49 protein-coding genes and 8 pseudogenes (1 of these 57 cut by a window edge) are annotated in these 56,542 nt (G+C 64.3%); 30 read left to right on the top strand and 27 right to left on the bottom strand.

The genetic code is table 11. The annotated features are described in order from the left end of the window. Both BAY1663_RS05140 and BAY1663_RS24995 read left to right on the top strand, forming a co-directional pair. Positions 1–208: pseudogene (locus BAY1663_RS05140) on the top strand (nitrogen regulation protein NR(II)); its annotated part reaches 905 nt to the left of the window's first position; the annotation flags it as partial. Between the two features lie 60 nt (positions 209–268). Continuing rightward, positions 269–598: a response regulator gene (locus BAY1663_RS24995; protein WP_256206549.1), complete on the top strand. Its 330-nt coding sequence runs from the start codon at positions 269–271 to the stop codon at positions 596–598. A gap of 118 nt (positions 599–716) precedes the next feature. On the opposite strand, the gene speA is transcribed toward BAY1663_RS24995, so the two are convergent. The 3 genes from speA to thiO form a co-directional block, all read right to left on the bottom strand. After that, positions 717–2,630 carry an arginine decarboxylase gene (gene speA / locus BAY1663_RS05135; RefSeq protein WP_037038365.1) on the bottom strand — a complete coding sequence of 638 codons (1,914 nt, stop codon included), beginning with the start codon at positions 2,628–2,630 and terminating at the stop codon, positions 717–719. A 125-nt stretch (positions 2,631–2,755) separates the two neighbouring features. After that, positions 2,756–3,127, bottom strand: a complete 372-nt coding sequence (locus BAY1663_RS05130; RefSeq protein ID WP_037038364.1) for a translation initiation factor Sui1 — start codon at positions 3,125–3,127, stop codon at positions 2,756–2,758. A gap of 254 nt (positions 3,128–3,381) precedes the next feature. Then, entirely contained in the window at positions 3,382–4,479 is a 1,098-nt protein-coding gene (thiO, locus tag BAY1663_RS05125; protein WP_037038387.1) for a glycine oxidase ThiO, read from the bottom strand. A gap of 165 nt (positions 4,480–4,644) precedes the next feature. Between thiO and BAY1663_RS05120 the strand changes: the two genes are divergently transcribed. The 10 genes from BAY1663_RS05120 (at position 4,645) to BAY1663_RS05085 (ending at position 12,119) form a co-directional block, all read left to right on the top strand. Further along, positions 4,645–5,163 (top strand): GspH/FimT family pseudopilin, encoded by a 519-nt coding sequence (locus BAY1663_RS05120; protein WP_037038363.1) that lies wholly within the window; start codon positions 4,645–4,647, stop codon positions 5,161–5,163. A 155-nt stretch (positions 5,164–5,318) separates the two neighbouring features. Continuing rightward, positions 5,319–5,795 carry a GspH/FimT family pseudopilin gene (locus tag BAY1663_RS05115; RefSeq protein ID WP_037038362.1) on the top strand — a complete coding sequence of 159 codons (477 nt, stop codon included), beginning with the start codon at positions 5,319–5,321 and terminating at the stop codon, positions 5,793–5,795. Between the two features lie 8 nt (positions 5,796–5,803). Further along, positions 5,804–6,352, top strand: coding sequence for a type IV pilus modification protein PilV (gene pilV / locus BAY1663_RS05110; protein WP_037038361.1), 549 nt, complete (start codon positions 5,804–5,806; stop codon positions 6,350–6,352). Further along, on the top strand, positions 6,322–7,200 hold the full coding sequence (locus BAY1663_RS05105; RefSeq protein ID WP_371257585.1) for a PilW family protein: 879 nt from the start codon (positions 6,322–6,324) through the stop codon (positions 7,198–7,200). The genes pilV and BAY1663_RS05105 overlap by 31 nt, the downstream gene beginning before the upstream one ends. Then, a complete protein-coding gene (locus BAY1663_RS05100; protein ID WP_037038359.1) occupies positions 7,197–7,862 on the top strand; it encodes a PilX N-terminal domain-containing pilus assembly protein in 666 nt (221 codons plus the stop codon). Before BAY1663_RS05105 ends, BAY1663_RS05100 begins: the two co-directional genes overlap by 4 nt. 5 nt (positions 7,863–7,867) lie before the next feature. After that, the gene (locus tag BAY1663_RS24990) at positions 7,868–9,709 is read left to right on the top strand and encodes a hypothetical protein (RefSeq protein WP_256206545.1); all 1,842 of its coding nucleotides are present in this window, start codon (positions 7,868–7,870) and stop codon (positions 9,707–9,709) included. A gap of 15 nt (positions 9,710–9,724) precedes the next feature. After that, positions 9,725–11,035, top strand: a complete 1,311-nt coding sequence (locus BAY1663_RS24985; protein WP_256206544.1) for a pilus assembly protein — start codon at positions 9,725–9,727, stop codon at positions 11,033–11,035. 8 nt (positions 11,036–11,043) lie between these two features. Beyond that, positions 11,044–11,379 carry a hypothetical protein gene (locus BAY1663_RS24980; RefSeq protein ID WP_256206543.1) on the top strand — a complete coding sequence of 112 codons (336 nt, stop codon included), beginning with the start codon at positions 11,044–11,046 and terminating at the stop codon, positions 11,377–11,379. Positions 11,380–11,382: 3 nt separating this feature from the next. Beyond that, a complete protein-coding gene (locus BAY1663_RS05090) occupies positions 11,383–11,697 on the top strand; it encodes a PilY2 family type 4a fimbrial biogenesis protein (RefSeq protein ID WP_051497074.1) in 315 nt (104 codons plus the stop codon). Then, positions 11,697–12,119, top strand: coding sequence for a type IV pilin protein (locus BAY1663_RS05085; RefSeq protein ID WP_037038385.1), 423 nt, complete (start codon positions 11,697–11,699; stop codon positions 12,117–12,119). Before BAY1663_RS05090 ends, BAY1663_RS05085 begins: the two co-directional genes overlap by 1 nt. Positions 12,120–12,216: 97 nt before the next feature. On the opposite strand, the gene ispH is transcribed toward BAY1663_RS05085, so the two are convergent. From ispH to murJ, 6 genes and pseudogenes are all read right to left on the bottom strand, one after another. Next, entirely contained in the window at positions 12,217–13,161 is a 945-nt protein-coding gene (ispH, locus tag BAY1663_RS05080) for a 4-hydroxy-3-methylbut-2-enyl diphosphate reductase (protein ID WP_037038358.1), read from the bottom strand. Positions 13,162–13,307: 146 nt separating this feature from the next. After that, the gene (locus tag BAY1663_RS05075; RefSeq protein WP_037038357.1) at positions 13,308–13,745 is read right to left on the bottom strand and encodes a peptidylprolyl isomerase; all 438 of its coding nucleotides are present in this window, start codon (positions 13,743–13,745) and stop codon (positions 13,308–13,310) included. After that, a complete protein-coding gene (lspA, locus tag BAY1663_RS05070) occupies positions 13,738–14,241 on the bottom strand; it encodes a signal peptidase II (RefSeq protein WP_037038356.1) in 504 nt (167 codons plus the stop codon). The genes BAY1663_RS05075 and lspA overlap by 8 nt, the downstream gene beginning before the upstream one ends. 39 nt (positions 14,242–14,280) lie before the next feature. Beyond that, positions 14,281–17,111 (bottom strand): annotated as a pseudogene (gene ileS / locus BAY1663_RS05065) (isoleucine--tRNA ligase). Position 17,112: 1 nt separating this feature from the next. Further along, a complete protein-coding gene (gene ribF, locus BAY1663_RS05060) occupies positions 17,113–18,063 on the bottom strand; it encodes a bifunctional riboflavin kinase/FAD synthetase (RefSeq protein ID WP_037038355.1) in 951 nt (316 codons plus the stop codon). Between the two features lie 84 nt (positions 18,064–18,147). Beyond that, positions 18,148–19,695: a murein biosynthesis integral membrane protein MurJ gene (gene murJ, locus BAY1663_RS05055; protein ID WP_037038354.1), complete on the bottom strand. Its 1,548-nt coding sequence runs from the start codon at positions 19,693–19,695 to the stop codon at positions 18,148–18,150. A 226-nt stretch (positions 19,696–19,921) separates the two neighbouring features. Here murJ and rpsT point away from each other — a divergent pair, with 226 nt between their 5' ends. After that, complete coding sequence (rpsT, locus tag BAY1663_RS05050; RefSeq protein ID WP_003288018.1) at positions 19,922–20,200, top strand: 30S ribosomal protein S20; 279 nt, start codon at positions 19,922–19,924, stop codon at positions 20,198–20,200. 156 nt (positions 20,201–20,356) lie between these two features. On the opposite strand, the gene BAY1663_RS05045 is transcribed toward rpsT, so the two are convergent. The 5 genes and pseudogenes from BAY1663_RS05045 to rplU form a co-directional block, all read right to left on the bottom strand. Continuing rightward, positions 20,357–20,812 (bottom strand): CreA family protein, encoded by a 456-nt coding sequence (locus BAY1663_RS05045; RefSeq protein WP_037038384.1) that lies wholly within the window; start codon positions 20,810–20,812, stop codon positions 20,357–20,359. A gap of 7 nt (positions 20,813–20,819) precedes the next feature. Continuing rightward, a pseudogene (gene proB / locus BAY1663_RS05040) lies at positions 20,820–21,937 on the bottom strand (glutamate 5-kinase). A 106-nt stretch (positions 21,938–22,043) separates the two neighbouring features. After that, positions 22,044–23,261, bottom strand: a complete 1,218-nt coding sequence (cgtA, locus tag BAY1663_RS05035; protein WP_037038353.1) for an Obg family GTPase CgtA — start codon at positions 23,259–23,261, stop codon at positions 22,044–22,046. Between the two features lie 158 nt (positions 23,262–23,419). Next, on the bottom strand, positions 23,420–23,677 hold the full coding sequence (rpmA, locus tag BAY1663_RS05030; RefSeq protein WP_011912146.1) for a 50S ribosomal protein L27: 258 nt from the start codon (positions 23,675–23,677) through the stop codon (positions 23,420–23,422). Between the two features lie 35 nt (positions 23,678–23,712). Continuing rightward, positions 23,713–24,024 (bottom strand): 50S ribosomal protein L21, encoded by a 312-nt coding sequence (gene rplU, locus BAY1663_RS05025; RefSeq protein WP_037038352.1) that lies wholly within the window; start codon positions 24,022–24,024, stop codon positions 23,713–23,715. 241 nt (positions 24,025–24,265) lie between these two features. Between rplU and BAY1663_RS05020 the strand changes: the two genes are divergently transcribed. After that, a complete protein-coding gene (locus BAY1663_RS05020; RefSeq protein ID WP_037038351.1) occupies positions 24,266–25,234 on the top strand; it encodes a polyprenyl synthetase family protein in 969 nt (322 codons plus the stop codon). Between the two features lie 155 nt (positions 25,235–25,389). Further along, positions 25,390–25,617, top strand: coding sequence for a hypothetical protein (locus BAY1663_RS05015; RefSeq protein WP_037038350.1), 228 nt, complete (start codon positions 25,390–25,392; stop codon positions 25,615–25,617). 157 nt (positions 25,618–25,774) lie between these two features. Here the strand turns inward: BAY1663_RS05015 and BAY1663_RS05010 are convergent, their stop codons facing one another. From BAY1663_RS05010 to BAY1663_RS04995, 4 genes and pseudogenes are all read right to left on the bottom strand, one after another. Beyond that, entirely contained in the window at positions 25,775–26,392 is a 618-nt protein-coding gene (locus tag BAY1663_RS05010) for an FKBP-type peptidyl-prolyl cis-trans isomerase (RefSeq protein ID WP_037038349.1), read from the bottom strand. 72 nt (positions 26,393–26,464) lie between these two features. After that, positions 26,465–26,952, bottom strand: a pseudogene (locus BAY1663_RS05005) (TIGR00645 family protein). Positions 26,953–27,113: 161 nt separating this feature from the next. Beyond that, positions 27,114–27,449: a hypothetical protein gene (locus BAY1663_RS05000; protein WP_037038348.1), complete on the bottom strand. Its 336-nt coding sequence runs from the start codon at positions 27,447–27,449 to the stop codon at positions 27,114–27,116. A gap of 160 nt (positions 27,450–27,609) precedes the next feature. After that, positions 27,610–30,042 (bottom strand): Lon protease family protein, encoded by a 2,433-nt coding sequence (locus BAY1663_RS04995; RefSeq protein WP_037038347.1) that lies wholly within the window; start codon positions 30,040–30,042, stop codon positions 27,610–27,612. 323 nt (positions 30,043–30,365) lie between these two features. On the opposite strand from BAY1663_RS04995, the gene BAY1663_RS04990 reads away from it, so the two are divergent. The 6 genes and pseudogenes from BAY1663_RS04990 to BAY1663_RS04965 all read left to right on the top strand — a co-directional run bounded on the left by BAY1663_RS04990 (position 30,366) and on the right by BAY1663_RS04965 (position 37,190). Next, on the top strand, positions 30,366–31,394 hold the full coding sequence (locus tag BAY1663_RS04990) for a cytochrome-c peroxidase (protein ID WP_037038346.1): 1,029 nt from the start codon (positions 30,366–30,368) through the stop codon (positions 31,392–31,394). Positions 31,395–31,533: 139 nt separating this feature from the next. After that, the gene (locus BAY1663_RS04985; RefSeq protein ID WP_037038345.1) at positions 31,534–31,854 is read left to right on the top strand and encodes a hypothetical protein; all 321 of its coding nucleotides are present in this window, start codon (positions 31,534–31,536) and stop codon (positions 31,852–31,854) included. Positions 31,855–32,024: 170 nt separating this feature from the next. Further along, the gene (locus BAY1663_RS04980; protein WP_037038344.1) at positions 32,025–32,894 is read left to right on the top strand and encodes a cytochrome c; all 870 of its coding nucleotides are present in this window, start codon (positions 32,025–32,027) and stop codon (positions 32,892–32,894) included. Positions 32,895–32,949: 55 nt separating this feature from the next. Continuing rightward, positions 32,950–34,322 (top strand): annotated as a pseudogene (locus BAY1663_RS04975) (cbb3-type cytochrome c oxidase subunit I). 7 nt (positions 34,323–34,329) lie between these two features. Beyond that, positions 34,330–35,145 (top strand): CbbQ/NirQ/NorQ/GpvN family protein, encoded by an 816-nt coding sequence (locus tag BAY1663_RS04970; protein WP_037038343.1) that lies wholly within the window; start codon positions 34,330–34,332, stop codon positions 35,143–35,145. 14 nt (positions 35,146–35,159) lie between these two features. Beyond that, the gene (locus tag BAY1663_RS04965) at positions 35,160–37,190 is read left to right on the top strand and encodes a nitric oxide reductase activation protein NorD (RefSeq protein ID WP_037038342.1); all 2,031 of its coding nucleotides are present in this window, start codon (positions 35,160–35,162) and stop codon (positions 37,188–37,190) included. 9 nt (positions 37,191–37,199) lie between these two features. Here BAY1663_RS04965 and mscL read toward each other — a convergent pair whose 3' ends face one another. Then, complete coding sequence (gene mscL, locus BAY1663_RS04960; RefSeq protein WP_037038341.1) at positions 37,200–37,613, bottom strand: large-conductance mechanosensitive channel protein MscL; 414 nt, start codon at positions 37,611–37,613, stop codon at positions 37,200–37,202. A gap of 219 nt (positions 37,614–37,832) precedes the next feature. On the opposite strand from mscL, the gene BAY1663_RS04955 reads away from it, so the two are divergent. Beyond that, entirely contained in the window at positions 37,833–38,102 is a 270-nt protein-coding gene (locus tag BAY1663_RS04955) for a YdcH family protein (protein WP_037038340.1), read from the top strand. 227 nt (positions 38,103–38,329) lie between these two features. Here the strand turns inward: BAY1663_RS04955 and BAY1663_RS04950 are convergent, their stop codons facing one another. Then, positions 38,330–38,764, bottom strand: coding sequence for a CopD family protein (locus BAY1663_RS04950; protein WP_037038339.1), 435 nt, complete (start codon positions 38,762–38,764; stop codon positions 38,330–38,332). A 116-nt stretch (positions 38,765–38,880) separates the two neighbouring features. On the opposite strand from BAY1663_RS04950, the gene radA reads away from it, so the two are divergent. After that, the gene (gene radA / locus BAY1663_RS04945) at positions 38,881–40,242 is read left to right on the top strand and encodes a DNA repair protein RadA (protein WP_037038338.1); all 1,362 of its coding nucleotides are present in this window, start codon (positions 38,881–38,883) and stop codon (positions 40,240–40,242) included. A 212-nt stretch (positions 40,243–40,454) separates the two neighbouring features. Here the strand turns inward: radA and BAY1663_RS04940 are convergent, their stop codons facing one another. From BAY1663_RS04940 to glyA, 3 genes are all read right to left on the bottom strand, one after another. Beyond that, positions 40,455–40,823, bottom strand: a complete 369-nt coding sequence (locus tag BAY1663_RS04940) for a PilZ domain-containing protein (protein ID WP_037038337.1) — start codon at positions 40,821–40,823, stop codon at positions 40,455–40,457. Positions 40,824–40,882: 59 nt separating this feature from the next. Continuing rightward, positions 40,883–41,344 carry an isoprenylcysteine carboxylmethyltransferase family protein gene (locus tag BAY1663_RS04935; protein WP_037038336.1) on the bottom strand — a complete coding sequence of 154 codons (462 nt, stop codon included), beginning with the start codon at positions 41,342–41,344 and terminating at the stop codon, positions 40,883–40,885. A gap of 134 nt (positions 41,345–41,478) precedes the next feature. Further along, the gene (glyA, locus tag BAY1663_RS04930) at positions 41,479–42,732 is read right to left on the bottom strand and encodes a serine hydroxymethyltransferase (protein WP_037038335.1); all 1,254 of its coding nucleotides are present in this window, start codon (positions 42,730–42,732) and stop codon (positions 41,479–41,481) included. A 256-nt stretch (positions 42,733–42,988) separates the two neighbouring features. Here glyA and ettA point away from each other — a divergent pair, with 256 nt between their 5' ends. The 6 genes and pseudogenes from ettA (at position 42,989) to gdhA (ending at position 50,336) form a co-directional block, all read left to right on the top strand. Further along, positions 42,989–44,656: an energy-dependent translational throttle protein EttA gene (gene ettA / locus BAY1663_RS04925; RefSeq protein WP_037038334.1), complete on the top strand. Its 1,668-nt coding sequence runs from the start codon at positions 42,989–42,991 to the stop codon at positions 44,654–44,656. 157 nt (positions 44,657–44,813) lie between these two features. After that, positions 44,814–46,800 (top strand): annotated as a pseudogene (gene siaA, locus BAY1663_RS04920) (biofilm regulation protein phosphatase SiaA). Positions 46,801–46,824: 24 nt separating this feature from the next. Next, positions 46,825–47,367 (top strand): biofilm regulation protein kinase SiaB, encoded by a 543-nt coding sequence (gene siaB / locus BAY1663_RS04915; protein ID WP_037038333.1) that lies wholly within the window; start codon positions 46,825–46,827, stop codon positions 47,365–47,367. Between the two features lie 18 nt (positions 47,368–47,385). Next, a complete protein-coding gene (gene siaC / locus BAY1663_RS04910; RefSeq protein WP_037038332.1) occupies positions 47,386–47,763 on the top strand; it encodes a biofilm regulation phosphoprotein SiaC in 378 nt (125 codons plus the stop codon). Between the two features lie 9 nt (positions 47,764–47,772). Next, entirely contained in the window at positions 47,773–48,558 is a 786-nt protein-coding gene (gene siaD, locus BAY1663_RS04905; RefSeq protein ID WP_037038331.1) for a biofilm regulation diguanylate cyclase SiaD, read from the top strand. 441 nt (positions 48,559–48,999) lie between these two features. Further along, positions 49,000–50,336: pseudogene (gdhA, locus tag BAY1663_RS04900) on the top strand (NADP-specific glutamate dehydrogenase). A gap of 281 nt (positions 50,337–50,617) precedes the next feature. On the opposite strand, the gene BAY1663_RS04895 reads toward gdhA, so the two are convergent. After that, entirely contained in the window at positions 50,618–51,394 is a 777-nt protein-coding gene (locus BAY1663_RS04895; RefSeq protein ID WP_037038330.1) for a ferredoxin--NADP reductase, read from the bottom strand. A gap of 112 nt (positions 51,395–51,506) precedes the next feature. Here BAY1663_RS04895 and BAY1663_RS04890 point away from each other — a divergent pair, with 112 nt between their 5' ends. Further along, a complete protein-coding gene (locus BAY1663_RS04890; protein ID WP_037038329.1) occupies positions 51,507–52,634 on the top strand; it encodes a class I SAM-dependent methyltransferase in 1,128 nt (375 codons plus the stop codon). Positions 52,635–52,657: 23 nt separating this feature from the next. On the opposite strand, the gene BAY1663_RS04885 is transcribed toward BAY1663_RS04890, so the two are convergent. The 3 genes and pseudogenes from BAY1663_RS04885 to BAY1663_RS04875 all read right to left on the bottom strand — a co-directional run bounded on the left by BAY1663_RS04885 (position 52,658) and on the right by BAY1663_RS04875 (position 56,362). Beyond that, the gene (locus tag BAY1663_RS04885; RefSeq protein WP_037038328.1) at positions 52,658–54,859 is read right to left on the bottom strand and encodes a xanthine dehydrogenase family protein molybdopterin-binding subunit; all 2,202 of its coding nucleotides are present in this window, start codon (positions 54,857–54,859) and stop codon (positions 52,658–52,660) included. Next, positions 54,856–55,841: pseudogene (locus BAY1663_RS04880) on the bottom strand (xanthine dehydrogenase family protein subunit M). The gene BAY1663_RS04885 and the pseudogene BAY1663_RS04880 overlap by 4 nt, the downstream one beginning before the upstream one ends. Continuing rightward, entirely contained in the window at positions 55,838–56,362 is a 525-nt protein-coding gene (locus BAY1663_RS04875; protein WP_037038327.1) for a (2Fe-2S)-binding protein, read from the bottom strand. The pseudogene BAY1663_RS04880 and the gene BAY1663_RS04875 overlap by 4 nt, the downstream one beginning before the upstream one ends. Positions 56,363–56,542 lie beyond the last annotated feature (180 nt).

Here is a 56,542-nt window from a genome sequence, read left to right as displayed (position 1 = left end):
CGTCGCCATCGGCCTGAGCGACAACGGTTGCGGCATATCGCCGGAGATCGCCCAACGGGTATTCGAACCCTTCTTCACCACCAAGCGATTCGGCCAGGGCACCGGCCTGGGCCTGAGCCAGGTTTATGGCTTCGCCAAGCAGTCCGGCGGCAGTGTGCGCTTGCAGTCCACGCTCGGCAAAGGCACGACCATCACGCTGTATCTTCCGGCCCGTAGCCAGCTTGGCGCCGCAGACCCGACCCGCCCGGCCGCCAAGCACATATTGCTGGTGGAGGACGACGTCAATCTGGCCCAGGTCTGCAAGGACATGCTGGAGATGATGGGCTTCCAGGTGACCCTCGCCCATGATGCCACGAGCGCCATGCAGTCGCTCAATCAACTGCTGCACGTGGACCTGCTGTTCAGCGACATCCGCATGCCGGGCGGCACCAGCGGCCTGGAGCTGGCCAACCGGGCACGCCAGCGGCTGCCGGAACTGCCGGTACTGCTCACCACCGGCTTCAGCGAAGCGCAGCGCCGCGAGGCGCTGATCTATCCATTGCTGAACAAGCCATATACCTACGAGAGCCTTTCCCGCGCACTGCAGGAGTTGTTGTAAGGCGAGACTGTTCGGGTCATATAACGCGATTCCGCCTGGCGTAGGGCGGGTTACAACCCGCCGAACGGAGCACAGGCCAACGCCCATCGGCGGGTTGCACCCGCCCTATGATGCTTCTTCAAGGCGTCAGGTACGAGGAGCGGGTCAGCCCCAGGCGCAGCGCATCGATGTACTGGGTCCGCTCCTTGGCGCTCAATCGGGCGCTGGCGACCTTGTCGCGGTAATAGGTCATCAGCTCCTCGGGCGACAGGTGCACGTAGCGCAGCATGTCCTCGATGGTGTCGTGGGTCTCGATGCCGGCGTGGTAGTAGCTGCCATCCTCGCGCTGGTAGACGTTCACCGAATCGGTGTCGCCGAACAGGTTGTGCATGTCACCGAGGATTTCCTGGTAGGCGCCGACCAGGAACACGCCGAGGAAATACTCCTCGCCGGATGCGATCTCATGCACCGGCATGCTGCTCTCGATGCTCTGCTCGTCGACGTACTGCTTGATCTTGCCATCCGAGTCGCAGGTCAGGTCCTGCAGCACGGCGCGGCGCACCGGCTCCTCGCTCAGCCGCTGCAGCGGCACGATCGGCAGGATCTGGTCGATCGCCCAGGTATCCGGCAGGCTCTGGAACACCGAGAAGTTGCAGATGTACTTGTCCGCCAGCTTGTCGTTGAGCTCGTCGAGCACCGCCCGGTGCGAGCGCTGGCGCGCCTTGAGCTGGTTGTACAGGCGGCGGCAGATGGCGAAGTAGCTCTGCTCGGCCAGCGCCTTCTGCGCCAGGCTCAGCTTGCCGGAGGCGTACTGCGCGCCGGACTCGCTCATGTAGTGGGTGGCGCGCCAGTAGGTCTCGGTGACCATTTCCGGATCGGTCGGCCCGAGCAGGTCGGCCAGCGACTGGACGATGTCCGGCAGCTCGTCGTAGTTGTCGATCTGCGGCACCTCGTCGTTGTGCCGCTCGATGTCGGTGACCTGCATGACCAGCACCGCATGGTGCGCGGTCATCGCCCGGCCGCTCTCGGAGAAGATGTGCGGGTGCGGCAGCTCCTGGCGGTCGCAGAACTCCTTGAGCATGCCGACCACGGTGCCGGCGTACTCGTCCATGTCGTAGTTGATCGAGCTGGCGTTGCGCGAATGGGTACCGTCATAGTCGACCCCCAGCCCGCCGCCGACATCGATGTACTCCACCGGCAGGCCCAGCGCACGTAGCTCGGCGTAGTAGCGGATCGCTTCCCGGAAGCCCTGACGGTAGTCGGCCAGATTGGCGATCTGCGAGCCCATGTGGAAGTGCAGCAGACGGATGCCCTGATCGATGCCCGCCGCGCGGAAGCGCTCGATCACCGACAGCAGTTGCGCCGCCGACAGGCCGAACTTGGAGCGCTCGCCGCCGGTATCCGCCCATTTCGACGAGGCCAGCGAGGACAACCGCACGCGCAGGCCCACCTGCGGCGTCAGCTTGAGCTCGTTGGCCTCCTCGATCACCAGCCCGACTTCGGACTCCTTCTCGATGACGATGAACACGTTGTGGCCGAGCTTCTGCCCCATCAGCGCCAGGCGGATGAATTCGCGGTCCTTGTAGCCATTGCAGACGATGGTGCCGCCCTTCGGCGCCAGCGCCAGCACGGCCATCAGCTCCGGCTTGGAACCGGCCTCCAGGCCGATGGAGACGTTCTGCGTAGCGATGATGTTCTCCACCACCGCTTCCTGCTGGTTGACCTTGATCGGATACAGTGCGGTGTACTTGCCGGCGTACTCCATGCGCTCGATGTTGGCGTCGAAGGCACCGGTCAGACGCCGCACGCGGTCCTGCAGGATGCCGGGGAAGCGCACCAGCAACGGCAGCGACAGGCCGGCCTCGCGCAGTTGCTCGATCAGAGCGCTGAACTCGATCGGCGCGCCGTCCGGCCCTTGCGGACGGACCTCGACCTTGCCCTGGTCGTTGATCGCGAAATAACCCGCCCCCCAATGGCGAATGCCATAGATGCTGCGGCTGTCGGCTGCAGTCCACTGGCTGCCGTCGTCTTTACGTGTACGTCGTACGGGCATCGAGGCCTCCGGAAGAAAATGACTGTTTCGCATCGGACATGAATCGCCATGCGAAGGCTATCCGGCTTCGACAGCCGATAGGCAAAGAAATAGCGGAAAACACCGGAACAGCGAGAAGAAGGCTATCAGCCGCCGGACCGCTTCGCCTTGAAGCCACGTTTGATCAGCTCGTCCATGAGCAGTTGGACATGCTCACCCTGGATTTCGATCACCCCGTCCTTGAGCGCACCGCCGGTACCGCAACGGCGCTTCAACGCGCTGGCCAACTCCTTGAGCTCGGCTTCGGCCAGCGGCACGCCGGTGATGGTAGTGACGGTCTTGCCGCCTCGGCCCTTGCTTTCGCGACGCACCCGGGCGATGCCATCGCCTTCGGGAATGATCGTCTGTTTGCAGATACAGGCATCGACCGGCTTGCTGCAATCGGGGCAATGGCGCCCTGAGTCGGTGGAATAGACCAGCCCGCCCAGGCCAGCGAGTGAGGTGGTTTTCTTCGCCACCGGACACCTCTCGATCAAACGAATGAAAGCCGCGCCAGCAGGCGGCGGAAAAGCGCGCAATTTAACAGACCGAGGCGGATGAATCCGCCATCACCCGATAAAACTTTCCGCCGTATTCCGGCACGTCGGTTGCCGAGAATCGACCATCGACTATTCGAGAAGGCCCTTCGCGCGCATGGCGCGCCCCTACACTTTTCTCCGCCACCTGAGAACGGCAGGGCGCTGGCGCCTGCTCCGTTCGGCGGACTGCCCTCCTACACGATCCGCCCCGCTGGCGCATAGGGCGCCGGGTCGACGACCGGCTCGCGCCCGAGCATCAGGTCGGCCAGCAGCTGGCAGGAAGCAGGTGCCAGCACCAGACCGTTGCGGAAATGCCCGCAGTTCAGCCAGAGCCCTTCGAAGCCGCTCACCGCTCCTATATAGGGAACGCCGTCCGGCGAACCGGGACGCAGCCCCGCCCAGTGCTTGACCACCTGCGCGTCGGCCAACGCCGGCAGCAGCTCGACCGCGGTCGCCTTGAGACTTTCCAGCGCATCTTCGGTGGGCACCTTGTCGAAGCCGACATCCTCCAGCGTACTGCCGACCAGGATATGGCCATCGCGACGAGGGATCGCATAGCGCCGCCTGGCCAATACCATGCTCGGCAGGAAATTCTCATCGCACTTGAAGAGAATCATCTGCCCCTTCATCGGCTTCACCGGTAGCTCGATCCCCAGCGTGGCCAGCAGCTCACCGCTCCAGGCACCTGCCGCAACGACCACCTGATCGGCGCGCATCTCGCCCTGCGCCGTCTGCACGCCGACGACCCGCTCACCGTCACGCACGAAGCCCGTCACCGGACACTGTTCGAGCAGGCGCACGTTCGGCAACCGCTGCAGCGCCTCGCGCAGCGCCTGCAACAACCGCGGGTTACGCACATTCGCCACGCCGGACATGTACACAGCGCGGGAATATCCCGCCCCCAGGGACGGCACCGCCGCCCGGACCTCGTCCAGCGGCACCGAGCGCAAAGGCCGCCCGTGGCGCTCGGCCCAGGCCAGGGCCTCGGCCTCGTCATCCAGATCCAGCCAGTACAGGCCGGTCACATGCACCTGCGGGTCGACCCCGGTCTCGGCCAACAACCGCTCGCCCAGTTGCGGATAGAAATCCTGCGACCAATGTGCCAGTGCCGTGACCGCCGGACTGTAACGCCATGGATACAACGGTGAAACGATCCCGCCACCGGCCCAGGACGCTTCGCGGCCCGTTACGCCCGCCTCGACGAGCACCACCTGCCCGCCTGCTTCGGCTAGCCGCAGCGCGCTCAACAGGCCGATCACGCCCCCACCAACGATGATCACTTCTTGATTCACATTCATCTCCAATCATCTGGTTCACATTTCGGCTCGACCTGACTTGACTGACGGGCAGACTGCTTTAAAAGAGTTTGCGAGCACCATGCATATACCCGTTTTCAGATTGGGCATGCACAACAGCAGCCAGGACGGCTGACATCATAAGTGCAAAGGAACCGCACTATGGCGAATCGAAATCAAGGCTTCACGCTTATAGAGCTGATCGTCACGCTATCGATACTGACCATCGTCGTCTCGATAGCATTTCCAGTCTTCACCGAAATGGTCGCCAGGAGTCGTCAACAGGCTCTACTCAATGACGTCTGGTCAACGGTGCAAAATGCAAGAGTCACCGCAGTGCTGCATAGGGAAACGATCGAGATATGCGGCTCGAAGGATACGGTCAACTGCACATCCGATTGGTCTGATGGTTGGTTGGTGCACAGTCCCGGCAGACAGCAAGCTCGCAACCTGACACAACTTCCCTCCTCCGACCAACTTCGCTGGAGGGGTCTAGGTAAGAACATCCGTTTTCGCAGCAACGGCACCACCCTCAATAACGGCACCTTCTATCAGTGCCACAAGCAAAAACTTGCCTGGCAACTCAAGCTCAGTCGTCAAGGTCGGCTACGAATCGCGACACCAGCCGAAAATAACAAAGAGCAGGCCATCTGCGACACTGAACAAGCACACGGCAATTGATCGAAGCATGGTCGAGATCACGCCTGCGACATCATTCACACTCGATAATGCACCCCATACCGGCCATCCCGGCAAACGGGCCGGCCATCTCCGTAGCCAAGACAATACAAAGCACCGCCCCCATTATCCGCTCAAGAATTCCAACGGAGCGCACCATGTCACGCCGCAGCGACATGCATGGATTCACCCTGATCGAACTGATGATTACTCTGGCCCTGCTGACCATCGTAGTGTCCATCGCAGTTCCCAATTTCACCTTTTTCATTCAGAAAACACGCCTGCAAAACAAGGCCGATGAGCTCATCAGTTTGCTGCAATATGCGCGCGGCGAAGCGGTAGTCCGTCGTACCGCGTCAGTCGTCACGGTAAACGACGATGGTCCCTGGCTCCTCAATGTCGGAAACGATGAACGTCAGTTGGAGCACATTCCTGCGCAGGCGCAAATGCTCGCGAACGTCACACAAGTGACCTACCGCGCCAACGGAACGGCCAATGCCTCGACCATCATCTTGTGCCTGGACGATAACCCGGATACCGGTTTCGTTGTTGATATCCAACCCAGTGGCGCGGCGCGCCTGCATCCCCGCGGCAAGGCTGCCGACGGGAACGACCTGACCAGTTGTACGCCATGAGGAAAGACATGAGACACAGCAAAGGCTTCAGCCTGATCGAAGTGATGGTCACCCTGGTGCTCACCACAATCGGCATCCTCGGCATGGTGGCAATGCAGGGACGCAGCATTCAGTACACGCAGGATTCGGTACAGAGAAACGCAGCTGTGATGCTGGCCGGGGATTTTGTCGAGATTATCCGCACCAACCCCGAAGAGCTTTTCGAAAAGGCACCGCCTGCGGAACCCTTCTATAACGCGTTCAAAGACAACTCTCTCTTCTACAAGGATGCAGGAAACGATTTCGCCACCGCCCCCGCCGATTGCGTTGCTAACCCGAAGAGCGCGTTGGAAATGCGCGACTGCTGGATCAAAGCAGCCCAAGCGGCACTGCCTGGGGCAAGTGATCTGTTCGAAGACGCCTTTTACATCTGCCGCAGCTCGGCCCCGGGCAACTGCAACGACAAGGGCTCCATGCTAGAAATCCAGCTGGCCTGGAGAGTGAAAGCCGGTACATGCCCTGACGACAGGGCCTCCAACGACACCACATGCATCTACAGAACCCGAGTAGAACTATGAGAAACCTCAGCATGCATTCACAGCGCGGGTTGTCCATGATTGAGCTTCTGGTAGCCCTTGCCATCAGTAGTTTCCTGCTTCTCGGCATCAGCCAAATCTATCTGGATAACAAGCGCACTTACCTCTTTCAGCAAAGCCAAGCTGGAAATCAAGAGAACAGCCGCTTCGCCACACTTATGCTCAATGAGTACCTGAGTAAGGCTGGTTATCGTCGCGCGCCGGATCAACTGGTCGAGGATGCCTTTCCTCAAGTTACGGCAAATACCGATTGCCAAGCCTTCACCAAAGGTAGTCCGGTAACTGCAGCCAAAGATCAACTGGGCATCTGCCTGCGCTACCAACCTACTATCAGTGGCGAACTGGATTGCCAGGGAGATGGCACTACGGTCTTCGATGATAGCAAGGCATTCAAGGCGCCCTCCGCCAGCAGCCTTATAACGCTGGTTCTGAGATATGAGCCGGGAGCGGAACTGAACACTGGCGCACTGCAATGCAAGAGTCTCAGTGCGAGTAGCCCTGCCTATGTCGAATTGCTCACTGGTATAGCCGACTTCCGTCTCGAGTTCGGGGTAGGCGGCAAGGACCTGCTGGAAAAGAAGTTGACCGAAGGCAGTGGGCGCTTCGTCAAAGCTGCAGCTTGGACAGATAACAGCGGGCCTATCCGCGCAGTTCGCTATTCCATTCTGCTCGCCAGCCGGGAAAGTCAGCGCGATGGAGACTCACAGATATATAGCGACTGGTATGAAACTTCGGATGCAACTACCAAGGCGCGTCTCGCAGCAGGCGATAAGAGCCGCATCTACCAAGTGGCACATGGAACCCAGACGATCAGGAATTTGATGCCATGAAAACCTTCCACCCCCTCCGCGAGCATGGCGCTACTCTGCTTGTTGCCTTGGTTATGCTGCTGATTCTGACGGTATTGGCAGTGTCCAGCATGCGCGGCGTAGTACTCGAATCGCGGATAACCGGCAATCGTGCGGAAAATTTGCGTCTGCAGGGGGCTGCCGATGCGGCATTGCGTGAGGGCGAATTTCGCTTCTATGGTCCTGCCAACCTACGCGACAAACTCGAACCCAGCGAGAGCAATTGCCAGAAGAGCAATAAATTGCAAACCAATGGCATCAACCGGCCTTGCCTGCTGGATATTTCCGATGAAGCAGATCGTCTTGCTTTCATGCTCAACCCATTGAGTTTTCTCAAGAGCAGCTCGGCAGACAACAAGACAGGTGCGGATACCGCGGCCGCAGGTGAGACCGATTTCGTCACGTGGATGCCGTATCGCGGCAGGGAAGCAGGGAACGACAACGTCACCGCAACTGACCTGGACGCTTACTGGAATACGCGCCTGATAACTGTCGGCGAAGACGATGCAACAGCTCTGAATGCAGAGTATGGAGCCATCCTAGAAGGCCGTGGGACTTACTTTTACCAGATCAATGGGCAGGCCGACGACCGACTCACCCTGCAGTCGACGACTGCCAATGTCTATGTTGGCCTGAACAATTAAGGGAAATGGATATGACCCCTAAGTATTTCGCAGCCATAAAATTTCTGGCCGCAACAGGGCTGGGAATCGCGCTGTTCAGCGCACCGTTGAGCCTTCAGGCAGCAATTTCTCAGCAACCGCTCTCACTTACCGAAGGTGTCTCCCCTAATTTGCTTGTAACTTTAGACGACTCAGGGAGTATGGCCTGGGCATATGCGCCGGACGGAATTAATACATCAGCTAACCTTGGCAGCCGCGCCTGGCGCTCCAATGCATTTAACTCCATGTATTACGATCCGAACACGACATACCGTTTACCTAAGCAGGTTAGAATGGTGAACGGTGAGGTAGTAGTCTCTGACTACCCAACGCCAAGCTTCACCAGCGCGCCACAAAATGGCTACAGCAGCAACAGCACAAAAACCAATCTTTCCAGCAAGTTTCGAGCACAGGGTAGCGGGACATCATTTATCACCACCTGCGGAACAGGAGTATTCCCTGCAGGAGTCTGTAGTAATGGAGAAGCTCCTGCTCATTACTTCCAGTACAACGTGAGCGCGACCTGCCCCCAAAGAAACCCGAGCAACAACAACAACTGTTACACATATAACCAAGTAGGCACAGCTCAACAAACCAACTTCGCTATCTGGTATGCTTTCTATCGCACCCGTAACCTCGCCACCCGCTCCGCGGCCAATCTAGCTTTTTATACACTGCCCGAAAATGTACGCCTTACCTGGGGCGCTCTTAATACCTGCAGTATTGGAGCTGGCAGTACGAGTAGCAGCGGAACCTGCAGCAACAACACCATAAAGCGCTTCTCCGAACAACACCGTGTAAACTTCTTCAATTGGCTGAGTGCCCTTCCACAATCGGGTGGCACCCCCCTTCACGATGCAATTAAACGTGCTGGAGACTTCCTTCAGAACAATACTAAAGCCTACAAAGATGATGACGGCAGCGAATATTCCTGCCGTGCCAGCTACCATATTCTCATGACCGACGGCATGTGGAATGGTCGGCCTAGCGGCAACATTAACCATGATGGAAGCCTCGATTATCCGTATAAGGATGATCAAACCAATACCCTCGCAGATTGGGCTTACCACTATTGGGCGACCGACCTGCGATCCAATTTGGCAAATAAGGTGGCCCCTTATTTACCGGATGGCGCGGACAGCAAGGACCCTCGCTACGATCCTGCCAACTGGCAGCACATGGTAAATTTCACGGTCGGCCTTGGACTCACCAATTCGCTACAACTAAGCACCGCACCAACCTGGGGCGGCTCTACATTCACCAACCATAGCGAGTTGATGAACATGGCGACCAATGGCAAGCGCTGGCCAGCCGTTGGCAACGACGACCCGGACAACGTCTATGATCTTTGGCATACCGCCATCAACTCACGTGGCGAATTTTTCAGTGCCGATTCTCCTGACAGCCTGGTTGCAGCCTTCGCCGATATCCTCAGCCGTATCTCTGGACGTACTAGCTCCGCTGCCAGCCCAGCTATTAACTCAGGTATGCAGGACGATGGTACAGGTGGGCTGGTGAGTTATGCCTACCAAACGTCCTACTCCAGTAATGATAGCTGGGCAGGGGATATAAAAGGCTATCTAAAAGCGAAGACATACAACGCAGTCACCGGCCTTTTCGATGTGACCACCACGGAAGAGTGGAGTGCACGCGACAATCTCGACAGTCGCGTGGGCAACCGTAACATCATGATCGCGTCGCACACTGGCGGTACACTGGGTGATGCAGACGGTCTCACGGAGTTCAGCTGGAGTCATGCAGCGATGCCAGCACCCCAGGTACGCTTGCTTATTACCTGCGGCAGAATCCTGACGATGGCGACACGCTAGAAACGGACAGCACTAATGCACAGCTGCGCCTGGATTTTTTACGTGGCAACCGGAGCTAGAAGGCTCTCTGTTTCGCGTGCGCTACACGGTGCTCGGCGACATGATCGCGTCCAAACCGGTAACGGTGCGTGGCGCTCGCTACCTGACCAGCTACGCAGAAAGATTACACCCGGGGGAGGGTATTCCGAGTTCGTCGAAGCGCAGCAGGAAAGGGCACCACGCGTTTATGTAGGTGCTAACGATGGGATGCTGCATGGTTTCGATGCAGTAACAGGGCAGGAAACATTCGCTTTCGTCCCAACAGTAGTTTTCCCGAAACTGCACAAACTCACAGGCAAGAACTACCAAGGAGCCCACCATCAGTTTTATGTAGATGGCTCACCAGTGGTCGCCGATGTTTACATAGGCGGTGAATGGCGTACAGTTTTAGTAGGAACAATGCGGGCAGGTGGTAAAGGATTGTTCGCTCTGGACGTGACCAATCCCAATGCCATCAAGCTGCTGTGGGAATTCCATGACAGTTCAATACCCAATACCAATGATGTACGTCTGGGTTATAGCTTCCCGCATCCGACCATCGCGCGCCTGCACAATGGAAAATGGGCAGTAGTTACCAGCAATGGTTACGACAGTGCGAACAAGGATAATGGCAAAGCCGCCCTGCTGATCATCGACATGGAAACCGGAGATCTGACCAAAAGCTTGGAAGTTGCTGGCGCCGACGGTTTGGCCAACGGCTTGTCGACACCAAAACTGGCCGATTTCAACGCAGACGGCATAGCCGATTTCGCCTATGCTGGCGATTTGCAAGGCAATCTATGGCGCTTCAACCTTACTCCGGAAGATACGGTCGCACCATACACCCAACAAGTTAGTGAGACTACCGCAGCCGAAAGTGGCTTCAAGGTTTCCTATTCGGGCACACCGTTGTTCAAAGCAGCAACTTCTTCAAATGCACGCCAGCCTATTACCGCTGCACCCTCAATCATTCGCCATCCCACGCTGCACGGCTATCTGATTGTATTCGGCACAGGCAAATATTTCGAAGAAGGCGATAAGGATGGCTCATCCACCACTCAAAGCGTCTACGGAGTTTGGGATACCAATACACTCGATCCAGATGGCACGTTGCAGCCTGCCAACCTATCTCGAAACGGTCTCCAGGCACAAACAATGAATTCAGTGCTCGAAAGCGAGGTTTCGGGGCGCGATGCCCGACTACTGAGCCAGAATTCCGTCAAGTGGGCGATACCACCAACTCCGACCACCCCCAATGGACGGACAATGATGGCCATAAATATGGGTGGTACTTCGATTTACCGCTAGACAGCGAAATGGTAATCGAGGACATGGTCACCCTTGGCCGAACGCTGTTCTTCCAGACTCTGGTTCCCAACGCCGATCCTTGCGCTTCAGGCGTCGAGACTTGGACCTATGCGGTAGATCCTCAGAGTGGTGGACGTACACTGCACCATGCCTTCGTCGATCATCGCAGTTCCAACAATGCCGATACTGTTATCTCCGCCATTCGTCAGGACGGCGAAGGCGGTCTAACCCTGGGTCAGACGCCGGACAGCAAGTACGAACTGTGCACCGGGCTCGAGTGCAAGAAGGTTTTCCCGGATCCATCCAGCCTGGGCCGTCAAAGCTGGCGCCCAATAGTGGAGTGACTCATGAACCACAGATTTCCACGCTTACTGGCGATAGTAACTATGACGCTGCTCACAGGCATTGCCCACTCGGCAACTTTCGAGGCAAGTGGCACTATCAGCGACGTGCAGCTTGGCAACAATCTCATTGTCGTCGAGAAAACGACCTATTCGCTACCGAACAAAACGGCGCTCAACGGCACACCGGCGATTCTGCAATTACAGCCAGGCTATCTGATCGGATTCAGCGGCACCGAAGCATCACCCCACTCGATCATCGACTCAATCTATCTCTATCCCGAGTCGGTACGTAGCGCCAAACAGGGAGAACATCCATGATGTCACGTGCCAGGGGCTTCACCCTGATCGAACTAATGATAGTAGTAGGTATCCTTGGGATTCTGGCGGCGATCGCCTACCCTAACTACACCGAGTACGTCCAACGCAGCAACCGCAGTGAAGGGCATGCCCTGCTTAATGATGCGGCTGCGAGCCAGGAGCGATTTTTTGCACAGAACAACAGTTATGTAACTGCGGCCGCGGATATTGCAAAGCTGGGTCTGCGCGGCACCAGTGGTACAACCGTCACTTCGGATAACAGAAAATACACCCTGACAGTAAGTACGGTCGCCAACGACGGTGGCTACACGCTGACCGCGACACAGCGCTTCGGTGACACAGCCTGTGGCAACCTCACCCTCAATGCTCGCGGCGTAAAAGGCAGTAACGGGAGCAAGAGCGTCGAGGCGTGCTGGAAATAATCCAAACCAACCCACCATGAAGAAGCCCGGCATTTGCCGGGCTTCTTCATTCTGAGCCGTGAAGCCCATGCTGCTCATGAGCTGTTCGCAAGAAGCCTTACAACGCCTTCACCCGCAACTCCTTCGGCATCGAAAACGTCACGTTCTCCGGTCGCCCGTCCAGCTCATCGGTGCCGCTGGCGCCCCACTCCTTCAGTCTCTCGATCACGCCACGCACCAGCACTTCCGGTGCCGAGGCGCCGGCGGTGATGCCGATGCGCTGAACGTTCTCGAACCACGCGCGCTCAAGGTCCTCGGCGCCGTCGATCAGGTAGGCCGGGGTGCTCATACGCTCGGCCAGTTCTCGCAGGCGGTTGGAATTGGAGCTGTTGGGGCTGCCGACCACCAGTACCACGTCGCACTCGTCGGCCAGTTGCTTGACCGCGTCCTGGCGGTTCTGGGTGGCGTAGCAGATGTCGTCCTTGCGCGGCCCGCCGATGCCGGGAAAGCGGCTGCGCAGCGCATCGATGACCCGGCTGGTGTCGTCCATCGAAAGCGTCGTCTGGGTAACGAAGGCCAGCGCCTCGGGGTTGCGCACCTGCAGCCGCGCCACGTCCTCCTCGTCCTCCACCAGATAGATCGAGCCACCATTGCACGTGTCGTATTGCCCCATGGTGCCTTCCACTTCCGGATGGCCCTGGTGGCCGATGAGGATGCATTCGCGCCCTTCGCGGCTGTACTTGGCGACTTCCAGGTGCACCTTGGTCACCAGCGGGCAGGTGGCGTCGAACACTTTCAGGCCGCGTTTTTCCGCCTCCTGGCGCACCGCCTGGGAGACGCCGTGGGCACTGAAGATGACGATGACATCGTCCGGTACCTGGTCCAGTTCCTCGACGAAGATCGCGCCGCGTGCGCGCAGGTCTTCCACCACGAACTTGTTATGCACGACTTCATGCCGCACGTAGATCGGCGGGCCGAAGACCTCCAGGGCGCGATTGACGATCTCGATGGCGCGGTCGACACCCGCGCAGAAGCCGCGGGGATTGGCGAGTTTGATTTGCATGGTGGAGTCTCGGCACGCGGAGCTTGAAAACGGGGTAGAGTGTAGCGCGATACGCTGCAGGGCGTTCTTCGACGCCCGTGCGTGTGCTGCCAGGCTGATCGCCAGCACGCTGGCGCCTACATCTATCGGCCCTGACCCGACGGGGCCTAGACCGGCTTGACCTCGATGATCTCGACTTCGAAGGACAGCGTCTTGCCGGCCAGCGGATGGTTGAAATCGACGGTGACCTGGTTGCCGTCGAAGGCCTTGACCACCCCCGGCAATTCAGTGCGGGCGGCATCCTGGAAGCTCACCATCAGGCCCTCGGACAGCTCCATGCCCTCGAACTGGCTACGCGGCATCACCTGCACGTTCTGCGGGTTGACCTGGCCGAAGCCTTGCTCCGGCGCGATCTGCAGGGTGCGCTTGTCGCCGGCCTTGAGGCCGTACAGTTGCTGCTCGAAGCCCGGCAGCAGGTTGCCGTCACCCACCTTGAAGGTGGCGGGTTTCTTGTCGAACGTGCTGTCGACCAGCTCGCCCGTTTCCAGGCCAAGCGCGAAATGCAGGGTGACTTCCTTGTCCGGCCCAATGCGCTGTTCAGTCATGTGCGGATTCTCCGGTCTTGTTGCCCTTGAACATATCCAGCGCCAGCATCACGGCGCCCACGGTAATGGCGCTGTCGGCAATGTTGAACGCCGGGAAATACCAGCGGTTCTGCCAATGCACCAGGATGAAGTCGACCACATGGCCCAGCACGATGCGGTCGTAGAGATTGCCCAGCGCGCCGCCCAGCACCAGCGCCAGCGCCACGGCCAGCCAGGTCTCGTCGGCCTTCAGCCGCTTGAGCCAGACCACCAGCACGGCGCTCACGCCAATGGCGATCAGCGCGAACAGCCAGCGCTGCCAGCCGCTGTGATCGGCGAGGAAGCTGAAGGCCGCGCCGGTGTTGTAGGCCAGCGTCCAGGCGAAGTAGCCGGGAATGACCTCGACCTTCTGGTACAGGCTGAAATTGGCCTCGAACCAGTGCTTGCTCACCTGATCGAAGGCGATCACCAGCACGCTGAGCCATAGCCAGGTGAGCTTGCCGAAGCGTGCGCTCATCGCCTGGCTCCAGTGCCGCTTGCGCCGATGGCGAGGCCGTCACGCATAGTGACGCACCTCGCCGGCACCTTCGATGTTTTCCACGCAGCGCCCGCAGATTTCCGGGTGCTCGGCGTGGCTACCGACATCCGGCAGGTGGTGCCAGCAGCGACCGCACTTGGCGTGCTCGGTCTTCTTCACCAACAGCTTGAGGCCGGCCAACTCGCTCTCCACCGCCGCGGCAGGCGCCTGCGCCAGCGGCGCGACCGCGACGGCCGAAGTGATCAGCACGAAGCGCAGCTCGTTGCCCAGCTTGGCCAGTTCGGTAACCAGGGCGTCCTCGGCATACAGGGTGACTTCGGCCTGCAGGTTGCCGCCGATGGCCTTGGCGTTGCGCTGGTTCTCCAGCTCCTTGTTCACCGCGGCCTTGACCGCCATCACCTTGTCCCAGAAGACGCGATCCAGCGCGGCATCCTGCGGCAGCTCGGCGAGGCCCTCGTACCAGGTATTGAGCATCACCGACTCGTTGCGCTCGCCCGGCAGGTATTGCCAGATCTCCTCGGCGGTGAACGCCAGGATCGGCGCGATCCAGCGCACCAGCGCCTCGGCGATGTGGTACAGCGCGGTCTGGCAGGAGCGCCGCGGCAGGCTGTCGGCACCGGTGGTGTACTGGCGGTCCTTGATGATGTCGAGGTAGAAGCCGCCCAGCTCCTGCACGCAGAAATTGTGCACCTTCTGGTAGACGTTCCAGAAGCGGTAGGTGGTGTAGGCCTCCTCGATCTCGCGCTGCAGTAGCAGGGCTCGGTCGATGGCCCAGCGATCCAGCGCAATCAGCTGATCATTCGGCACCATGTGCTGCGCCGGGTCGAAACCGTCGAGATTCGAGAGCAGGAAGCGCGCGGTGTTGCGGATGCGTCGATAGGCATCGGCGCTGCGCTGCAGGATCTGCTTGGACACCGCCATCTCGCCGGAATAGTCGGTGGCCGAGACCCACAGACGCAGGATATCGGCGCCCATGCTGTCGGTGATTTCCTGCGGCGCGATGACGTTGCCGAGGGACTTGGACATCTTGCGGCCGTTCTCGTCCACGGTGAAACCGTGGGTGAGCAGGCCCTTGTACGGTGCATGGCCGTCGATGGCCGCGCCGGTCAGCAGCGAGGAATGGAACCAGCCGCGGTGCTGGTCGGAGCCTTCCAGATAGAGGTCGGCGCGCGGGCCCTGCTCATGGCCCATGGGGTGCGAACCACGCATCACGTGCCAATGGGTAGTGCCGGAATCGAACCAGACGTCCAGGGTATCGTTGGTCTTCTCGTACTGCGCGGCCTCGTCGCCGAGCAGTTCGGCCGGGCCGAGCTTGAACCAGGCCTCGATGCCTTCGCGCTCCACGCGCTGGGCGACCTGCTCCATCAGCTCGACAGTGCGCGGATGCAGCTCGCCGCTTTCCTTGTGCAGGAAGAACGGAATCGGCACGCCCCAGTTGCGCTGGCGCGAGATGCACCAGTCCGGACGGCCGGCGATCATCCCGTGCAGGCGCGCCTGGCCCCAGGCCGGGACGAACTCGGTCTGCTCGATGGCATCCAGCGCGCGGCGGCGCAGCGAGCTGCCGTCGTGGGCGACCTTGTCCATGCCGACGAACCACTGCGCGGTGGCGCGGTAGATCAGCGGCGTCTTGTGCCGCCAGCAGTGCATGTAGCTGTGCTGGATCGACTCGTGCTTGAGCAGCGCGCCGACCTCGGCGAGCTTGGCGACGATGTTCGGGTTGGCCTTCCAGATGAACTGGCCGCCGAAGAACGGCAGGTCCGGCACGTAGACGCCATTGCTCTGCACCGGGCCGAGAATGTCGTCGTTCTCCATGCCGTAGTGCTTGCAGGAACGGAAGTCGTCCTCGCCATAGGCCGGCGCCGAGTGGACGATGCCGGTGCCGGCGCCGGTTTCCACGTACTCGGCCAGGTAGACCGGGGCGAAGCGCTCGTAGAACGGATGGCGGAAGCGGATCAGTTCCAGCGCCTTGCCTTCGCAGCGGGCGACGATCTCACCGTTCAGGCCATAGCGTTGCAGGCAGGATTCGACCAGCTCCTCGGCCAGCACCAGCAGGCGCTCGCCGGTGTCGACCAGCGCGTAGATGAATTCAGGGTGTACGTTGAGCGCCTGGTTGGCCGGGATGGTCCAGGGGGTGGTGGTCCAGATGACGATACTGGTCGGCTTGGCCAGGCTGGCGAGGCCGAAGGCGGCTGCCAGCTTGTCGGCGTCCTCGACGGCGAAGGCGACGTCGATGGCGTCGGATTTCTTGTCCTGATATTCGACCTCCGCCTCGGCCAGCGCCGAGCCGCAGTCGAAGCACCAGTTCACCGGCTTCAGGCCTTTGAAGACGAAGCCGCCCTCGACCAGCTTCGCCAGGGCACGGATTTCACCGGCTTCGTTGACGAAGTCCATGGTCTTGTAGGGATTGTCCCAGTCGCCGAGCACGCCGAGGCGGATGAAGTCGGCCTTCTGCCTTCGATCTGCTCGGCGGCGTAGGCGCGGCAGCGCTCGCGGGTCAGGTCCGCCGGCTGGTTCTTGCCGAAGGTGGTCTCGACCTTGTGTTCGATCGGCAGACCGTGGCAGTCCCAGCCCGGCACGTAGGGCGCGTCGAAACCGGCCAGGGTGCGCGAGCGGACGATCATGTCCTTGATCACCTTGTTCACCGCATGGCCGATGTGGATGTTGCCGTTGGCGTAGGGCGGGCCGTCGTGCAGGACGAACTTCGGGCGACCTTCGCCGATCTGCCGCAGCTTCCGGTACAGGTCAATGCTATTCCAGCGCTGCAGAATCTCCGGCTCGCGCTGTGGCAGACCGGCCTTCATCGGAAACGCCGTGGACGGCAGATTGAGGGTCGCTTTGTAATCGGTCATTTCAGTCCTGACTCGTGGTGAAGGGTGAAGCCCGCCAGTAGTCGCGGGCGGCGGCGATGTCCGCGTCGATCGCCGTCTTGAGTGCCTCCAGCGAGGCGAAACGCTGCTCGTCGCGCAGCTTGCGCAGGAAGGTCACCTGCACCAGGCGGCCGTAAAGGTCGCCCCGGTAATCGAGCAGATGCACTTCCAGGTGTGGCCGGCCGTCGCTTTCGACCGTAGGCCGCATACCGATGTTGGCCACGCCAGCCAGCGGCTTGCCATCCAGTTCGAGGCTGACCACGAACACCCCGCTGAGCGGCGTATTGCGGCGCTTGAGCTGAACGTTGGCGGTCGGTGCGCCCAGCTGGCGACCGAGCTTCTGCCCATGCATGACCCGGCCGGTGATGCCGAACGGCCTGCCGAGCAACGCTTCGGCCTGTGCCAGATCGCCTGCCGCCAACACCTGGCGCAGACGTGTGCTGCTGACCCGCTCGCCATCCACCTCGATGGTGGTGGCGGCCTCGACGGTGAAGCCTTCGGCGGCACCGGCCTTGTGCAGGAAGTTGAAGTCGCCGGCACGGTCGCAGCCGAAACGGAAATCGTCGCCGACCTCCAGATGCCGCACCCCCAGCCCCTCCACCAGCGTGGCATGAACGAATTCGGCCGCGCTCAGCTCCCGCAGTCGCCGATTGAAGGCCAGGCACAGCACCAGGTCGACACCCTGCTCGCTCAACAACTGCAGCTTCTCACGCAGCCGGGTCAGACGTGCAGGCGCCCTTTCCGGCGAGAAGAATTCGCGCGGCTGCGGCTCGAAAATCACCACGCAACTGGGCAGCCCCAGCTCGGCCGCACGTTCGCGCAGGCGCGCCAGGATGGCCTGATGCCCCCGGTGCACTCCGTCGAAGTTGCCAATGGTGGCGACACAGCCCCGATGCCGGGGGCGTAGGTTGTGAAGACCTCGAACCAGCTGCATACCGCACTTCTTGCTTGAAAAGTGGCCGATTATACGCATGTGGCGAGCCTTCCGGACAGGTTTGCCGCCGTCCGGCACTGTCGATCAGTGCCGCAAATGCCGAGGCCGCAAGCCCAGCAGCAGCAGCCCGCCGGCAAACGCGACCAGGCCGGCGCAAACCAGCAGCGCCAGACGCAACGCGCGTTGCTGCCAGCCCCAGGCGAACCACTCCTGTGCCGGTACGTTAAGCCACCAGACCACCGCTACCATCGCCGCGCAGGCGCCAGCCAGACGCAGCGCGAACAGCCACCAGCCAGGCGTCGGACGGTACACGCCGATCTTGTAGAGCCCCCAGAACAGCAGGAAGGCGTTGAGCATCGACGACAACGACGTCGCCAGCGCCAGCCCGACATGCTTGAGCGGCCAGATCAGGATCAGGTTCATCACCATGTTGGCGACCATGCAGATGACCGCCACGCGCACCGGCGTCTTCAGGTCCTGGCGCGCGAAGAAGCCGGGCGCCAGCACCTTGATCAGCATGAACGCCAGCACGCCCAGCGAATAGGCCTGCAGCGCCCTGGCCGACTGCACCACCGCCTCTTCGCTCATGGCGCCGTAGTAGAACAGGCTGGCAATCATCGGCTCGGCGAGGATACCCAGCGCCAGCGCAGCGGGCACGCCCACCAGCAGGACCATCCGCAGCGCCCAGTCCAGCGTCGACGAAAAGGCCTTGGGATCGTCGCTGGCATGCTGGCGCGACAGGCTCGGCAGGATCACCGTGCCGATGGCGATGCCGAACGCCCCCAGCGGCAACTCGGACAGCCGATCGGCGTAGTACAGCCAGGACACGCTGCCGGTCTGCAGGAAGGACGCCAGCACGGTATCGAGCAACAGGTTGATCTGACTGACCGAGACCCCGAACAACGCCGGCACCATCAGCAGCATGATGCGCCGCACACCCGCATCGCCGACCTTGACCCGCGGCCTGGGCAGCAGCCCCAGCCGGGCGACGTAGGGCAGCTGGAACGCCAGCTGGGCGAAGCCGGCAATGAACACGCCCCAGGCCAGCGCCATGATCGACTGGTTGAAGTACGGCGTGAGGAATATCGCCGAAGCGATCATGCAGACGTTGAGCAGTACCGGCGTGAAGCCCGGCACGGCGAAGTAGCCGTAGCTGTTGAGCACGCCCGAGGTGAAGGCCGTCAGCGAGATCAGCATCAGGTAGGGGAAGGTGATGCGCAGCAGTTCGCCGGCCAGCTGCATCTTCGCCGGGTCGTCATGGAAGCCCGGCGCGAACAGCATCACCACATAGGGTGCGAACAGCACGCCCAACGCGGTCAGCCCCGCGAGGATCAGGCCCAACATGCCGGCGGTGCGATCCACCAGCAGCTTGACGTCGGCCAGCGTGCGCTTGGCGCGGTACTCCGACAGCACCGGAACGAACGCCTGGGCGAAGGCGCCCTCGGCGAACAGCCGGCGCAGAAAGTTGGGGATCTTGAAGGCGATGAAGAAGGCGTCCGCCGCCGCCCCGGAGCCGAAATAGCTGGCAACCACCATATCGCGTACCATGCCCAGCACGCGCGACAACAGGGTCATGACACTGACCACCGCGCTGGAACGCAACAACCCGCCCTTGCCGGTTTTTTCGGACATTTTGTCTTTCCTGGAATTGCAGCGAGATGGATCGGCCGGACAGCACCACTGCCGACTGGATCGATGGCCAGTTAGGACACGAAACGAGGCGGCGAGTTTAGCCGCAGCCCATCTGTCCGACCAGCATCGCGAGCCATTCGAGCGGGCTTGACAAGCGCCCGCCGCGTCGGCATGATTCGCGGCCTTATTTGCTTTGCAATCCCCCACGTTTTCGAGGAGTTCGACGGTGGCCAACAGCCCTTCCGCCAAAAAACGCGCAATTCAGGCTGAGAAGCGTCGCAGCCACAACGCCAGCTTGCGCTCCATGGTTCGCACCTACATCAAGAATGTGGTCAAGGCCATCGATGCCAAGGACCTGGACAAGGCCCGCGCAGCCTACACCGCCGCTGTGCCGGTCATCGACCGCATGGCCGACAAAGGCATCATCCACAAGAACAAAGCCGCTCGTCACAAGAGCCGCCTGAACGGCCACATCAAGGCCCTCGGCGAAGCTGCTGCAGCCTGAGCTGCCCGTTCTTGAAAAACCGGCCTCGCGCCGGTTTTTATGCCTGCAGCTCCTGGCAGCTTCGCAGGCTGGGTTGAGGAGCGCAGCGACGAAGCCCAACACGCTCAAGCACCGCCCGACATCCTGCCCGTTGGGCTTCGCTGCGCTCAACCCAACCTACGGCCAGGGCAGGATCGGGATCGCCGTCACCGCATTCTGCGGACTGCCTTCGATGATCCGGTCGCTATAGACGAGATAGATCAGCGCATTGCGCTTCTCGTCGAAGAAGCGCACCACCTGCATGCTCTTGAACACCAGCGACGTGCGCTCCTTGAACACCACCTCGCCATCCTTCAGTCCATCATTGACCCGGATGGGCCCGACCTGCCGGCAGGCAATCGACGCCTCGGCCCGATCCTCCGCAAGCCCCAGGCCACCCTTGATGCCGCCGGTCTTGGCTCGCGAAAGGTAACAGGTCACACCGTCGACCTTGGGATCATCGAACGCCTCGATCACGATCTTGTGGTTCGGCCCGAGCCACTTGAACACCGTATCGACTTCGCCAATCTGTTCAGCGAACGCGAATTGCGGCATCGCCAGCCCCAGCAGCAACGCCATGACAGCCCGAGACATGATCACCTCAGACCAGAATCATGTTGTCGCGATGGATCAGCTCCGGCTCGTCGACGTAGCCGAGCAGCTTCTCGATCTCGTCGGACGGGCGACCGAGAATCCGCTGTGCCTCGGCCGCACTGTAATTCACCAACCCCGCGCCACCTCTTCCCCTTGCGGGCCGACGCAGACCACCATTTCACCCCGGCGGAATCCACCCTGCACCGCCTTCACGCCAACCGGCAACAGGCTGCGATGCCCCTGGCGCAAGGCATGCACGGCACCGGCATCCAACGTCAGCGTGCCACGGGTCTGCAAGTGCCCGGCCAGCCACTGCTTGCGCGCCGCATGCCGGCTGCGCTCGGGCGCCAGCAACGTACCCAGGCGCTCGCCGGCCTTGAGCCGCGCCAGCACCTGCTCGATACGCCCACCGACGATCACCGTATGCGCACCGGAACGCGCAGCCAGACGCGCCGCGCGCAGCTTGGTCTGCATGCCGCCGCGTCCCAGCGCACCACCGGTGCCACCCGCCACGGCATCCAGCGCCGGGTCGTCGGCACGCGCCTCGCTGATGAGATTGGCCCGGGGATTGAGACGAGGGTCGGCATCGAACATGCCGTCGCGATCGGTGAGAATGACCAGCAGATCGGCCTCGACCAGGTTGGCCACCAGCGCACCGAGAGTATCGTTGTCGCCGAAGCGGATCTCGTCGGTGACCACGGTGTCGTTCTCGTTGATGACCGGCACTACACCGAGATCGACGAGCGTGCGCAGGGTGCTACGCGCATTGAGGTAGCGCTTGCGGTCGGAAAGGTCGTCATGGGTGACCAGGATCTGCGCAGTCTGCTGATCGCGGCGGGCAAAGCTCGACTCCCAGGCCCGGATCAATCCCATCTGCCCCACTGCCGCAGCGGCCTGCAGCTCATGCACTGCCTTCGGCCGTGCCGCCCAACCCAGGCGGCTCATGCCGGCGGCGACCGCGCCAGACGACACCAGCACCAACTCCACGCCCGCCTCGCGCAGGGCCACCATCTGATCCACCCAGACCGCCATCGCCGCCTGGTCCAGGCCGCGCCCGTCGGCGGTCAGCAGCGCACTGCCGATCTTCACCACCCAGCGCCGCGCACCGCTCACCTTGTCCCGCATCGTTCCCGCCTTCTAATCCGGCCAAAACACCTCTGGATCGGGCTGCGCACGAGCCAGCCCGCCGACCACTCGCATGAAGCAGGTCGCCAAGCGACCCGAACCCGACTCAGCGGACGTAGATGATCTCGGCGCCGCCCTCGTCATCGTCATCGTCGTCGAAGTCGTCATCATCGACCTCATCCGCCGCCTTGACCCCGGCACGCCGCAGCGCACGCTGGTCATCGAGCTCCTGCAACCGCGCACGCGCCTCGTCCTCGATCTGCCGGTCCAGCTCGGCCAGCGCCTCGGCATAATCCGGCTCCTCGGCGATACGCAGCGTACGCTCGTCGAGATAACGCATGATGGCCTGGCTCAGCGCCTCGGTGCCCTCGCCCTCCAGCGCGGAGATGACGAATACCGGCCCTTCCCACTCCAGGCGCTCGACCACCTGGCGCATACGCTCCTCGCGCTCGTCATCGAGCAACTGGTCGGCCTTGTTCAGCACCAGCCAGCGGTCGCGCTGCATCAGGGCCGGGCTGAATTTTTCCAGCTCGCGCAGGATCACCTCGGCCGCATCGGCCGGGTCGCTGCCGTCCAGCGGTGCCATGTCGACCAGATGCAGCAACAGGCGGGTGCGCGCCAGGTGCTTGAGGAACCGAATGCCCAGCCCGGCGCCCTCGGCCGCACCCTCGATCAGCCCCGGGATATCGGCGATCACGAAGCTCTTGTAGCGACCCACGCTGACCACACCGAGGTTCGGCACCAGCGTGGTGAAGGGATAGTCGGCCACCTTCGGCTTGGCGGCGGAAACCGAGCGGATGAAAGTGCTCTTGCCGGCATTCGGCAGCCCCAGCAGGCCGACGTCGGCCAGCACCTTCAGCTCCAGCTTGAGGTCGCGCGCATCGCCCGGCTTGCCCGGCGTGGTCTGCCGCGGCGCACGGTTGGTGCTGGACTTGAAGCGCGTATTGCCCAAGCCGTGCCAGCCACCCTGGGCCACCAGCAGGCGCTGGCCGGCCTTGGTCAGGTCACCCATGATTTCCTGGGTCGCAGCATCGATGACGGTGGTGCCCACCGGCACCGGCAGGACCAGATCCTCGCCCTTGGCGCCGGTACAGTCGGTGCTGCCGCCCTTCTGCCCGTTCTGCGCATGGAAGCGGCGGGTGTAGCGGTAGTCCACCAGGGTATTGAGGTTCTCGTCGGCCTCCAGGTACACCGAGCCGCCGTCACCACCATCGCCGCCGTTGGGACCGCCCTTCTCGATGAACTTCTCGCGACGGAAGCTCATCATGCCGTTGCCACCGTCGCCGGCCTTTACAAAAATCGATACTTCATCGACGAATTTCATGGGAACGCCTCCCGTCGCAGGACGGGCTTAAGAAACAAGAAACGTAAGGATCTTGCGAAAAACCGAACGATCGCCAAGCGGTTCTCGGCAAGAGCCTCACAGGATACAGAAACAAAAAAGCCCCGTCGCATGACAGGGCTTTTCCAGCAACGTCGCGGTTAGGCTGCGACGACGCTCACGTAGCGACGGCCAAAAGCGCCCTTCACTTCGAACTTGACCACGCCTTCGACCTTGGCGAAGAGGGTGTGATCCTTGCCCATGCCCACGCCGTAACCGGCATGGAACTGGGTGCCGCGCTGACGCACGATGATGTTGCCGGCCTTGATGGCCTGGCCGCCGTACATCTTCACGCCAAGGCGTTTGGCTTCTGAGTCGCGACCGTTGCGGGTAGAACCGCCAGCTTTTTTGTGTGCCATGAGTTCAATACTCCTATAAGGGGATTCAGGCCCGATTAGCCCTGAATACCGGTGATTTTGACCTCAGTGAACCACTGACGGTGGCCCTGACGCTTCATGTGGTGCTTACGACGGCGGAACTTGATGATGGTCACTTTGTCGTGGCGGCCCTGGGCAACCACTTCAGCGGTGACTTTGGCACCATCGACCACCGGAGCGCCGATTTTCACATCTTCGCCGTTGCCGATCAGCAGAACGCGGTCGAAAGTGACAGCTTCGCCAGTCGGAACTTCGAGCTTCTCGATCTTGAGGTATTCGCCTTCGGCAACCTTGTACTGCTTGCCGCCGGTAACGATAACTGCGTACATCTATGTATCTCCGTTGATCCTGCTCACCCAGCGCTTTGAAAGAATGGTTGGTGGCTGGCATGGCTGCATGGGGCCGGAAGTGACGCCCGTGCAATTGCGTAAGGCAGGGAAATGCCCAGGGGGAAGTTCAGGGTCCGCGATTGTACGCATGCGCCACCCCCTGCGCAATAGCCAGCTGGCGCTGCCTTGACAGTGCCGGACCCGCCCCCTAGCATGCCGCGCAATCTGCGAGGAGTCCCCGATGCAACCCCAGCCTTTCTACCAAGTTGTGGCGGACGATTTTGCCGCTGTCGATGGCATCATCCGCAAGCAACTGACTTCGCGCGTTCCACTGGTGGAGAAGATCGGGGACTACATCACCTCGGCCGGCGGCAAGCGCCTGCGCCCCTTGCTGGTGCTGCTCAGCGGCAGCGCGCTGGGCCACCAGGGCGACCAGCTGCGCCTGCTGGCGGCGATCATCGAATTCCTGCACACCTCCACCCTGCTGCACGACGACGTCGTCGATATGTCCGGCATGCGTCGCGGCCGCTCGACCGCCAATGCCCTGTGGGGCAATGCGCCGAGCGTGCTGGTGGGCGACTTCCTCTATGCGCGCTCCTTCGAAATGATGGTCGAGCTCGACTCCATGCCGGTCATGCGCATCATCTCCCAGGCGACCCGGGTCATCGCCGAAGGCGAGGTGCTGCAGCTGTCCAAGGTTCGCGACGCCAGTACCACCGAAGAGATCTACATGGAGGTCATCCGCGCCAAGACCGCCATGCTCTTCGAGGCCTCCACCCATAGCGCCGCCACCCTGGCCGGTGCCAGCGAGGCCCAGCGCGAAGCCCTGCGCGCCTTCGGCGACTACCTCGGCATCGCCTTCCAGCTGGTCGACGACCTGCTCGACTATCAGGGCGATGCCGAAACCCTCGGCAAGAACGTCGGCGACGATCTCGCCGAAGGCAAACCCACGCTGCCACTGATCTACACCATGCGCGAAGGCACGGCCGAACAGGCGGCCCTGGTGCGCAAGGCGATCCAGAAAGGCGGCCTGGAAGATCTGGAAAGCATCCGCGCCGCCGTGGAGGCCTCCGGCGCCCTGGACTACACCGCCAGGCTGGCCCGCGATTACGCCGAGCGTGCCATCGCCTGCCTCGAAGTCGTTCCCGCCAACCGCTACCGCGACGCCCTGGCGGAGCTTTGCCGCTTCGCCGTAGCCCGCACGCACTGAGCACGCCCTTCCGACGCTGCGCCGCATGGCGCAGCCGTCAGCCTCTCCTCTCTTGACTGACACCCCGCTGTAGCCTGCACAGGCATCGATCATCTGCGCTTGCAGTTTTGCAAATAACAATTATTCTCATTAAGCAAATCAACTGGAGGTGCAGCATGACTTATCTGATAGATGCCTGGCTGGATCGGCCACAGCCTTACCTGCGGATACTCGATCGCAACACCGGCGCGGTATGCGTTTCGCTTGAAGGAGAGGCGCTCGAGGAGTTGCGCGAGCAGGGCGACCTGGACCTGCAGGAATTGAGCACCAGCGAGCCCTGCGTGCTCAAGGAGCAGGTCCGCAACCTGTTCCTGTTCAGCTATGCCCGGGCGTTACGCCCTTGAGAAACGGTGTCGGGCGAAAAGCGACGAAAGCGCTCAGACCAGTGGGAGGCGCGCCCTCGCGGCGATTGCAGGCCAACGGCCTGCCAACAGCTAAAAGCATCGCCCCGAGGTCGGGCCGCCCACAAAAACAGTCCGTGCTCGCGAAGCGAGCCGCCTTTTAAAGCACGTCCAGCAGTTCGACGTCGAACACCAGCGCGCTGTGCGGCGGGATGCTGCCGACGCCCTGGGCACCGTAGGCCAGTTCGCTCGGTACGTAGAGACGCCATTTGCTGCCTGCGTTCATCAGTTGCAAGGCTTCGGTCCAGCCGGCGATCACGCCGCTGACCGGAAACTCGGCGGGCTGGCCGCGCTGATAGGAACTGTCGAACACGCTGCCGTCGATCAGGGTGCCGTGATAGTGGGTGCGCACGCTGTCCTCGCGGGTCGGCCGCGGACCTTCGCCGCTGCTCAGCACCTCGTACTGCAGCCCCGACTCCAGCACGACCACGCCTTCGCGCTGGGCATTCTCGGCGAGGAAGGCGCGGCCTTCGGCAGCCGCGGCCTCGGCCTTCTTCTGCGCCTCGGCCTGCATGCGCTCGCGGATCACGGCGAAGCTGGCATTCAGCGCCTCCGGGCTGACCTGGCTGGCAACGCCGGCGAAGGCGTCGCGGATGCCGGCGATCACCGCATCCAGGCTGACGCCCGGCGGTGGATTGTCGCGCAACTGGTCGCCCAGCTGGCGGCCGATGCCGTAGCTCACGCGGGTTTCGTCGGTGGAGAGGTTGAGATCGGTCATGCTCGGGCTCCGATGGGATAAAAGGTCGGCCAGCCTAGCACAGCTGGGCGAACCCTTGCCGAGCGACGCGAATCAGTGCTTGGTGATCTTGTCCATGTAGCCCATGGCGAATGCCGACAGCACGAACGTCAGGTGGATGATCACGTACCACATCAATTTCTCGCTCTCGATCTGCTGCACGTTCATGAACATGCGCAGCAGGTGGATCGAGGAAATCGCCACGATCGAGGCGGCGACCTTCAGTTTCAGCGAACCGGAGTCCATCTTGCCGAGCCAGTCGAGCTTTTCCTTTCCCTCGTCCACGTCCAGCTGGGAAACGAAGTTCTCGTAGCCGGAGATCATCACCATCACCAGCAGCCCGCCGACCAGGGCCATGTCGATCAGCGACAGCAACGTCAACACCAGATCGGCTTCGCTGATGGACAGAATCATCGGCAGGATATGGAAGATCTCCTGGAAGAACTTGATCGCCAGCGCCAGCAGCGCGAATGCCAGGCCGAAATAGATGGGGCCAACAGCCAGCGCGCGGCGTACATGGCATTTTCGAGAATGCGCTCCATGGGGTCTCACAAATGGAAATAACGGAGCGGCGAGTATACGCAGCGAGGCCGGGCACACAAGGCAAGCCCAGGCGCTGTATGTGCATGTGGATAAAAACGCCGCGGCGGTGGCGTTACCCCGAAAAAACCGCCCGCTATCCACCGGCTCGAATCGGCTCAGCCTAGGGGCGCGACTCCCAGCCACCGAGAAAGCGTGCCTGATTGGCATTCACCCGGCGCAGTTCGGCCTGCATGTGCAGTTGCCAGATCGATGGGGCGTCGGATTCGCGATAACCCTGCCCCAGCAGGTTGTCGGCGATCGCCGCAAGCACCGACTCGGCCATCGCCGGCCCGTGAAACGGGCCCTGCACCTTGATGGCGGTGGGTTGTCCATCGGCCAGCCCGGCGGCGCAGAGCAACGTCCATAGGCCGTTGCCGCCCGCCAGCGGACGAATGATGCATTCGATTCGGGTAACCAGTCCCAGGCACTGGCGATTGAGACAAAGGCTATGCGACATGGCAGCGGTCCTCGCGTCGGGCTGACGCGGGACACTCCTGACGAATGAGCGCGCAAGCCGGTTTATCCCCTGAAGCTGTGGATAACCTTGTGGATGGCGGGTGGATGCCCTCCTCCACTGCAGACCTGCCGTGCGCGCTATCGTTCCGTTCGAAATCCGCTCAGGGTTTACTTCCTTCCGGCAGCGCCGGCGACTGCGGCGATTCGCCCTTGCCCTCGTCCTCCAGCTCGATCTCGGCGATGTCGCGCAAGCGCTCCACCACGCGGGCATTGACGCTGCCCTTGGGGAAATGTCCCTGTGCGCTGGCCGCGCCGACGTCCTCGCCCACCAGTAGCGACAACGCCTCGTCTACCTGCCGCACCGCGTAGACGTGGAAGCGCTGCTGGCGCACGGCCTCCAGCACGCGCTCGTCGAGCATCAGCGTGGTGACGTTGGCGAACGGGACGATCACGCCCTGCTCGCCGGTCAGCCCGCGCGCCTCGCAGAGCCGGAAGAAGCCTTCGATCTTCTCGTTGACTCCACCGACCGCCTGCACCTCGCCAAACTGGTTGATCGAGCCGGTGATGGCGAAGCACTGCTTGAGCGGTGTGCGCGACAGCGCCGAGATCAGCGCGCAGCACTCGCCCAGCGAAGCGCTGTCGCCATCGACGTAGCCGTAGGACTGCTCCAGCGCGATGCTCGCCGAAATCTCCAGCGGAAACTCCTGGGCGTAGCGGCTGCCGAGGTAGCCGGTGAGGATCATCACGCCCTTGGAATGGATCGGCTGGCCGAGATTGACCTCGCGCTCGATGTCGACGATCCCCGAGCCGCCCGGATAGACCGTGGCGGAGATGCGCGCCGGCATGCCGAAGGCCGAGTCGCCGACTTCCAGCACGGTCAGGCCGTTGCACTTGCCGATCGCCGCGCCTTCGCTGTCGATCAGGATCACCCCGGCGAGGATGTCCTCGAGAATCCGCGCCGAAACCCGGCCGGTGCGGGTGGCCTTGGCCTTCAGCGCGCGCTCGATGTGGCCGACGTCGGTCACCTCGTCCTTGGCCAGCTGGCGGATGAAATCGGCCTCGCTGACCAGTTGGAAGAGGTCGCCGATCCGCGCCGACAGGCGTCCCTGGTGTTCGGCCAGCCGCGCGCTGTAGGTCGCCAGACGCGCCACCGCGGCGGCGCTGAGCGGCGCCATGCCTTCCTCCGAGGTGCGGGTCTTCATCAGCTGGGCGAACTGCTCGAGGCTGTCCTCGGCCAGCGGGATGTCCTCGTCGAAGTCCACCAGCACGCGGAACATCTCCTGGAAGTCCGGATCCAGGTCCTGCAGCGTGTAGTAGAGCTGCCGCGAGCCGATGATGATCACCTTGACGTTGAGCGGGATGACCTGCGGCGTCAGCGTCACCGTGGCCAGCCGGCCGAGTTCGGCCAGCGGCGACTCCATCTTCAGCTTGCGCGACTGCAGGGCGCGCTTGAGCGCCTCCCAGACGAAGGGCTCGCCCAGCAGCTTTTCCGCCTCGAGCATGAGGAAGCCGCCGTTGGCACGGTGCAGCGCACCCGGGCGCAGCTGGCGATAGCTGGTGTAGAGCGCGCCCTGGTCGGTGTTGTATTCGATGCGGCCGAACAGGTTGTCGTAGGTCGGGTGCGGCTCGAACACCACCGGCGCACCACCGTCGACCGGGTGGCCGACCACCAGGCTCGGGCTGTACTGCTCCTCGAGCAGCAGGCGGTTCTGCGCCTCCGGGCGGTTCTCGTCCACCAGTTGCTCGACCACGGTCTTCAGCAGGTTGACCTGTACCGCCTGCAGGTAGGCCTCGATGCCGGCGTTTTCCCCGTATTTTTCCGACAGCGGCTCCAGCAGCGGTTGCAGCGCCTGGCTGATGGTCTCGTCATTGAGCTGGCGCAGCTGGTTGGTCGACTCGCGCTTCCACTGCGGCAGGCTCGCCAGCTCCTCGTTCAGGCGCACTTCCAGTGCGGAAATGTCCTCGTGGTAGCGCTCGCGCTCGGCCTCCGGCAGTTGGGCGAACTCGGTCTCGTCCATCGCCTTGCCGTCCTTCATCGGGGTGAAGGCGATATTGCTGCTGTCGCGATAGAGCGCGATTTCCTTCTCCAGCGCCGCCTTCTCGATCACATCCAGCGCCTTGTCGTAACGCTGGTTGAAGGCGCGATCAATGGCGCTCTTCTTCTGCTGGAAGCTGGGGTGCTCGAACACCGCCGGGAAGGTCGCCAGCAGGTTGTCGATCAGTTGCGTGATGTCGGCGATGAACGCCGCGGCGCCGCCGTGCGGCAGCTCCAGCACCCGCGGCTCGCGCGGCTCGTCGAAGTTGTTCACGTAGACCCAGTCCGACGGCGTGTCCAGCCGCTTGCCCTCGGCCTTCAGGTAGCGGCGCACGAAGGAGAAACGCCCGGTGCCCGGCTCGCCCATGACGTACACATTGTAGCCGGGACGCGGCATCGCCACGCCGAACTGCAGCGCCTCGACCGCCCGCTCCTGGCCGAGCACACCGAGAAACGGCTCGAGCTCGGCGGTGGTCTTGAAGTTGAATTGGCTGGGCTCGAAGGGACGGGTCAGCGCATCGGGTGCCAGGCGCAGGCCGGCAGCGACAGTTTCAGGCATCGGGAATCCTTGCTGGAGTGGCGCACGCGGCCACGATAGATGCCGTCATTCTGGCGTTGCCTCCGCCGCGCCGCAAGGCTGGCGCCCGCGGGTTCCTGCCGGCGCCGCCCGAGCGGCTCCGATCGCCCGACCGACAGGGCGCCGCCAGCGGAATCCCTGCCGATGACGGCGTTTTTCCGAGACGCCTGCCAAAAGCAGCGGCGCCGTCATACCCGGACACAATTCACCGCCCCTGCTTTGCTCATCCGGCTTGATGCAGATCAAGCATCGACTTGACCAAAAGAGGCCTCCTAGGGCTAGCCAACACAAAAGGAGTTTCCGTGATGCGCCCGTCCCTTCCTTTATTGCTTAGCAGCCTACTGTTCGCCGGCGTAGCGAATGCCGATGACCTGCGCGAGCGCGCCAGCGCCATCTTCAAACCGGTACCGGACAAGGTCACCGAGGTTCGCGGCCAGACAGTCAGCGACGACCAGGCGATGCTCGGCCACAAGCTCTGGTTCGACCCGCGCCTGTCCAGCAGCCACGTGATCAGCTGCAACACCTGCCACAACCTGAGCATCGGCGGCAGCGACAACGTACCGACCTCCATCGGCCATGGCTGGCAGAAAGGTCCGCGCAACTCGCCGACCGTGCTGAACGCCGTGTTCAACGCCGCACAGTTCTGGGATGGCCGTGCCAAGGACCTGCAGGAGCAGGCCAAGGGCCCGGTACAGGCCAGCGTCGAGATGAACAGCACGCCCGAGCGGGTCGTGGCGACGCTCAAGAGCATTCCGGAGTACGCCGCCGAGTTCAAGAAAGCCTTCCCCAACGACAAGGACCCGGTCAGCTTCGACAACATGGCCTACGCCCTGGAAGCCTTCGAAGTCAGCCTGACCACGCCGAATTCGCCGTTCGACCGCTTCCTCAAGGGTGAGGACAAGGCACTGGACGACAAGCAGAAGAAAGGCCTCGCGCTGTTCATGGACGTCGGCTGCATCGCCTGCCACAACGGCGTCAACGTCGGCGGCCAGAGCTACTTCCCGTTCGGCGTGATCAAGAAGCCGGGCGCCGACATCCTGCCGGCCGGTGACAAGGGCCGCTTCACGGTCACCAACACCGCCGACGACGAGTACGTGTTCCGCGCCGCACCGCTGCGCAACATCGCCCTGACGCCGCCGTACTTCCACAGCGGTGAAGTCTGGGAGCTGGAACAGGCCGTGGCGATCATGGGTGACAGCCAGCTCGGCCGTCAGCTCAATGATGACGAAGTCAGCGCCATCACCGCGTTCCTCCACAGCCTCACCGGCGAGCAACCGCAGGTGGCCTACCCGACCCTGCCGGCCAGCACGGCGACCACGCCGAAGCCGGAATAACCACCCGGTCCTTCCCGGCGCCTCGCGCCGGGAAGGTTTTTTGCGTCTGAGCGGCACGCCCCTTACACGCGCGCCCCAAATTGGACCACCCCCAACACCTCGTCTACGCTCAAGACCAAGCAACAACGGCGGAACAGCCATGGCCTTGAAGCACGCGCAATCGGGCGAAGTGGTCGACCTGCTTTGCGCAGGGCAGTTGCCCACCCTCAAGTCTCAAGCGATCGTCAGCGCCCCCCGCATCGAGGTCATGCGCCTGGTACTAAGCGCCGGCCATGCCGTGCCGGGACCCATCACCATCCATTGCCTGCAGGGCGCGATCGAGGTCCAGGTCGACGACGACTGGCGGCCGTTGCGCGTCAACGAGCTGATCTACCTGGCCGAGCAGACCAGGCATGCCCTGCGCTTGCTGGCGGACTCGATCGTACTGGTCACGCTCGTGCGCCTGCCGCCCGGTGGCTAGCGCCACCGCCGCCAACGACTCGGCAGAAGGAGAACAGCTTGGAAAAGGCCCTGAGGATTCTCAGCTTCGTGGTTCTTGCGCTGATGCTCGCCGCCGCGCTCTATGCCGGCGCTATCGGCATCATTCACTGGTCAGGCATCGGCGTTTGATCCGCCGTTGAGGCGCTCCCAATGAACAAGCGACAAACGCGTTTCTTCGCCATCATTTCCACCCTCGTCGCCACGGCGGTCTTTCTCGGGCTCACGGTGGACAGTCACCGGCAGTTTCCCGCCCTGACCAATGCCGAGGCCATCACCCCCGAAGTCACCCGCGGCAAGGATGTCTGGCACGCGAAAAACTGCATCAACTGCCATACGCTCTTCGGCGAGGGGGCCTACTACGCCCCGGACCTGACGAAAATCTCCCAGCACCGCGGCGCGCCCTACCTCACCGCCTTTCTCAAGGACCCGGCGAAGTTCTACGACGAGCAGCGCCACCGCCGGCTGATGCCGGACCAGGACCTGAGCGACGAGGAGATCGCCGCGCTGATCGCCTTCTTCGACTGGGTCGCCAGTGTCGACAACCAGGGCTGGCCGCCACGCCCGATCCTGGTGACCGGCTCGTCGATCCCCGGCACCGACCTGACCCTGGCGCAGCAGGACGCCTCCGGCCCCGGCCACGCACCCGAACAGATGCCGCCCGGCGCACGACCGGTCAGCGGCGGCGAAGCCCCCATCGCCCAGGGCGAAGCCCTGTTCCGCACGGTGACGCCGGCCTGCAATGCCTGCCACTCCATCGCCCCCGGGGTCAACCTGGCGGGGCCGACGCTGGCCGGCATCGCCACGCGGGCCGAACGGACCATCGCCTCGGCGGACTACCAGGGCGGCGCCGAGAGCGTCGAGGCGTACATCCGCGAATCCATCGTCACGCCCAGCGCCTACCTGCATCCTGGCGAGATGTATTCGGCGGGCGGCACCTCGTTCATGCCGAACACCTATGCCCAGTCGCTGAGCGACGAACAGCTCGACCAACTGGTCGCGTACCTCGCGACATTCAAATAACAGCGACCCCGCCGCGCTCTCGGGGCGCCGGGAAGACACTTGCAGAGGTCAGGCCATGCGCTACCAATCACAGTCCGTCGCTTACTGGTACTTCGCCGTCGCCATGGTGCTGTTCGGCCTGCAACTGGTGTTCGGCCTGCTCTCGGCGGCGAAGTACCTGGGCCCCGATCCATTGCTGTCCATCCTGCCGTTCGACGTCACCAAGGTGATCCACACCAACCTGCTGATCGTCTGGGTGCTCACCGGCTTCATGGGCGCCACCTACTGGATGGTGCCCGACGAGTCGCGCACCGAGCTGCACAGCACCAGGCTCGCCTACCTCCAGCTCGGCCTGTGGACCGCCATGGGCGTCACCGCGATCATCGGCTACCTGTTCCGCTACGGCACCGGCAACAAGCTGCTGGAACAACCGCTGCCGCACAAGCTGGTCATCGTCGTCTGCATGCTGATCTTTCTCTACAACATCGGCATGACCATCCGGAAATCCGGGCGCTTCACCACCACCGAAGGCGTGCTGCTGCTCGGCCTGCTCAGCAGCGCCGTGCTGTTCCTCCCCGCGCTGCTGCATTACGAGAACTACACGGTATCCATCTTCTACCGCTGGTGGACCATCCACCTCTGGGTCGAAGGCGTGTGGATGATGATCATGGGCGCCTTCCTCGCCTACCTGCTGATCCGCCTGTCCGGCGCGGACCGCGAAGTGCTGGAGAAGTGGCTGTACGTGATCGTCGGCCTGGTGTTCATCGCCGGCATCCTCGGCACCGCGCACCACTACTACTGGGTCGGCGTGCCCTACTACTGGCTGCCGATCGGCGGCTTCTTCAGCGCGCTGGAACCGCTGGCGATCGTCGGCATGGCCATGTACGCCTACGGCGCCATGCGCCGCTCGGGGCTGCGCCATCCCAACGTGCTGGCGCTGCACTGGACGCTGGGCAGCACCGTGTTCACCCTGTTCGGCGCCGGCCTGCTGGGCCTGGCCCATACCTGGCCGAGCATCAACAAGTGGACCCACGGCACCCTGGTCACCGCCATGCACGGCCATGCCGCCTTCTACGGCGCCTACGCATGATCGTGCTGGCGATGATCAGCTACGCGCTGCCCTCGCTCACCCACAAGCGTCCGGACGAGGGCACCGCCATCGGCTACTGGGCCTTCTGGCTGCAGCTGGCCGGCATGTTCGGCATGACCATCTCCTTCGCCACCGCCGGCATCGGCCAGGTGTACCTGGAGCGGATCATGGGCGTGGGCTATCTGGATGCGCAGCTCAAGATCCAGATCCACTTCGTGATGCTGATCGCCACCGCCAGCGTCTTCGCCACCGGCGTGGGGCTGTATATCTACGACTTCTTCCGCTACCGACCGCGCTTCGAAGCACTGAGCGAAGAGCCGGCGCCGAACGGCGGCCTCGCTGTCGACCGGACCACCTGAGGTGGGCATGGATCGCGCACTGCGCAGCCTGTCCGCGCGCCAGCTGGCGGAGGAGCCCTGGTACCGGCCGGCCGGCAACGAGATCGCCCTGTTCGAGCAGTGCCATGCCCGGGGCCTGGCGGTCATGCTCAAGGGCCCGACCGGCTGCGGCAAGACCCGCTTCGTCGAACACATGGCCTGGCGGCTCGGCCGGCCGCTGGTGACCATTCCCTGCCACGACGACCTGGCGGCCAGCGACCTGATCGGCCGCCACCTGATCCGCCATGACGGCACCGTCTGGCAGGACGGGCCGCTGACCCGCGCCGTGCGCGAAGGCGCCATCTGCTACCTGGACGAGGTCGTCGAGGCGCGACAGGACACCGTGGTGGTGCTGCACGCGCTGACCGATTACCGGCGCATGCTGCCGATCGACAAGACCGGCGAGACCATCGAGGCGGCGCCCGGCTTTCAACTGGTGGTGTCCTACAACCCCGGCTACCAGCGCATGCTCAAGGACCTGAAACCCAGCACCCGCCAGCGCTTCGTCGCCATGGACCTGGACTTCCCCGCGCCCGAACAGGAGGCGCTGATCGTGCAGCACGAGAGCGGCGCCGACCCGGCCATCGCCAGGGGCCTGGTCAGCCTGGCCGGGCGCATCCGCCAGCTGCGCGACCGCGGCCTGGCGGAAGTGCCGAGCACGCGGCTGCTGATCGCCGCCGCCACCCTGACCAGCTGCGGTATCCCGGTGCGCGAAGCCTGCCATGCGGCCATCGTCTCGCCGCTGTCCGACGAGTCGTCGATGGTCAGCGCCCTGCGCGATCTGGTCGACGGCACCTTCGTCTAGCGGGCCCGACGACGATGGCCGAAGCCGAGGAGCTGGTCAGCGATGCCGCGCGCCATGCGACCATCCAGGCGCAGAAGCTCTGGCGGCGTTACCGGCCACCGGCGAAAGGGCCGCCGACCGCCACCCTTGCCGATGTCGCGCCCCGTCTGGACCTGCTGGTCACCGCGGTAACCGGCGCCAGCTATCCGCTCCGGATCGCCCAGCCGCCCGCCCGGCCCACCTTGCTGGCGCGGTTGTTCCGCCGCGTTCAATACCCCTGGCAGCGACAGCCCGTCCCGGCTACCGATGGTCGGCGCCTGTGGTTGCCGGCGGACTCCGGCATGGCGGATATCGAGTTCGGCAGCGAAGCCTACAGGGTCATGGCCCTGCAGCAGGCGCTGCGCGCCCAGCGCGGCAGCGCCGAACTGTTCGATCCCACCCACCCCCCGCTGCTGGCGGACGCCTGCCTGCTGCTCGAAGCCTGGGCGGCGGACGAGCGGCTGGTGCAAGTACTGCCCGGCATGGCGCCTGCGCTCGAACGATTGCGCCAAACGGCCCTGCAACGACGGCCGCCGCTCTCGAGCTTTTCCCGGCCACGCCAGCCGCTCGAGGCACTGCTCAGGCAATTGCTCGCCAGCCCTTGCGGACAACCGCCGTCGGGTTTCCCGCTCAGCGAATCGCCGGCGCACTCGTTGCAACTGGCCGAAGCGCTGCTGGCCCGCCTGGGCCTGTCGCCCGACGATCGCTCCGGCGGCGACGCCCCGCTGCTCAAGGACTGGTGGACCGGCACCCTGCATGCGCCCGCGCCCGAGCCAGTCACGATGCCGGCACGGGAACCTTACGCCGATCGCGAGAGCGCAGCGCCGCCACGCAGCGCCAGCCTGCCGCGCCGCCCGGATATCCGCCAGGCGGCCGAAGACGAGGACGACGACAGCGACGGCATCTTCATGGTGCAGGCCGACGAGCCGCACCAGCATGCCGAAGACCCCTTCGGGCTGAACCGCCCGGTCGACCGCGACGAGGACATCAGCGCCGACGAATACGGCGACATGCTCTCGGAGCTGTCGGAGGCACGGCTGGTCGCGACGCCGGGCAGGCCCAGGGAAGTGCTGGTTTCCGACGACCCGCCGGACGGCAATACGCTCATGCAGCTGAAACGCGCCAGGGCCGAAGGCCAGGGTCTGCACTATCCGGAATGGGATTACCGCGCCCAGCACTACCGCCAGCCCGGCGCCATCGTCAGGGAGCTGCCGAACCTGCCCGGCTCCCAGCGCTGGGTGGACGACACACTGAACGAGCACCGCGCGCTGCTCGGGCAGATCAGGCGGCACTTCGAAATGCTCAGTGCGCGCCGCATCATCCGCCGGCGGCAACTGGACGGGGACGAGGTCGACCTGGGCGCCTACATCGACAGCTACGCCGACTTCCGTGCCGGCGGCTCGCTGTCCGAGAAGTTGTACCAGACCCGTCCCACGATGGAACGGGACCTGGCCATCACCCTGCTGATCGATATCAGCGGCTCCACCGACGGCTGGATATCGACCAACCGCCGCATCATCGACGTGGAGCGCGAAGCCCTGCTGCTGGTCTGCGTCGCCCTCGAAGGCATGGGCGAGCCTTACGCCGTGCAGGCATTTTCCGGCGAGGGCCCCGACGCGGTGATCGTGCGGCAGCTCAAGGCCTTCGACGAAGGCTTCGGCAACGACGTGGCGCTGCGCATCAGCGCGCTGGAGCCGGAGCACTACACCCGCGCTGGCGCCGCCATCCGCCACGCCAGCAGCGGCCTGCTGCGACAGGGCGCCAGCCATCGCCTGCTGCTGCTGTTGTCCGACGGCAAGCCGAACGACAAGGATGAATACGAAGGCCGCTACGGCGTGGAAGACATGCGCCAGGCGGTCACCGAAGCCACCCTGCAGGGCATCTCGACGTTCTGCCTGACCATCGACCGCCAGGCCGCCAACTACCTGCCCGGCGTCTTCGGCACCGGGCAATACGCCCTGCTACCCCGTCCCGAGCTATTGCCCGGCGTGCTGCTGGACTGGCTCCGGCGGCTGGTGGTGCGCTGAGGCAACGCCTCAGGGGCGCTCGTTGCGTGCCTTGAGCAGGTCGCGGATCTCGGTCAGCAGGAGTTCTTCCTTGGTCGGCGCCGGCGGCGCGGACGGAGCCTCGGCCTCCTTGCGCTTGAGGTGGTTGAGTGCCTTGATCGCGATGAAGATGGCAAAGGCGATGATCAGGAAGTCCACCACGGTCTGGATGAAGGCCCCGTAGCGCAGCAGCACCGCCGGCGCATCCCCCACGGCCTCCTTGAGCACGATGGCCAGATCGGAGAAATCCACCCCGCCGATCAACAGGCCTAACGGCGGCATGACCACCCCGTCGACGAACGACGAGACGATCTTGCCGAACGCCGCGCCGATGATGATACCCACGGCCATGTCGACCACATTGCCCCTGACGGCAAACGCCTTGAATTCGCTGATCAGACTCATATCGAAAAATCCTGTATCGCTGATGGGCTTGCCTCTGCGCGGTCACCACCCAGGTGGCGCGGGCCGTTCTAGAGCATAGGCGGCCTTCGGAGCGCAGGCCAGAGGAGCCTCGCTCGTCGGCGAAATCGCGCGGATGACGTTCGCTTGATCGCCGTCAACCGGATAACGCGGGCGCCAGACTAAGGTATGGCTTTCCCGATAACCCCCGGAGCAGCCTCCATGCATGTCGAACACCATCCATTGATCAACGATTTCCCTGAAAAGCGCGAGCAACTGCAGAAACTGCGCCAGGAAGATCCGGCCTTCGCACGCAAGGCTGAAGAGTATGAAGCCCTGGACAAGCGCATCTGCCGCGTGGAAGACGGCGTCGAGACTCTGGATGACGCGGCACTGAACGCGCTCAAGCAGGAGCGCGTGAACATGAAGGACGACATCGCCCGCGACCTCAAGCGCGCCTCGGGCAGCTGCTGCGGCGGTTGCTGCGGCTGAGAGGTAGACACTCCCGCGAAGCCCGCCGCCATGGCGGGCTTTTTCGTTGCTCCGTGGCCTTGGCCCTGGAGAACGTAGGTTGGGTTGAGGAGCGAAGCGACGAAGCCCAACATGTTCGTGCCCCCCTGTTGGGCTTCGCTGCGCTCAGCGCCAACCTACCCGCATGTGCCCGTTCGGCAGCGGGGGCGCCTAGCCTTGCCCGCGAATGGCATAGGCAGCGTGGTGATCTAGAACACCCCACCGAACCTGAACCCCGCCCCGACCCAGACGAACGCCACCGCCGTCAAGGTGATCAGCACGATATGCAGCCCCAGCTGCGGCAGCCGCCGGGCATCGAGCCTGGGGATCAATGACAGCCGCGCATGCACCCCGAGCAGGGCGGTGAAGCCCAGCAGCGCCAGCTTGGCCTGCACCAGATGGGCGATGGGTGAATCGCCGAACCACTGCGCATGGGGCAGCCACAAGCTCGCCATCCACAGACCGGTGACGATCTGCAGCAGCAGCGCCGGGATACCGATGCGCTCGTAGATCTGCTCGAAACCGCGTACCGGCTGCGGATCGCGCCGGCGTAGCGCGCCGGGCAGGACACCCAGCAGCAGCACCAGATGACCACCGACCCAGACACAGGCGCCCAGCAGATGAAGAAACAGCAGATAGCGCATGGCTCTCGCTCCCGTCCCATTTGTTCACAGTCTGACGACTCGTACGCCACTTGTGGCTGATGGCAATCAAGTCAGCCGTTATCATGCGACTCCATTCCCCCGACCCGGAGTTTCCCATGGCCAAGGCCAAGCGCATGTATGGCTGCACCGAATGCGGCTCGACCTTTCCCAAGTGGGCCGGCCAGTGCGGCGACTGCGGTGCCTGGAATACCCTGGTGGAAACCCTCGTCGACAGCGCCGCACCGTCCTCGGGGCGCGCCGGCTGGGCCGGCGACCAGGCCAATATCAAGACCCTCGCCGAAGTCAGCGTCGAGGAGGTGCCGCGTTTCTCCACCGCCTCCGGCGAGCTGGACCGCGTGCTCGGTGGCGGCCTGGTCGATGGCTCGGTGGTGCTGATCGGCGGCGACCCGGGCATCGGCAAGTCCACCATCCTGCTGCAGACGCTGTGCGCCATCGCCCAGCGCTTCCCGGCGCTGTACGTCACCGGCGAGGAATCGCAGCAGCAGGTGGCCATGCGCGCGCGGCGGCTGGACCTGCCGCAGGACCGGCTCAAGGTGATGACCGAGACCTGCATCGAATCGATCATCGCCACCGCGCGCCTGGAAAAGCCCAAGGTGATGGTGATCGACTCGATCCAGACCATCTTCACCGAGCAACTGCAGTCCGCCCCCGGCGGCGTCGCCCAGGTACGCGAGAGCGCCGCGCTGCTGGTGCGCTACGCCAAGCAGAGCGGCACGGCGATCTTCCTGGTCGGCCACGTCACCAAGGAAGGCGCGCTGGCCGGTCCACGGGTGCTCGAACACATGGTCGACACCGTGCTGTATTTCGAGGGTGAATCCGACGGCCGCCTGCGGCTGCTGCGCGCGGTGAAGAACCGCTTCGGCGCGATCAACGAGCTGGGCGTGTTCGGCATGACCGACAAGGGCCTGAAGGAAGTCACCAACCCCTCGGCGATCTTCCTCACCCGCGCCCAGGAAGCGGTGCCCGGCAGCGTGGTCATGGCCACCTGGGAAGGCACCCGGCCGATGCTGGTGGAAGTGCAGGCGCTGGTCGACACCAGCCACCTGGCCAACCCGCGCCGCGTCACCCTCGGCCTCGACCAGAACCGCCTGGCCATGCTGCTGGCCGTGCTGCACCGCCACGGCAGCATCCCCACCTACGACCAGGACGTGTTCATCAACGTGGTGGGCGGCGTGAAGGTGCTGGAGACGGCGGCGGACCTGGCGCTGATGGCGGCGGTGATTTCCAGCCTGCGCAATCGGCCGCTGGATACCGACCTGCTGGTGTTCGGCGAGGTCGGCCTGTCCGGCGAAATCCGCCCGGTGCCGAGCGGCCAGGAACGCCTGAAGGAAGCCGCCAAGCACGGTTTCAAGCGTGCCATCGTGCCCCGGGGCAACGCGCCGAAGGAAGCGCCGGCCGGTCTGCAGATCATTGCCGTGACGCGCCTGGAACAGGCACTGGACGCGTTGTTCGAATAAGGTCGCCTCATTGGCGTGCGCAACGCTTGGTGCGGGGCGCGATCCAGGGTTCGGTCGCTTTGAGGGAGATGCCGTCCCGGGGCGATGCCTTTGCGCTTCTGGCAGGCCTTCGGCCTGCATCGCCGCGAGGGCGCGCCTCCCACTGGGTTCGGCGTGGGGCTCGCAGCTTTTGTGGGAGGCCCGACCTCGGGGCGATGCTTTTTAGAGTGGGTTCAGCTGCCGCCCAACGCCGCCAGCTCGCGGTCCAGCAGCTGTTCATCGCCCAGATTGAGTTCGACCAGGCGCCGCAGATGGGCGATCGAGTCGAGGTCGATGTGCCGGCAGACGAAACCGATCAGTTCGCCCGCCTCGTGGGTCATCGTCACCTGCATGCACACCTCGGCGTCGTCGGCCAGGCGCACCCGCGCTTCGAACGGTCGCCTCGCATCGGCATCCCACTGCGCGGGCCGGCGGACCAGCAGCCCCTTGAGCGACAGGTCGTGCAGTTCGACCGGCCAGCGGCGTTCGCCCTGGACCAGCTCGGTGGCGGCGTCGAATTCGATGCGCTGGAAGCGTCGGCGCTCGCTGGGGGTATTGCTCATCGGGAATCACTCCGCAGGGTCTAGGTTCACTATAGACAACGGTGTCAGGTCGCCCGCGGTCACAACCAGCGGCGCACGCGCCGGCAATAGTCGCGATAGTCGTCGCCGAACAGCCGGGTGAGTAGACGCTCTTCGTGCACGATCACGCCACGCTGCATGGCATAGATCACGGCGGGCAGCAGCAGCCACGGCCAGGGACTGCCCCATAGCAGCGCGATGCCGCAGTAGATCAGGCTGTCGGCCAGGTAGATCGGATTGCGCGAGAAGCGGAATGGGCCCTCCTCCAGCAGCCTGGCCGGCTCGCCGTAAGGGTTGACCGTGGTCTTGCGCCAGAGCATCAGCAACCCGGCCCAGAGCATCAGCAGCACCCCGGCATCGATCAGCCCCCAACCGAAGTAGTGCGTCCAGAGATTGCGCGGCAGCGCAATCGGCAGCAGCGCATCGAGCGCCCAGGCCGCGGCGAGGAACAGCAGATAGATGACCGGTGGCGGCAGGATCACGCCAGTGGCGCGCTTGAACATGAAAGGACTCCGAACGGGCGGGTTATCGGAGTCTACCGCGTACCGCCATCGATGCGACGACCACGATCAAGGTGGCGGGAGCAGATAGCAGAAAGCCCGCTTGCGCGGGCTTTCCGTTTGCAACGTCCGGACGCTTAGTTGCCGTACACCGGGAACTTGGCGCAGACGGCCTGGACCTTGGCGCGCACCGCGTCGATCACCGACTCGTCGCCCATCTTGTCGAGGATGTCGCAGATCCAGCCGGCCAGTTCGCGGCACTCGGCTTCCTGGAAGCCGCGGGTGGTGACCGCCGGGGTGCCGATACGCAGGCCGGAGGTGACGAACGGCGAGCGCGGGTCGTTCGGCACGCTGTTCTTGTTGACGGTGATGAAGGCGCGGCCGAGGGCGGCGTCCGCGTCCTTGCCGGTGATGTCCTGCTTGATCAGGCTGAGCAGAAACAGGTGGTTCTGCGTGCCGCCGGAGACCACGTCGAAGCCGCGCTGGATGAACACCTCGGCCATGGCCTGGGCGTTCTTCACCACCTGCTGCTGGTAGGCCTTGAACTCGGGCTGCAGGGCTTCCTTGAAGCACACCGCCTTGGCCGCGATGACGTGTTCCAGCGGGCCGCCCTGGGCGCCGGGGAAGACCGCGGAGTTGAGCTTCTTCTCGATCTCCTCGTTCTTCTTGGCCAGGATCAGGCCGCCGCGCGGGCCGCGCAGGGTCTTGTGGGTGGTGGTGGTGACCACGTCGGCGAAGGGTACCGGGTTCGGATACACGCCCGCGGCAACCAGACCGGCCACGTGCGCCATGTCGACGAACAGGTAGGCACCAACCTTGTCGGCGATGGCGCGGAAGCGGGCGAAGTCCAGCTTCTGCGAGTAGGCGGAGAAACCGGCGACGATCATCTTCGGCTTGTGCTCGACGGCCAGGCGCTCGACTTCGTCGTAGTCGATCAGGCCTTGGTCGTTGATGCCGTACTGCACGGCGTTGTACAGCTTGCCGGAGGAAGACACGCTGGCACCGTGGGTCAGGTGGCCGCCGTGGGCCAGGCTCATGCCGAGGATGGTGTCACCGGCGTTGAGCAGCGCCAGGTAGACGGCGCTGTTGGCCTGCGAGCCGGCATGCGGCTGGACGTTGGCGTAGTCGGCGCCGAACAGCTCCTTGGCGCGGTCGATGGCCAGCTGCTCGACCACGTCGACGTGCTCGCAGCCACCGTAGTAGCGCTTGCCCGGGTAGCCTTCGGCGTACTTGTTGGTCAGCACGCTGCCCTGGGCTTCCATCACCGCCGGGCTGGTGTAGTTCTCCGAGGCGATCAGCTCGATGTGGTCTTCCTGACGCTTGGCTTCCTGCTGCATGGCAGCGAAGAGTTCGGCGTCGAAGCGTTCGATGGTCAAGTCACGGCTGAACATGGCAGTCCTCTGAGATCAGCTGGCGGTATAAAAGAGAGGCGCGGATTCTACCTCATCCGCCCGCCTGCGGGTATGAGCGATGGTCATGCACAAGATGAACAGCCGCTCGCCTGCGCATCCCGGCACCGGGCGCCGCCGCGGTTTGCCCTGGCCGGAGCATTCGGGTAGCTTTGCGCCCTTTACATGCCGCCCGCTTTTCCCGGCTTTGCCGCCCAGGGCCAGGCATTTTCCACCACTGTCACGGGCATTCGTTTCCATGGCTCAATACGTCTACACCATGCATCGGCTGAGCAAGGTCGTTCCGCCGAAACGCGAGATTCTCAAGAACATCTCCCTGTCGTTCTTCCCCGGCGCCAAGATCGGCGTGCTCGGCCTGAACGGCGCGGGCAAGTCCACCCTGCTGCGCATCATGGCCGGTGTCGACACCGAGTTCGACGGCGAGGCCCGCGCCATGCCGGGCATCAATGTCGGCTACCTGCCGCAGGAGCCGCAGCTCGATCCCGAGAAGAGCGTGCGCGAAGTGGTCGAGGAAGCGGTCGGCGCCATCAAGGAAGCCCAGGAGCGCCTGGACGCGGTCTACGCCGCCTATGCCGAGCCGGATGCCGACTTCGACGCCCTGGCCGCCGAGCAGGCGCGCCTGGAAGCCATCCTGCAGGCCGCCGACGGGCACAATCTGGAGCGCCAGCTGGAAGTCGCCGCCGACGCCCTGCGCCTACCGGCCTGGGAGGCCAAGGTCGGCCACCTGTCCGGTGGCGAGAAGCGTCGCGTCGCACTGTGCCGCCTGCTGCTGTCGGCCCCCGACATGCTGCTGCTGGACGAACCGACCAACCACCTGGACGCCGACTCGGTAGCCTGGCTGGAGCACTTCCTCCACGACTTCCCCGGCACCGTGGTAGCGATCACCCACGACCGCTACTTCCTCGACAACGTCGCCGGCTGGATTCTCGAACTCGACCGCGGCCAGGGCATCCCCTTCGAGGGCAACTACTCGCAGTGGCTGGAGGCCAAGGCCGCGCGCCTGGAGCAGGAAGCCAAGCAGGAATCGGCGCACAAGAAGGCCATGAAGGCCGAGCTGGAGTGGGTGCGCCAGGGCGCCAAGGCGCGCCAGTCCAAGTCCAAGGCCCGCCTGGCGCGCTTCGAGGAGATGCAGTCGCAGGAATTCCAGAAGCGCAGCGAGACCAACGAGATCTACATCCCGGCCGGCCAGCGCCTGGGCGACAAGGTCATCGAACTGAAGAACGTGCGCAAGGGCTACGGCGACCGCGTGCTGATCGACGACCTGTCCTTCAGCGTGCCCAAGGGCGCCATCGTCGGCGTGATCGGCGGCAACGGCGCGGGCAAGTCGACCCTGTTCCGCATGCTGATGGGCAAGGAGCAGCCGGATGCCGGCAGCATCGAGATCGGCGAAACCGTGCAACTGGCCTGCGTCGACCAGAGCCGCGACGACCTGGAAGGCAACAAGACCGTCTGGGAAATGGTCTCCGACGGGCTCGACCAGATCCGCATCGGCAACTACGAGGTGCCGTCGCGCAGCTACGTCGGCCGCTTCAACTTCAAGGGCGCCGACCAGCAGAAGTTCGTCAAGGACCTCTCCGGCGGTGAGCGCGGCCGCCTGCACCTGGCGCTGACCCTCAAGCAGGGCGCCAACGTGCTGCTGCTCGACGAACCGTCCAACGACCTCGACGTCGAGACCCTGCGTTCGCTGGAAGAGGCGCTGCTGGACTTCCCCGGCTCGGCCATCGTGATCTCCCACGACCGCTGGTTCCTCGACCGCGTCGCCACCCACATCCTCTCCTACGAGGACGACGGCGGCGTGGTGTTCTTCGAGGGCAACTACAGCGAGTATGAAGCCGATCGCAAGAAGCGCCTCGGCGATGCGGCCGCCCAGCCGCACCGGGTCAAGTACAAGAAGCTGGCCCAGTAACCGCAGTACACGACGGAGCCGAAAGGCTCCGTCTTCGTTTGCTGGAACCTTTTGTCGCTGGTGGCATAGCGCCTTATGCCGGATAATCGCCGCCCCCGATAACACCACCGGTATCTCGCGCCGGACCGGCGACGATGAACAGAGAGCGGAACTCGACATGGCTGCATTAGGATTGCGCGGCAAATCCTTGCTGGCACTGCTGCTGACCAGCCTGCTGGCGTTCGCGCTGGCCTGGGCGATCGGTCGGGAAATCCTCCAGGACATACAGGATCGCTACGGCGAAGCCTTTGCGCAGAACCTCGTGCAGCTCAACCGCGAGCGCCTGTCCGCGCCGGTCAGCCGCGAGCTGGCGCTGACCCAGCGCCTGGCCGAATCGCAGATCACCCGCGCCTGGCTGAGCGACGAGAGCGATCCGAAAAAACGTGCGGCGTTCTTCCAGGAAGCCGCCGGCTATCAACGCGTCTTCGATGGCCGCCTCTACTTCGTCGCCGCGGCGCAGAGCAACGGTTACTACTCCAACCGTCGCGGCGAGGCCTACAGCGACGCACCGCGCTATCGACTCGATCCCCAGGCGGCCCGTGACCAGTGGTTCTTCCAGACCCTGGCCACCGACGCGCCCTACCATCTCAACATCGACCGCGCCGTGCTCACCCACGACCTCAAGCTGTGGATCAACATGCTGGTACGCGACGCGGACCAGCGAGCGCTGGGCATCGTCGGCACCGGCATCAACCTCAATGCCTTCCTCGAGCAGTTCATCGGCACCGACAAGGTCGGCGTCGAATCCATGGTGCTCGACGTCTATGGCTCGATCCTGGTGCATCCGAACCAGAACCTGATCACGCTCAACGCCGACTCGCCCCAGGGCCGCTCGCTGGCCACCAACATCCTCGGCCTGCTCGACGACATCGACGCCGCCACCACGCTGCGCCAGACCCTGGCGGCCAGCCGTGACGACCCGTCGAGCGTCTACACCCTCAAGCTCAGGCTGGACGGCGAACCCCGCCTGCTGGCCCTGGCCTGGATTCCCGAACTGCAGTGGTTCGTCGCCAGCACGGTCGACCTGAACACCGCGCAGGTCCTCGAACTCAAGCCACTGCTTCCGGCGCTGGGCCTGTTCCTGGTGCTGTTCCTGACCTTGATCGCGACAGGTGCCTGGCTGGTGGAAAAGCGCCTGCTGAAGCCGCTGCGCCACCTGCGCAAGAGCGCCCAGGCGATGGCCGCCGGGCAGTACGACGCGCCGCTGCCGCTCAACCGCGACGACGAGATCGGCGAACTCAGCGCCGCCTTCGGCGCCATGGCACAGAAGGTGCGCAACCATACCAGCGAACTGGAAAGCCACGTGCGCGAGCGCACCCGTGAACTGGAACAGGCCAACCGCGAGATGGCTGCCGCGCACAAGAAGATCGACGACTCCATCGACTACGCCAGCCTGATCCAGCGGGCGATCCTGCCGCATCGGCAACTGGTCAGCGCCATGGGCGAGCGCCACGCCGTGCTCTGGCGCCCACGCGACGTGGTCGGCGGCGACTTCTACATCTACCGCGCCGGCGAGCGCGGCTGCCTGTTCGGCGTGGTGGATTGCGCCGGCCACGGCGTGCCCGGCGCCCTGATGACGATGCTCGCGCACGCCGCCCTCGACCAGGCCATCGCCGATGCCGGCCTGAGCGACCCGGCCGGCATCCTCGCCCGCAGCGATCGCTTCGTGCGCAGCACGCTGTGCGACGAAACCGCGCAGCTGGCGACCAACATGGACGTCGGCCTGGCCTACGTGGACTTCGAACACCGCGAAGTGACCTTCGCCGGCGCCAAGATCGCGCTGTACTACTGCGACGGCGAAACGGTCGAGGAACTGCCCGCCGCACGTCGCGCCATCGGCGACAAGCGCATCGGCGAATACCACAATGCCAGGCTGCAGCTGCGCCCCGGCCGCACCTTCTACCTGACCACCGACGGCTTCCTCGACCAGGCCGGCGGAGAATTGGGTTTCGGCTTCGGCAACAGCCGCTTTGCGATATGATCAGACGCCATGCGCGCCTGCCGCTGGCCGAGCAGGGCGAAGCCTTCAGCGAAGCCTGGCGCAGTACCAGGGCGGCTACCCCCAGCGCGACGATATTACGATGCTATGTTTCCGCTTCGACTGAACAGGGTCCACCCCGGAGTTGCCCATGGAATCACTTGACCTGTTTGCCATGCGCGAGCGCTACAACCGTCAGCAGATCATGCTCTGCTTCAACGGTCCGATCTCGCGCAGTCTGATCGAGGAAATCGGGAATGCCCTGCGCAACTACCTGGCCGCCGAGCATGCCCATCCCTCGTCCGCGATGGACGTGTTCGCCGTTTATATCGAGATGACACAGAACATCCGCCACTACACCCGGCAGAAGAACTGGTCCGATCAGGAGGCCGCCGCGACCGTGGTCGTGGCCCGCGACGAGCGCGGCCGCTACGTGGTTTCCGCCGGCAACCTGATCGAGACCGCCGACGGCGAAACGCTGCTCAGCGCCATCCACGACCTGGCCGACCTGGACAAGACCCAGCTCAAGGCGATGTACAAGGAGCAACTGCGCAAGCCGCGCGACGGGCAGACGGTATCCGGTGCCGGCCTGGGGCTGATCGACATCGCCAGAAAATCCAGCGAGCCGCTGCAGGCCTCCTTGCAGCCCGTCGCCAACGGGCTGTCCTTCATCAGCCTGAGCGCCGTCATCTGACATTCAAGAGCAACGTACATGAACGACTTTACGATTCCCGGCAGCCAGTCATCCCCCACCATCCAGTCCGACTGGGAGCGTGGCGTGCTGTCCATGCAGGGCGATTCCTACCCGGAAAACTCCTACGAGCTGTTTCACCAGGTGTTCGAATGGATCGAGCGCTTCCTCGGCGAGGCCGCACGTCCGCTCAACCTGGAGCTGCGCCTGCTCTACCTCAACACCAGCAGCATCAAGGCGATGATGGACATCTTCGACCTGCTCGAAGCCGCCTACCGCGACGGCAAGAACGTCGCCGTGAACTGGTATTACGACCGGCGTAACGAGCGCGTGGTAGAGCTGGCCGAGGAATTCAAGGAAGACTGCAGCTTTCCCTTTTCCATCCTCAGTCACGACTAGAAGGTCGATATGCGTGGGCCAACTCCGCTCGAGCAACAGGTCATCATCCTTCTCGACGATCCGCAGCACGAGGGCAATCCACTCAGGGAAGCGCTCGACCAGCTGTGGGACGCCCACAATGACCTGATCGGCCGGATCGAGCGGATCGCCCGGGTGTCCGACGGCTACCAGAGCATCGCGCGCGAGCGCGAGCTGAGCCTGTCCGCACGCCTGGACAAGCAGCTGCGCCAGCTGGAGAAGATCGCGCGCATCTCCGACCGCTACCAGATGATGCTGCGCGACCTGAACATCTCGCTGCACGAGGCCTCCACCCTGGACTCGCTGACCGGCATCGCCAATCGCCGCCTGCTCACCGAGCGGCTGCGCGAGGAAAGCGAGCGGGCCAAGCGCTATGGCCGTCCGATGTGCGTGGTGATGCTGGACATCGACCGCTTCAAGCTGATCAACGACGAGTACGGCCATGAGGTCGGCGACCGCGTGCTGATCGAGGTGGTGCGGGTGATGGAAGCCGAGACCCGCGAACAGGACCTGTGCGGGCGCTGGGGCGGCGAGGAGTTCCTGATCCTCATGCCGGAGAGCACCGCCGAGGAGGCCGAGGTGGTCATGCAGCGCCTGCGCGACAGCATCGCCGCCCTGGCCGTGCGGGTGAACAACGACCTGCTGAGCGTGACCGCCAGCATGGGCGTGGCCGAGCTGCGCCCCGACGAAACCTACTCCAGCACCATCAACCGCGCTGACGTCGCCCTGCTGCGGGCCAAGCGCAGCGGGCGCAACCGCTGCGAACGGGCCGATTAGCACCCCTACGAATACGCTCGCCCGGATCACCTCCCGCCTGCCAGCCCGTAGGTTGGGTTGAGCGAAGCGAAGCCCAATGCGCGAAGCCTGGAGCCCGCCGCCGATCCGCGGCATTTTCGCGCAGCCGGTCACGGGCGCGACGCTTGAGCGCCGAGCAGGTGAAGACGCGGCGCCAGCGCCCCGCCGCTACGGGTCTTGCCCCTGCCGCAAACCCCATCACAAGCACGATCACCACACCCCGCTGCGGCGGGCCGAGCGCCCGTGACATGCTCGCGCTTTCCCCGCCCGGTCTCATCCGGGCCGTCCATTCGGCACGGATATGGCGCACTAAAAACGAACATAACGCCATAAATCGCACTTTCATGGTGCAAAACAGGTTTGTTACAGTCGCCCGCCAAACTTATTACTGACTGCCGCAGCGCGGTCGCCGAGGGCCTTTAAATGATCGAAACCGTTGATGCCTTTCTCGCCCAACTGAAACAGCGCGACCCTCATCAGCCCGAATTCCACCAAGCTGTGGAAGAAGTCGTGCGCAGCCTCTGGTCGTTCCTCGCGGCCAACCCGCGCTATATGCAGGCCGGCATTCTCGAACGCATGGTCGAGCCGGAGCGGGCCATCCTGTTCCGGGTGCCTGGGTCGACGATCAGGGCCGGGTCCAGGTCAATCGCGGTTTCCGCATCCAGATGAACAGCGCCATCGGCCCGTACAAGGGCGGCCTGCGCTTCCACCCGTCGGTGAACATCGGCGTACTCAAGTTCCTCGCCTTCGAACAGGTCTTCAAGAACTCCCTCACCTCGCTGCCCATGGGCGGCGGCAAGGGCGGCTCGGACTTCAACCCCAAGGGCAAGAGCGACAACGAGGTGATGCGCTTCTGCCAGTCGTTCATGACCGAGCTGTACCGCCACATCGGTGCCGACCTCGACGTGCCGGCCGGTGACATCGGCGTCGGCGGCCGCGAGATCGGCTTCCTCTTCGGCCAGTACAAGCGCCTGTCCAACCAGTTCACCTCGGTGCTGACCGGCAAGGGCCTGGCCTATGGCGGCAGCCTGATCCGCCCGGAGGCCACCGGCTACGGCTGCGTGTACTTTGCCGAGGAGATGCTCAAGAGCATCCACAACGGCTTCGAAGGCAAGCGCGTCGCCATCTCCGGCTCCGGCAACGTCGCGCAGTACGCCGCGCAGAAGGTCATGGAACTGGGTGGTCGGGTCATCTCGCTGTCCGACTCCAGCGGCACCCTGCATATCCCCGACGGCCTGAGCGAGGAGCAGTGGGACTACCTGATGGAACTGAAGAACGTCCGCCGCGGCCGTCTCGAGGAAATGGCCGGGCACTTCGGCATGAACTACCTGGCCGACCAGCGCCCGTGGGGCCTGTCCTGCGACATCGCCCTGCCCTGCGCCACGCAGAACGAGCTGGACGGCGCAGACGCCCGCACCCTGCTGAACAACGGCTGCATCTGCGTCGCCGAAGGCGCCAACATGCCGTCGACCCTGGAAGCCGTGGACCTGTTCCTCGAGGCCGGCATTCTCTACGCGCCGGGCAAGGCCTCCAACGCCGGCGGCGTGGCCTGTAGCGGCCTGGAGATGAGCCAGAACGCCATGCGCCTGCACTGGACCGCCGGCGAAGTGGACAGCAAACTGCACGGCATCATGCAATCAATCCACCACGCCTGCGTCGCCCACGGCGAGGAGAACGGCCGGGTCAACTACGTCAAGGGCGCCAACATCGCCGGCTTCGTCAAGGTCGCCGACGCCATGCTGGCGCAGGGCGTGGTCTAGGTTAGCCGCAAGCTCCAAGCTGCAAGCCGCAAGAAAGAGCCCCCGCCGGATCGTCCGCTGGGGGCTTTTCGTTTGGAAAAGCCCGTTCGATCCGTAGGGTGGAAAACGCGCGCAGCGCTTTTCCACGCGGGGACTCGCGCGTGGATGGCTGCGGCCATCCATCCTACGGCCCTGAAGCGGCGGCAAGCCTCGAGCTGCACGCTACAAGCGAAAGCCCCGCCGGATCGCCCGGTGGGGCTTTCGCTTTTACTTCACTTGCAGCTTGAAGCTTGCAGCCGCCCTTACCAGTAGTTCTCCACCGCCACCTGCCCCGGCCTGCGGGTCAGGCTGAGGTTGAGATCGCGCGCCTTGAGGATCGCGCGGGTGTCCTCGATCATCTGTGGATTGCCGCAGAGCATGATCCGCGAGTGCTGCGGCTCGAAGCGCAGGTCGGCGGCGCGCTCCAGCTCGCCGTTCTCGATCAGCGTGGTGATGCGCCCGTGCAGCATCCCCGGTACCTGCTCGCGGGTCACCACCGGCAGGTAGGTCAGCTTGTCGCCCAGTCCTTCCAGGTACTCGCGCGCGGGCAGCGCGTGGATCAGTCGCTGGTAGGCCAACTCGCGGGCCTCGCGCACGCTGTAGACCAGTACGATGCGCTCGAAGCGCTGCCAGGCCTCGAAGTCCTGCAGGATCGAGAGGAACGGCGCGAGGCCGGTGCCAGTGGCCAGCAGCCAGAGATCGCGGCCGTCCGGGAAGCGGTCGAGGGTCAGGTAACCGAAGGCCTGCTTGTCCACCAACAGCTCGTCGCCGGCCTGCAGGCGGCTCAGCTCGCTGGTGAATTCGCCGTCCGGCACCACGATGGAGAAGAAATCGAGAAACTCGTCGTGCGGCGCCGAGACCATCGAATAGGCGCGCCAGACGATGCAGCCGCTGGGCTTGCGCACGCCGAGGCGGGCGAACTGCCCGGCGCCGAAGCGGAAGCCGGGGTCGCGGCTGGTACGCAAGGTGAACAGGTTGGGGGTCAGCGTCTGCACCTCGAGCAAGCGCTGGCGGGTGAACTTCTCTTCGCTGGCGGTCATACTTCGCTCCTTCCGAGCCTCTGCCGGGTTTCAGGCACCCCATGCGCGCTGCTGGCCCGGTCCCTGGTCTCTTGATACTCCTTTCCGACGCCGACAAACACCGCCAGTTCTCATGCCTATTCTCGACACCCCATATGCCAGCCTCGATCTGATCCGCCAGCCGGAGCAGGCCAACGAGCCGTTGCAGGCCTTCGACGCCGCCGACGAGTACCTGCTCGCCACGCTGCATGAACAGCGATTGCCGGCTGCCGCGCGGGTGCTGATCCTCAACGACAGCTTCGGCGCGCTGGCCTGCGCGCTCGCCGTGCATGTCGAGGTGATCAGCAGCGGCGACTCGCACCTGGCGCACCTGGCGTTGCAGAAGAACCTGGCGCGCAACGGCCTGGCCGCGGACAGCGTGGCCTTCGTCCCGGCCAGCGAAGTGGCGCAGGGGCCGTTCGACCATGTGCTGATCCGCATTCCCAAGACCCTGGCGCTGCTGGAGGAACAGCTGATCCGCCTGCACGGCCAGCTCGCCCCCGGGGCCCGGGTGATCGCCGCGGCGATGATCAAGCACCTGCCGCGCGCCGCTGGCGACCTGCTGGAGAAGTACGTCGGCCCGGTACAGGCCTCACTGGCGGTGAAGAAGGCGCGCCTGCTGTTCGCCACGCCAACGGAGCGGCCGGCGCCAGTCTCGCCCTACCCGACTCGCTATCGCCTGGACGCACCGCCGCTGGAACTGCTCAACCATGCCAACCTGTTCTGCCGCGAGGGCCTGGACATCGGCACCCGCGCCTTCCTGCCGCACCTGCCCCGTGCGCTCGGCGACCTGCGGGTGGCCGACCTCGGCTGTGGCAACGGCGTGCTCGGCATCGTCTATGCGCTGGGCAATCCGCAGGCGCGGCTGACCCTGGTGGACGAGAGCTACATGGCGGTGCAGTCGGCGCGGGAGAACTGGCAGGCGCTCCTCGGCGAGCGCCCGGCAGACATCCGCGCTGGCGACGGCCTGGCCGAACAGCCGCCGGCCTCGCTGGACCTGGTGCTGTGCAACCCGCCGTTCCACCAGCAGCAGGTGGTCGGCGACTTCCTCGCCTGGCGCATGTTCAGCCAGGCCAGGACGGCCCTGGCCAAGGGCGGCGAACTGTGGATCGTCGGCAACCGCCACCTCGGCTACCACCTCAAGCTCAAGCGCCTGTTCGGCAAGGTCGAGCAGGTCGCGGCGACACCCAAGTTCGTGATCCTGCGGGCGGTCAAGGCCTGAGCCTTTCTTCGCCGTGCAACCGGCTACACCAGCTTGTCCAGGGTGATCGGCAGATCCCGCACCCGCTTGCCGGTCGCGTTGTAGATCGCATTGGCCACCGCCGCCGCGACGCCGACGATGCCGATCTCGCCGACGCCCTTGGAGCCGAGGTCGTTGACCACCTCGTCGTGCTCCGCGACGAAGATCACCTCGATCTCGGGAATGTCCGCGTTCACCGGAAGGTGGTACTCGGCGAGGTTGTGGTTCATGTAGCGGCCCAGCCGGTGATCGATCAGCGTTTCTTCCTGCAGTGCCTGGCCGATGCCCCACACCACGCCGCCAACGATCTGGTTGCCGGCCGTCTTCGGGTTGACGATGCGTCCCGCCGCAATCGCGCTGACCACCCGGCTGACCTTGATCGTGCCGAGGTCCTCGTCGACCCGCACCTCGACGAACACCGCCGAATGGGTCGCGGTCGCCCACTGCTTGCGCTGCTCACCGGGCTCGACGTGCGCCTCGGCCGCCAGCGCGCCGCTGACCTTGACGATCTCGGCAAGATCGACCGCATGCCCAGTCCCCCTCAGGCGCATCCGCCCGCCGGCGAATGCCACCTCGCGCAGGCTGGCGCCGGTGAACGGCGAGGCCGGCGACTGCTGCGCGGCGTCCAGCAGCTTCTGCTGCAGCGCTGCGCAGGCCTGCTGGACCGCGCTGCCCACCGAGGAGACGGTGGCCGAACCACCCTCCAGCGGTGCCTGTGGCAGGCTGGAATCGCCCAGGCGGAACGCCACGACGGCCATCGGCAGGCCCATCGCCGCGGCGGCGATCTGCGTCATGGCGGTGTAGGTGCCGGTGCCGATGTCGGCGGTGGCGCTGGTTACCAGCAGCCGGCCCTCCGAATCGAGGCAGGCACGGGCGCTGGCCGGCATCTGTATCGCCTCCCAGACGCCGGTGGCCATGCCCATGCCGATCAGCTCGTGGCCGGCGCGCAGGCTGCGCGGCTGCTGCGGCCGGCGCGACCAGCCGAAACGCTCGGCACCCTGTTGGTAGCAGGCACGCAGCTCCTTGCTGGAATAGCGCTTGCCCTGGTTGCCGTTGATCTCGCTGTAGTTGCGCAGGCGCAGCTCCAGCGGGTCGATACCCACGGCATGGGCCAACTCGTCCATCGCGCACTCCAGCGCGTAGACGCCGATGGCCGCGCCCGGCGCACGCATGTCCAGCGGGGTATGCACGTCCAGCGGCGCCAGGCGGTAGCCCAGGCGCAGGTTGTCGCAGGCATAAAGCATCCCCGACCACTCCACTTCGTGTTCGGTGAAGTCCTCGAAGCGCGAGGTCTGGCCGATGGCCTGGTGTTCGATGGCCTGCAGCCGCCCTTCGCCATCGGCGGCCAGCTTCAGCTGCTGGATGCTGCGTGGGCGGTAGCCGAAGCTGAACATCTGCTGGCGGGTCAGCTCGACGCGCACCGCGGCCTTGAGCGCGAGCGCGGCCATCACCGCCAGCGGCAACTGGTACTGCGGGCGCAGGCCGGAGCCGAAGGCGCCGCCGACGAAGGGCGACAGCACGCGGACCCGGCCCTGCAGGCCGAACACCCGCTCCAGGTAGCGCTGGCAGTTCTGCACGCCCTGGGTCTTGTCGTGGACCAGCAACTCGCCGCCCGGCAGGTACTGGACGATGGAGGCGTGCGGCTCCATGGGGTTGTGATGCTCGACCGGCGTGCCGTATTCGACCTCGAGCCGGTGCGCCGCCACGGCGAACGCCGCCGCGAAGTCGCCGCGCGGCGGCGGCACCTCGGCCGGCGCCGGATGGGCCTGCTCGCGTACCGCCTGCAGGTCGGTCTGGTGCGGCTCGACCTCGTATTCGATCCGCACCAGGCTCGCCGCGTGCCGCGCCAGCGCCTGCGTCTCGGCGACCACCAGTGCCAGCGGCTGGCCGCTGTAGAGCACGCGGTCGTTGTACAGCGGGCGGAACGGCGAGCCTTCGGCGGCATCGGCGTCTTCGTAGGCTTCGTCGTAACCGGCCAGCGGCGGGCGGTTCAGGTGGCTCAGGACCAGCCGCACGCCAGGCAACGCCTCGGCAGCGACGCTGTCGATCAGGCGCACCCGGCCACGGGCGATGGCGCTGGAGACCACCGCGCCGTAGAGCAGCCCGGGCACCTCGAACTCGGCGGCATAGCGCGCCTGGCCCCGCACCTTGAGCGGACCGTCGACACGCTCCAGTGGCTGCCCCAAGGGCCAATCGACCTGGCTCATCGGATGCTCCCCTCGACGGCTTCGCTCAGCGCCCGCACGATCGCGCGGCGGGCCAGTTCGATCTTGAAGGCATTGTCGGCCAGCGGCTGCGCGCCTTCGAGCAAGCGATCGGCGGCGGCCGCGAAACAGTCCTGGCCGACGCGCTTGCCGTGCAGCAACGCCTCGGCGGCCTCGACCCGCCAGGCTTGTGCGCCACGCCACCGAGGGCGATGCGCGCCTGGCGGATCACTTCGCCGTCCAGCTCCAGCGCGGCGGCCACCGACACCAGCGCGAAAGCGTAGGAGGCACGGTCGCGCAGCTTGAGATAGGCATAGTGGCAAGCGAAGCCCTCGCCCGGCAGCTCCACCGCGACGATCAGCTCGCCCTCGGTGAGGTTGTTGTCTTGCTCGGGCCGCTCGCCGGGCAAGCGGTGGAAATCCGCCATGGCGATCCGCCGCCGGCCGTGCGGGCCCTTGACGTGCACCTGGGCCTCCAGCGCGGCGAGCGCCACGCACATGTCCGACGGGTGCACCGCCACGCAGGCCGTGCTGGCACCGAGAATCGCGTGGATACGGTTGCGCCCTTCGCGCGCCGCGCAGCCGGCCCCAGGCGTGCGCTTGTTGCACGGCGTGGCGGTGTCGTAGAAGTAGTGGCAACGGGTACGCTGCAGCAGGTTGCCGCCGGTGCTGGCCATGTTGCGCAGTTGCGGCGAGGCGCCGGCGAGGATCGCCTTGGCCAGCAACGGGTAGCGCTGTGCGACCTGCGGATGCCAGGCCAGCTCGGCATTGCTCACCAGCGCGCCGATCATCAAGCCATTGCCCGGGGTCTGCTCGATGTCGCGCAGCGGCAGGCCGTTGATGTCGATCAGCCGCCGCGGCCGCAGTACGTCTTCCTTCATCAGGTCGAGCAGGTTGGTGCCGCCGGCGATGTAGCGGCTGTCCGGCCCGGCGAGGGCAATGGCCTGGTCGATGCGCTCGGGGCGCTGGTAGCGGAACGGCGTCATCGGGCATCGTCCTCGCACTGTGCGCGGACCAACGGCAGCGCCTCCTCGATGGCGGCGAGGATGTTCGGATAGGCGCCGCAGCGGCAGAGGTTGCCGCTCATCTGCTCGCGGATTTCGTCGCGGCTGCCGGCGCGCCGCTCCATGGCGAGCCCGAGCGCCGAGCAGATCTGCCCGGGCGTGCAGTAGCCGCACTGGAAGGCATCGTGCCAGACGAAGGCGGCCTGCAGCGGATGCAGCTCGTCGTCCCGGGCCAGCCCCTCGATGGTGGTCAGCTCCGCGTCGTCGTGCATCACCGCCAGGGTCAGGCAGCTGTTGATCCGCCGGCCGTTCAACAGCACCGTGCAGGCGCCGCACTGGCCGTGATCGCAGCCCTTCTTGGTGCCGCTCAGGCCGAGCTGGTCGCGCAGCAGATCGAGCAGGGTGGTCCAGGGATGCACCTCGAGCCGGCGGCGTTCGCCATTCAGCACGAGGGTAAGGGAGCAGGTGCCGATGGCATCCGCCGCGGAAGAATTGTCGCTCATGGCAGCCTCACGGTTGGGCGTTGGGATGCGCTGTCCGTGCGTCTCTGGGTACGACTGGCACGATGTTGAAAACGTTCAGCCATGGTGAGGGATGGAAAGGGCCTGGAGCCTCGGGCAGACCTGCGGCCTGCATCGCCGCGGGGGCGCGCCTCCCACCGGTCCGGCGTGGGCTTGCTGTTC

It is taken from the genome of Pseudomonas sp. BAY1663, assembly GCF_000582595.1.
Taxonomy (GTDB): domain Bacteria; phylum Pseudomonadota; class Gammaproteobacteria; order Pseudomonadales; family Pseudomonadaceae; genus Stutzerimonas; species Stutzerimonas stutzeri_AF.
The sequence above is the reverse complement of the archived record's forward strand: the minus strand, read 5'-3'. Positions and strand labels throughout refer to the sequence as shown.

What these genes read in the sequence shown, in the direction of transcription:
- BAY1663_RS05020 (WP_037038351.1), top strand. Translation starts at nt 24,266, where the DNA reads ATGCAACCCCAGCCTTTCTACCAAGTTGTGGCGGACGATTTTGCCGCT.
- BAY1663_RS05105 (WP_371257585.1), top strand. Translation starts at nt 6,322, where the DNA reads ATGCATCTACAGAACCCGAGTAGAACTATGAGAAACCTCAGCATGCAT.
- siaC (WP_037038332.1), top strand. Translation starts at nt 47,386, where the DNA reads ATGAACGACTTTACGATTCCCGGCAGCCAGTCATCCCCCACCATCCAG.
- siaD (WP_037038331.1), top strand. Translation starts at nt 47,773, where the DNA reads ATGCGTGGGCCAACTCCGCTCGAGCAACAGGTCATCATCCTTCTCGAC.
- BAY1663_RS04995 (WP_037038347.1), bottom strand. Translation starts at nt 30,042, where the DNA reads ATGCCTGAAACTGTCGCTGCCGGCCTGCGCCTGGCACCCGATGCGCTG.
- BAY1663_RS05115 (WP_037038362.1), top strand. Translation starts at nt 5,319, where the DNA reads ATGTCACGCCGCAGCGACATGCATGGATTCACCCTGATCGAACTGATG.
- BAY1663_RS05120 (WP_037038363.1), top strand. Translation starts at nt 4,645, where the DNA reads ATGGCGAATCGAAATCAAGGCTTCACGCTTATAGAGCTGATCGTCACG.
- pilV (WP_037038361.1), top strand. Translation starts at nt 5,804, where the DNA reads ATGAGACACAGCAAAGGCTTCAGCCTGATCGAAGTGATGGTCACCCTG.
- BAY1663_RS05090 (WP_051497074.1), top strand. Translation starts at nt 11,383, where the DNA reads ATGAACCACAGATTTCCACGCTTACTGGCGATAGTAACTATGACGCTG.
- BAY1663_RS04875 (WP_037038327.1), bottom strand. Translation starts at nt 56,362, where the DNA reads ATGAGCGACAATTCTTCCGCGGCGGATGCCATCGGCACCTGCTCCCTT.
- rpmA (WP_011912146.1), bottom strand. Translation starts at nt 23,677, where the DNA reads ATGGCACACAAAAAAGCTGGCGGTTCTACCCGCAACGGTCGCGACTCA.
- siaB (WP_037038333.1), top strand. Translation starts at nt 46,825, where the DNA reads ATGGAATCACTTGACCTGTTTGCCATGCGCGAGCGCTACAACCGTCAG.
- BAY1663_RS04970 (WP_037038343.1), top strand. Translation starts at nt 34,330, where the DNA reads ATGGATCGCGCACTGCGCAGCCTGTCCGCGCGCCAGCTGGCGGAGGAG.
- lspA (WP_037038356.1), bottom strand. Translation starts at nt 14,241, where the DNA reads ATGAGCGCACGCTTCGGCAAGCTCACCTGGCTATGGCTCAGCGTGCTG.
- ispH (WP_037038358.1), bottom strand. Translation starts at nt 13,161, where the DNA reads ATGCAAATCAAACTCGCCAATCCCCGCGGCTTCTGCGCGGGTGTCGAC.
- BAY1663_RS05100 (WP_037038359.1), top strand. Translation starts at nt 7,197, where the DNA reads ATGAAAACCTTCCACCCCCTCCGCGAGCATGGCGCTACTCTGCTTGTT.
- BAY1663_RS05000 (WP_037038348.1), bottom strand. Translation starts at nt 27,449, where the DNA reads ATGTCGCATAGCCTTTGTCTCAATCGCCAGTGCCTGGGACTGGTTACC.
- BAY1663_RS04950 (WP_037038339.1), bottom strand. Translation starts at nt 38,764, where the DNA reads ATGCGCTATCTGCTGTTTCTTCATCTGCTGGGCGCCTGTGTCTGGGTC.
- BAY1663_RS05045 (WP_037038384.1), bottom strand. Translation starts at nt 20,812, where the DNA reads ATGTCTCGGGCTGTCATGGCGTTGCTGCTGGGGCTGGCGATGCCGCAA.
- BAY1663_RS05085 (WP_037038385.1), top strand. Translation starts at nt 11,697, where the DNA reads ATGTCACGTGCCAGGGGCTTCACCCTGATCGAACTAATGATAGTAGTA.
- BAY1663_RS04985 (WP_037038345.1), top strand. Translation starts at nt 31,534, where the DNA reads ATGGCCTTGAAGCACGCGCAATCGGGCGAAGTGGTCGACCTGCTTTGC.
- BAY1663_RS04965 (WP_037038342.1), top strand. Translation starts at nt 35,160, where the DNA reads ATGGCCGAAGCCGAGGAGCTGGTCAGCGATGCCGCGCGCCATGCGACC.
- BAY1663_RS24980 (WP_256206543.1), top strand. Translation starts at nt 11,044, where the DNA reads ATGGTAATCGAGGACATGGTCACCCTTGGCCGAACGCTGTTCTTCCAG.
- cgtA (WP_037038353.1), bottom strand. Translation starts at nt 23,261, where the DNA reads ATGAAATTCGTCGATGAAGTATCGATTTTTGTAAAGGCCGGCGACGGT.
- radA (WP_037038338.1), top strand. Translation starts at nt 38,881, where the DNA reads ATGGCCAAGGCCAAGCGCATGTATGGCTGCACCGAATGCGGCTCGACC.
- BAY1663_RS04940 (WP_037038337.1), bottom strand. Translation starts at nt 40,823, where the DNA reads ATGAGCAATACCCCCAGCGAGCGCCGACGCTTCCAGCGCATCGAATTC.
- BAY1663_RS04935 (WP_037038336.1), bottom strand. Translation starts at nt 41,344, where the DNA reads ATGTTCAAGCGCGCCACTGGCGTGATCCTGCCGCCACCGGTCATCTAT.
- BAY1663_RS05015 (WP_037038350.1), top strand. Translation starts at nt 25,390, where the DNA reads ATGACTTATCTGATAGATGCCTGGCTGGATCGGCCACAGCCTTACCTG.
- ribF (WP_037038355.1), bottom strand. Translation starts at nt 18,063, where the DNA reads ATGCAGCTGGTTCGAGGTCTTCACAACCTACGCCCCCGGCATCGGGGC.
- BAY1663_RS04890 (WP_037038329.1), top strand. Translation starts at nt 51,507, where the DNA reads ATGCCTATTCTCGACACCCCATATGCCAGCCTCGATCTGATCCGCCAG.
- BAY1663_RS04895 (WP_037038330.1), bottom strand. Translation starts at nt 51,394, where the DNA reads ATGACCGCCAGCGAAGAGAAGTTCACCCGCCAGCGCTTGCTCGAGGTG.
- glyA (WP_037038335.1), bottom strand. Translation starts at nt 42,732, where the DNA reads ATGTTCAGCCGTGACTTGACCATCGAACGCTTCGACGCCGAACTCTTC.
- speA (WP_037038365.1), bottom strand. Translation starts at nt 2,630, where the DNA reads ATGCCCGTACGACGTACACGTAAAGACGACGGCAGCCAGTGGACTGCA.
- BAY1663_RS05075 (WP_037038357.1), bottom strand. Translation starts at nt 13,745, where the DNA reads ATGACTGAACAGCGCATTGGGCCGGACAAGGAAGTCACCCTGCATTTC.
- ettA (WP_037038334.1), top strand. Translation starts at nt 42,989, where the DNA reads ATGGCTCAATACGTCTACACCATGCATCGGCTGAGCAAGGTCGTTCCG.
- rplU (WP_037038352.1), bottom strand. Translation starts at nt 24,024, where the DNA reads ATGTACGCAGTTATCGTTACCGGCGGCAAGCAGTACAAGGTTGCCGAA.
- BAY1663_RS24985 (WP_256206544.1), top strand. Translation starts at nt 9,725, where the DNA reads ATGCACAGCTGCGCCTGGATTTTTTACGTGGCAACCGGAGCTAGAAGG.
- mscL (WP_037038341.1), bottom strand. Translation starts at nt 37,613, where the DNA reads ATGAGTCTGATCAGCGAATTCAAGGCGTTTGCCGTCAGGGGCAATGTG.
- BAY1663_RS04990 (WP_037038346.1), top strand. Translation starts at nt 30,366, where the DNA reads ATGCGCCCGTCCCTTCCTTTATTGCTTAGCAGCCTACTGTTCGCCGGC.
- murJ (WP_037038354.1), bottom strand. Translation starts at nt 19,695, where the DNA reads ATGTCCGAAAAAACCGGCAAGGGCGGGTTGTTGCGTTCCAGCGCGGTG.
- BAY1663_RS04980 (WP_037038344.1), top strand. Translation starts at nt 32,025, where the DNA reads ATGAACAAGCGACAAACGCGTTTCTTCGCCATCATTTCCACCCTCGTC.
- BAY1663_RS04955 (WP_037038340.1), top strand. Translation starts at nt 37,833, where the DNA reads ATGCATGTCGAACACCATCCATTGATCAACGATTTCCCTGAAAAGCGC.
- BAY1663_RS04885 (WP_037038328.1), bottom strand. Translation starts at nt 54,859, where the DNA reads ATGAGCCAGGTCGATTGGCCCTTGGGGCAGCCACTGGAGCGTGTCGAC.
- BAY1663_RS24990 (WP_256206545.1), top strand. Translation starts at nt 7,868, where the DNA reads ATGGATATGACCCCTAAGTATTTCGCAGCCATAAAATTTCTGGCCGCA.
- BAY1663_RS05010 (WP_037038349.1), bottom strand. Translation starts at nt 26,392, where the DNA reads ATGACCGATCTCAACCTCTCCACCGACGAAACCCGCGTGAGCTACGGC.